Raw genomic sequence first — 57,671 nt, 5'->3', positions numbered from 1 at the left:
GACCGCCCGGCCTGCCATTGCTGCCCCGCCGGTCCCGCCGGCTGTTCGGGCGGGTGACGCGCGTGGTCGCCGCGTCGGCGATCCTGACATTGGCCGCCAACAATCTCGTGGTGCCGCCCGTGCAGGCGGCCCCGAAGGTGACGAAGCCCGAGGCGGCGCAGCGTTACAAGGACGTGCCTGGTGGCACGGTGGCGGTGAAGGAGCCGCAGCCGGGGACGGCGTCGGCGGCGGCGCGTCGCGCGTCGGTCGGCTCGGTGCAGTGGCCGGCGGCCGCGACCGCGGAGGTGAACATCGCCGCGGCACGGTCGCAGTTGCGGGCCTCCGGCAGTGCGTCGCCGGCCGAGACCGCGGTGTCGGTGCCGGGTGCGCCGCTGCGGGTGGTGGCCGGTGCGAAGGGGCCTGAGCAGGTCCGGGTGCAGACGCTGTCGCAGGACGAGGTCCACGCTGCGGGTGTGCAGGGTGTGATGTTCCGGGTCGCGCGCACGGACGACGCGGCGACCACGGGTGCGGTGAAGCTGGAGACGAGCTACGGCGCGTTCGAGTCGGCGTTCGGTGCGGACTGGGGGAGCCGGTTGCGGCTGCTCGTCATCCCGGAGTGCCACCAGAGTACGCCGGATGATGCGGCGTGCCGGCCGGTGCCGGTGCAGTCGGACAACAACGTGAAGACCAAGACGGTGACCGGTGAGGTGACGCTGCCGGCGCCGGTGACGACCGCGGCGGCATCGAAGCTGACGTCGGGCAACGTCATGGTCGCGCTCGCCGCCGGCCCGTCCGGTGGTGCCGGCGACTTCGGTGCCACGCCCCTCGCGCCGTCGTCGACGTGGTCGCAGGGCGGCTCGTCCGGTGGGTTCTCCTGGAACTATCCGATGCGTGTCCCGCCCGCGGTCAACGGGCCGGGACCCACGGTGGGTCTGAGCTACTCGTCGCAGTCGGTGGACGGACGGCACGCGGCGTCGAACAACCAGCCGGGCTGGGTCGGTGAGGGCTTCTCCTACGACACGGGGTTCATCGAGCGGCGGTACGTCGGCTGTGCGGATGACAAGGCCGATGACAAGGGCAGCAAGGCGAACAACACCGAGGACACCGGCGACATGTGCTGGGCCACGGACAACGCGACCATGTCGCTCAACGGTGGTGGCGGTGAGCTGCTGAAGGATGCCGCCGGCCTGTGGCACCCGGTCCAGGACGACGGGTCGCGGATCGAGAAGGTGATCGGCGGAGCCAACACCAACGGTGACGACAACGGCGAGTACTGGAAGGTCACCGCGACGGACGGCACGAAGTACTACTTCGGCCGGAACCGGCTGCCGGGCTGGACGACGAACAAGCCGGAGACGAACTCGGTGCAGGCGGTCCCGGTCGCGGGCAACCACGCGACGGAGCCGTGCAAGGCAGCCACGTTCGCCGCGTCGTTCTGCACGCAGGCGTACCGGTGGAACCTCGACTACATCGAGGACATCTACGGCAACACCGCCTCGCTGTGGTACACGCGGGACACGAACTACTACGCGAAGAACAAGCAGGAGAACTCGCCGGTCGTCTACCACCGCGACGCCTACCCGGCCCGCATCGACTACGGCACCGACAACCGCACCCTCGTCAACGGGGTCCGGACCGACTCGGCGTACACGGGCGTCGCGGCACCCGCGCAGGTGCACTTCGGCGTCTCCGACCGGTGTGTGACGGCGAACTGCGGTACCAAGGACAAGACCAACTGGCCGGACACGCCGTGGGACCAGAACTGTGCCTCGACCGGCACCTGCTGGCAGTCGGGGCCGTCGTTCTGGAGCAGCAAGCGGCTCACCAGCGTCACCACGAAGGTGTGGAAGGGGTCCGGCTACCAGGACGTCGACCAGTGGATCCTGCGGCAGTCGTTCCCGGATCCCGGTGACGGCACGAGGGCCGGGCTGTGGCTGGAAGGCATTACCCACAAGGGTTTGAACGGCGCCGCGGTGACGCTGCCCGAGGTGACGTTCGAGGGCATCCAGCTGCCGAATCGGGTGGATGCGGTGTGGTCGGACTTCGCGCCGGCGATGAACTGGTGGCGGATCACGTCGATCCGGACCGAGGCGGGTGCGGAGATCGCTGTTGATTACAGCGACCCCGACTGCGTGAACCCGGGCCGGCTGCCGAACGTGAACGCGTTGGACAGCAACACGTTGCGGTGTTACCCGGTGAAGTGGGTGCCGCAGGGGTACACGCAGCCGCGCACGGACTACTTCCACAAGTACGTCGTCGACTCGGTGCAAGAGATCGACCTCACCGCCGGCGGCAGCGCCACCAAGACGTTCTACGAGTACGAGAACCCCGAGAACCTGGCGCTGTGGCACTGGGACGGCGAGGACGGTCTCGTCCAGGCCAAGTACAAGTCGTGGGGTCAGTGGCGCGGCTACCCGTACGTGAAGACCAAGGTCGGCGAGGGGCCGAAGCAGCAGGTCATGCGGTCGCAGTACTTCCGCGGCATGCACGGCGACAAGACCGCATCCGGCACCCGCACCGTGAACGTCACCGGCCTGGAGGGTGGTCCGTTCCCGGACTACGAGCAGTTCGCCGGGATGGCCCGCGAGCAGGTCGTGTACCTCGACGGCGTGGTCAATGCCGGCACGGTGAAGACGCCGTGGCGTTCGACGACCCCCGCCGCGAGCCGGACGATCAACGGGGTCACGACCGAGTCCCGCTTCGCGGGCAGCGAGAAGACCGCGACCCGGGCGCTGATCAGCGGCGGGCAGTGGCGCCGCTTCGAGACGGTCATCGAGAACGACCAGCAGGGCGTCCCGCTCAAGGTGAAGGACCTCGGCAACCCCGCCGACACCACCGACGACAAGTGCACGGTGCACGAGTACCTGCCGAACACCGACGCGAACGTGTGGCTCCTGCACTCGGCCAAACGCGTGCGCACGTGGGCCGGCGACTGCTCGGCGGCCGGGCCGTCCGCCGCCGACCAGGTGATCTCGGACATGCGGTACACGTACGACAACCTGGCCTACGGCGCGACGCCGACCACGGGCCTGGTCACCAAGGTCGAGCGGATGAACGCGTGGAACGGCGGCAACGTCCAGTTCCAGACGATCGGCACGTACAAGCACGACCCGCACGGCCGCACGACCGAGTCGACCGACATCGCCGGCCGGGTGTCGAAGACCGACTACTCGCCGGCGACGGGCGGACCGCTCGTCGGGATGACGACGAAGAACCCGAGGCTGTGGGAGACCACGGTCGTCATCGACCCCGCCCACGGTGAGGTGCTCAGCGAGTCCGACATCAACAGCCGGATCACCTCGGCGGCGTATGACGGGCTCGGCCGCCGCACGAAGGTCTGGTACGCGGACCGGGCGCAGGCCAGCAACCTGAACACGCCCAGCGTCGAATACCGGTACACCATCAGCAAGACCTCGGTGAACGCCGTCGAGACCCTCACGCAGGACGCGAACGGCAACTACCAGTCGCTGTTCGAGCTGTACGACGGTCTGCTGCGGCCGCGGCAGGTCCAGGGGCGCGCGGTCGGCGGCGGCAGGATCATCGCGGACACGAACTTCTACGACACGGCCGGCCGCGTCTGGAAGACCAACGATGCCTACGACACGACCGGCACGGCCGGGCTCACCCTGCACCAGCCCGCCGACCTCGACGTGCCGACGCAGACCAGGGTCGACTTCGACACCGCCGGCCGGCCGATCGAGACGGCGCTGTACTCGAAGAACGTCTTCAAGTGGAGCACGGTCACCAAGTACTACGGCGACTACACCACGGCCACCCCGCCGCTCGGCGGGACCGCCAGCGCCACGTTCACCGACAGCCACGGGCAGACGACGAAGCTGCGCCTGTACCACGGCGGCACCCCGACCGGCACCTACGACGAGACGACCTACGCGTTCAACAAGACCGGCCAGCTCGAGAACGTCACCGACGCGTCCGGCAACGTGTGGTCCTACGAGTACGACGAGCTCGGCCGCCTGAAGAAGTCCGTCGACCCGGACAAGGGCGCCGCCGAGATGACGTACAACGCCTGGGACCAGGTGGAGACGAGCAAGGACGCCGAGAACCGGATCATGGCGTTCACCTATGACGACCTCGGCCGGCTGGAGACGACCCGCGACGGCAGCATCACCGGGGCGCTGCGGACGAAGACGGTCTACGACCTGCCCGCGAGGGGCCTGACGAAGTCGGTGTCCCGGTTCGTCGGGACCGACGAGTACAAGACTGAGCTGGTCACCGCGGACGCGATGTACCGGCCGACCCAGACCAGGGTGACGCTCCCGGTGACCGAGGGATTCGGCACCTCGTACTCGGTGCGGATGACGTACAAGGCCGACGGCAGCCCGAACACGGTGGTGCTGCCGACCACGGGCAACCTCGCCGGTGAGACGCTCACGTACGAGTACGACAGCGTCGACGCCCTGCCGAAGGCGCTGACCACGAACTACGGCGACGTGACGCACTACGTCACCGACGCCACCTACACGGAGTTCGGTGAGTCGAGCTCGGTGATCCGCTCGACGGCGCTGACGGGTGCGCCGTTCGTGCAGAGCAAGACCGAGTACGACGACGTGACCCACCGGCTGAAGCGGCTCGCGGTGTTGAAGTCGGTCGGGTCGGCGTACGTGGCGGACGCGGAGTACAAGTACGACGACGCCGGCAACCTGATCAAGATCGACGACAACCCGCTCAACGGTCAGCGCGACACGCAGTGCTTCCAGTACGACCACGTGCAGCGGCTCAAGCAGGCATGGACACCGCAGAGCGGCGACTGCTCCACCGCGCCCGCGTCCACGCCGATGGGTGGCCCGGCGCCGTACTGGCAGGAGTGGGACTTCGGTGCCGCGACTGACGCGAAGGGGCGGACCGGTTCCAGGCTGAAGGAGATCGACCACCTCACCCCGACCGGGCTGCAGACCACCGACTACACCTACCCGGCGCAGGGCGTCGCCGGCACGCAGCCGCACCTGTTGAAGGGTTCCACGCTCAAGAACTCCACCGGGCAGGTCCTCAAGACCTCGACGTACGAGTACGACAAGACCGGCAACACCACGTCGCGGCCCGGCCCGAACGGGCAGCAGGACCTGCAGTGGGACGTCGAGGGGCACCTCACCTCGGTGACCGACCCGGCCGGAAGCACGTCGTACGTCTACGACGGCGCCGGCAACCGGCTGCTCGCCAAGGACGGCACCGGCGCGACGCTCTACCTCGGCGGCGGGATGGAGCTCCGGCTCACCGGCGCCTCGCTGTCGGCCACGCGCTTCTACTCGTTCAACGGCGAGGTCGTGGGGCAGCGGACCGCCGGTGGCATCGCCTGGCTCTGCGGTGACCAGCAGGGCACCGGCAACATCGCGATCAGCGCCGACGCCGCGCAGACCGTGACCCGGCGGCGGCAGACACCGTACGGCGAGACCCGTGGCCCGGTGGTGTCGTGGCCGAACAAGAAGGGATACGTCGGCGGCGACGCCGACCCGACCGGCCTCGTGCACCTCGGTGCCCGCGAGTACGACCCGAACATCGGCCGGTTCATCTCCGTCGACCCGCTGGTCGACTTCGGCGACCCGCAGCAGATGCACGGCTACTCGTACTCGAACAACAACCCGATCACGTGGTCCGACCCGACCGGTCTGAAGCCCGGGTTCTTCAAGGGATTCCTGCAGGGTCTGTGGAACAGCGTCAAGTTCTGGGAGATGTTCATCGGCATCTGGAAGATGCTGAAGGACCCGAAGGGCGCGTGGAACGGACTCAAGGGCGAGGCGAAGAAGTGGGAGGAGAAGACCGGCAACTTCGTCATGGGCTGGGCCTGCGCGATCAGCGGCATCTGCGACCAGATCGCCTCGTGCGTCGGCGGTGATGCCACCGCCTACGACTGCGGCGTCACGATCGGCGAGCTCGCCGGCGAGATGCTGATCACCGCGTTGTCCGGCGGCGCGGGGCTGAGCGCCCGCGGCGCCGCCCTCGCCAAGAAGCTCGCCGAGAAGTTCAACGTCAAGATCCCCGGCCTCGACACCACACCGTCACACAACCGCGACGGCAACGGCAACGGGTCGGACGGTGACGGCAACGGCGACGGCAACGGTCACCACGACGGCGACGGCAACGGCTCACCCGACACCAACGACTCCGGCGGACCGGCGGTCGACAAGAACGCCGACAAGCCCAAACAAGAACGAACTGACACCGACGACACGAACGACCCCAAGAACACGAACGACACCTGCGAGCACAGCTTCGACCCCGAGACACCAGTCGTCATGGCCGGCGGATCGGTCAAGGCCATCAAGGACGTCGAGGAAGGCGACGCGGTTGTCAGCACGGACCCCGCGACGGGCGCGACGACCACGCAGGTCGTCACCGACCTGCACCTCAACCTCGACACGGACCTGACCGACCTCACCGTGGCCGACCCGGCCACCGGGGCGATCGACACGCTGCACACGACACAGCACCACCCGTTCTGGGACAAGAGCACAGGCGCGTGGGTGGCGGCCGCCGACCTGGAGGCCGGTCACGAACTGCTCACCTCCGGGGACACGGCCCGCGTGGTCGTCGCGGTGCGCAACTTCGCCGGCGCCAAGCGCATGCGGGACCTCACCGTGGCCAACATCCACACCTACTACGTGGTGGTCGGCCAAGCGCCGGTGCTGGTGCACAACTGCGGCGACATCGATACGGACGACGGCGTCCAAGGGGCCCACCCCAAGGAGCACTTCGACCTGACCGACGACCAACTCAAGGCTCGCTTCAACAACCCGAACTTCCGCGGTAACAGCGCCTCGACCGTCTTCAGCTCGGCGGCCCAGCAGGCGGTGGACTACATCCTGCGCAACGTCGACCTCGAATCGTGGGCCAAACGCACCGCCCCGGGCAACATCCGCGACATCGGGCCGGTCCGGCTCCCCTTCCAGATCGGTCGGGTCGCGCACCGCGACACATCCGGCCGGGGCAACCACACCGTCGGCCCGGCCTATACGCTGACAGTCCGGGTCATGCGGGTCGGGAGGAACTCGGGCCACCCTCGTGGACCGGGCGCTTCATGGGTCGTCTACACGCTCATGGCGAGCTGACGGTATTCGGGCGCGATCCCGCGGCGGTGCTCGGCACCGCCGCGGGATCGCGGAAAGTGGTGAGGTCGTGTCGAACGCGGCTGTGGTGGAGGCGCTGTCCCGGCTGGAGCGGTTGCACCGCCGGCTCGGCGAGTACACCTGCGGGCTGCCGGCGCGGTATCACCTCGGCGACGACGTGGTCTGCCTCCCGCAGATCCGGTTGGAGCCGGCCGAGGGTGCCGTCCGGGTCGTGATGTCGCACCTGTTGCCGTTCGGTGGGGCGGGAGCGTTCCACGAGATCGAGATCGGGGTGCGTCTCACGGTCACCCCGGCGGGTCACGAGGGCGTCCTGTTCGCCGGGATCGCCCTCGACCCGCCGGACGACGCCCTCGCGGGGGGCGGGACCGTGTCGCACGAATGGGCCGCGGCAGGCGCCGATGTCCTCGACACGCTGGAGACCGCCGCGGTCGAGCTCTGCGCCCGCGCCGACCCGTTCGGCTTCCTGGCCGGCCGCGAGTGGAGCGGCGCGTGAACACCTTCGCGGTGCTGACCGAGCTGGCGCACCTGAACCGGCGGGTGCACGACCACGCGCTGCTGCTGATGACCGAGCACACGCTCGCCGGCGACGTCGCCATGACCCCGCGGATCGAGCTGATCCCGGTCGGCGACGGCATCCGGGCGGTCCTGTCGCACCACATCACCTTCGGCGCGGCGCACGAGATCCGGCTCGCGCTCCGCCTCACCGTCACACCGGCCGGCTACGACGGTGACCTGCACGCCGGGATCGTCCTCGACCCGCCGGACGACCGCTTTCCCGGCGCGGGCCGCGTGGCGCGCGACTGGCCCGCCCCGGGCCCGGACGTCGCCGCCGTCCTGACCGCGCTGGAGACCGCGGTGGCGCAGCTGTGCGCCGGCGGCGACCCCTTCGGCTTCCTCGCCGACTACGCACGCGAGGCGGTCATCCCCGGGCTGTTCCCGGAACCGGAGGACTGAACGGGTGCGGGCCGCCACGGCAGGTGCGGCGAGCCGCTACTGCGGCTCGGGTGCCGGGTCCCGGCGCAGCCACCGCTCGTCCAGCGACGCCGGCGGGTCGGGTGCGCCGAGGTCCGCCGGGCGGTACCCGGTCGGGTAGCCCGGGTAGGTGCGGTTGCGGGGTGACGTTCCCAGCTTCGACACCCGCCGGGGCGGCAGGAGCAGCCGCACCGCCGCCGCCCGAGCCCGCAGCGTCGCCCTGGACAGTGCGGTCAGCCAGCGTGGGGCGGGGCGGAAGCCGAACGCGGCGAGCATCGGCGGGTCCAGCATCGCCCGGACCCCCAGGCGGGCCATCGGCCGCAGCGGCGCCGGGAACCAGCTCGCGAACAGCCCGACCGTGTACTGCCCGACCCGGGCGTTGGTGTCGCTGTAGCGGAAGTTGGCCGCCTCGTAGTCGCGCTTGAACGCCCGGAACTCCTCGAAGTCCGATGGGATGTCGCGGATCGCCATGCGCAGCCCGACCTGGCGGTAGAAGTGGAACGCGGCGAGGCGCTCTTGCTCGGTGAGCGGCCGCCAGCCGAAGCGGTCCAGCCAGTCGATCGGGTCGTAGACGAACGTGGACAGCACATACCGCATGTCGTCGTTGTCGATGGCGTACCGGCCGTGGGCGCGGTTGATGACCCGCAGCGCCGCCCTGCCTCGGGGCGAGTCGTAGCCGTGCGCGGCCAGCTCCGCCATGAGCAGCTGGGTGTCGTCGTAGCGGCGCTGCGGCCGGTCCCGGAACTCGCCGGTCGCGTCGAGCAGGGCCGAGATCGACGGTACGCAGTACGTGCGGAACAACGCGAACTCGAGCGCCCTCGTGTGGTCCCAGGGGAACTCGTGCCCGGCGGAGATCCGGTAGATCTCCTCGTGGTCGCGCGCCGGGTCCAGTTGCTCGATCCGTCTGCGCCAGCGCATCCGGTCAGCGACCACGGCACCCACCTCCGCCGTCAGCGTGCCACGGATCCGCGGCTGCCGGAAGCACATGTGGGCCGCATGGCGTGCTGTCGTAGCACCAGCAGACGATCCCGTCGACCGACGCCACGTACTCGCTGCTGGTGCTGGACGTGTTCGGCAACGTCGTGTCCGTGCACATCCCGAAGCAGACGGCGGGGACGTACGCGCTGGTCCCGCACGAGTGGGAGGGGACGCTTCCGGACGGCATCCCGCCGGTGTCGGTGCCGTTCCCGGTCACGATCTGGAACCTGCGCGCCGACAAGTACTCCGCCACCGTACACCCCGGACACCATCGAGCTGATCCCCGGCCAGACGAAGTTCGTCGTCGCGCGGTACACGCCGGACCTGTACACGGCGCCCGACGGCTCGATCACTGTCTATATCGGACGCAACCAGCCCGCGAACGCGCCCGCGGCGAACTGGTTGCCGGTGTCCGACGCCCCGTTCAACATCATGGTGCGGGTGTACGGGCCGGAGGACAACACCGACCCCGACAACAACCCGCCCTACAACCCGCCGCCGATCAACCTGAGCAACTGAGGCGGCCGGGTGTCACCGGCCCGGCGGCGACCGGGCCGGTTTCCGCCTGACCGCGGCTGGAGTCGCTGGGCGGTCAGGCCCACCATGCGGCGGTGCCGACAACGGCCGCCGCGGGGCTGGTCCCGGCGAGCGTCTCGATGGCCCCGGCGAGGCCGGTGATGGCGGCGAGGCCGATGCGCCGGTCCTGGGCGTCGAGGCCGGTCCGCAGGACGAGCACGGCGGTCCGGGCGGTCGCGGCACCGGGCTGTGCGTCGAGACACTGGCGGGCCCGGCGGGCGACCGCCAGCATCGCGTGCGCGGCGTGGTCGCTGTATGGGTCGCCGGCGGTGCCGGCCGCCGCGGTGGCGGTCCGGGGCAGCAGCGCCGCCGGCAGGTGCGGGGCGATCTCGGCGACGGCGGTTGCCCGGGCCTCTCCGGGCTGCCCTGCCCGAGCGCGGACGGTGTCCGGTTCGGTGGCGATCGCCTCGGCGGCGTCCAAGGCCTGGGCGCCGGTCTCGACGCGCTGGTGCTCCGGAAGGACGGGCAGCAGCCGGCTGAGGGCACTCACCCGGAGTTTGCGGTCGTCGACCTCGGCCGCGGCCGCGAGAGCGCCGGCGACGGCGGCGTCGCGGGCGGGTGCCGGCAGGTGGGGCGCGAGCCAGGTCAGGGCGAGCGCCCGCGGGTACGCGCCGGACATCCCGGTCGCCGCCCGCAGCACATGGTCGCGGCGGTGCGCGGGCAGGCGCGGTGCGAGGCGGCCGAGCTCTCGGGCCCGGGAGTGCTCGTCGTCGATGAGCAGTGCGCTGTCGACTGCCCGGTCGAGCAGGTCCGCCTGTTCGGTGGGGGTGCCGGCAGCGGCCGCGGGCGGGCCCGGCTGCGAGTCCCGGCCGTGCGGCGCGAGTGCGGCCAGGGCGTCAGCCCGTTGGAAGTGGTTGGCGACCGTGGCGGCGAGCCGCAGCGCCCGGTCTGCCACGTGCGGCGGCAACGTGCCTGCCGTCGTCGCGTGCCCGAGGGCGACGAGGATCCGGGCCCGGTGCTCCGGTTCGGCCTCGGCGTCATCGAGCGTGAGGTCGAGGGCGGCGGCGCGGTCGCCTTCGGGCAGGTACGGAGTGAGGCCCGCCAACGCCTGTCCCCGCGCGCCACGGTCCGCGGCGAGGGCCGCCACGGCGACGGCGTCCCGGCGCTGCTGCGCGGGCAGATGCGGCGCGAGCCCGGCGAGGGCCTCCGCCCGGACCCGCGGGTCGGTGATCGTCGCCGCGATGTCGAGCGTGTCACCGAGCCTGTCGGGCGGCAGGTGTGGCGCGACACCGACGAGCGCCTGTGCCCGCGCCGAGGCCGACACGATGCCGCGCACGGCGTCCAACACCCCATCGGCCGTCACGTCGTCGCGGCCGGGGACGCCGTGTTCCTGGCCGCGGGCGCCGGGGTCTCGGTCTCGGGCGCCGGTTGCCCGGCGGAGAGCGGTCGGGGCGAGTGCGGTCAGGGCGCGGGCCCGCCAGTCGTGGTCGCCGACGGCCGTGGCGGCGGCCACCGCGCGGCGGAGGATCACTGCGCGCAGGCCGGCCGGGAGGCGTGGCGCCAGCGCGGTCCACACCCGGGCGCGCAGCGGCGGGCTGTGCAGGGTCGGCACGGTGGCGACGCCCTGGGCGGCGCGGTCGGCCGGCAGGTGGGCGACCAGGGCCTCCAGCGCGTCGGCGCGGTGCTCCTCGTCGTGGATCGCGGTCGCCGCGGCCAGCGCGGCGTCGACGTGGCGGGCCGGCAGGTGCGGGGCGAGCCCGGCGAGGGCGGCCGCGCGCTCCCGTTCGTCGGCGATGGCCGCGGCGATGTCGAGGGCCCGGTCGGTGAGCCGGTCCGGCAGGTGGGCGGCGAGGCCGGTCAGGGTGCGGGCGCGGTGCCACTCCGGGCCGGCGGCGGCGGCGTCCAGAGCGTGCCGGACGACGGCGGCGCGGACCCTGTCCGGCAGGTGCGGCACGAGCGCGGTCAGGGCCTTGGCGCGCGGCACCGGGTGCGTCGTGGCCTTGGCGGCGGCGAGCGCGTGCGGCAGCAGCCGGTCGGGCAGCCGCGGGGCGAGGGCGGCGAGCAGCGCGCCCCGGGGCATCTCGTTCGGGTGGCCGATGGCGAACGCGAGCACCCCGGCGAGATGCTCGGCGGGCAGGTGCGGCACGAGCGGCGTCAGCGCGTCGGCCTGGGAGAGCCAGTCGAAGTCGGCGGCCGCCTCGACGGCCCGCTGCAGTTGCGCGGCGTCCAGGTGCGGGGCGATGGTCGCGAGGGCCAGGCCGCGATATCCGGCGTTGAAGATCGTGGCGGCCGCCGACAGCGCTCGGGCGATGGCCTCTGCACGCCGGTCGGGCGGCAGTACCGGCACGAGCGAGGACCACGCGAGGACCTCGTGGAGGCCGGGGTTCTCGATGGTGGCGAGGGCGTCCAGCGCGGCCGAGGCCTGGCCCGGATCCAGGTGCGGGGCCAGGTAGTCGATCGCGGTGCTGCGCCAGTGGTTCCCGTCGTCCGCCAGCGGGTCGGGGTCAGGCACGGGGGGCCGGAACGCGAGCGTGTGCTCGAGGGTGTCGGCGATCAGGGCCGGGCGGTCGCCGGGCGGGACGTCCGGCAGTATGTGCGCGACGATCTGCACCTGGTAGAGCTCGCCGTCGGCACGCGCCTGCTTGAGCCAGTAGTCCACCCGGCGGGGTGTCTCGTGGCGCGCCAGCCGGTCGACGGTGCCGATCCCGGCCGCGCGCAGCCGGGCCGCGACCTCCGTGGAGGCGCGGTCGCGGCGGCTGTGGACGCTCGCCGCGACCAGGCCCAGCCACACCTCGTCGACGAGTGACGGTGCCGGGCCGCCGCCGGCGAGGGCGGCGTCGGTCTCCGCGGCGGCGTGCCGGCGGGCGAGGTCGACGTCGGCGAGGAAGCCTTCCACGTGGTCGTGGGCCTCGTGCGCCTCGAACCAGACGTTGCCGAGCGTGCCGGTGAGCAGCAGGCGGCGCAGGTCGCGGTGGCGGCCGGCGGCGGCGAGGCCGGCGGCGAGGGTCCGCAGCGGGGCGAGGTCGTCGACGCCGGCCAGCAGCGGGTCGGCGGCGAGCGCCGGCAGGCCGGCGTCGAGCCCGCCGAACAGCGTCAGGTAGCGGTCAGGGGAGAGGTCTGGGCCCGTCACGCTGATCATGATGGTGTGCCGGGTCGACCCGCACGCTCAAGCCGTGCGGGTCGCCGTGCGCCAGGTCCAGGCGTACCAGACGATGAACGCGGTGCAGCCGATCTCCACGACGCTGTACAGGACGTAGTACGTCGCCGGGGTGCCGACGGTGAGGGAGGCCGCCTGGACGAGGGTCATCACGGTGCCGGCGGCGATGTTGGCCCAGCGGGCGGCCCGTTGCGGCAGTACCCGTGACAGCAGCACCATCCAGATCGGCAGCTGCATGAGGAAGCCGGCGCCGAGGAGGAACCCCGGGCTGATGCGCATGCCGTCGACCTCGCCGTCGAGCAGGTCGGTCAGCACGGCCGAGTCCATGTGGCCGAGGACGTCGCAGTACAGGTAGTTGAGCACCGCGAAGATCCAGAGGGTGGAGAGCAGGACGGCCCGGTCGCGGCGGGTCGTCTGGTCGGGGAGCAGGGTCGTCCCGGTCACGGTGGTGGGCCGCCTTTCCGCGTCAGTGCCGCGCCGGTGCGCGGCGGTTCTGACGGTATGTGCGGCGGGTCGGCGGTCGTACCCTCCGCGGAGGGAACCTGGCTGGTCCTCTGGAGGGAATCACTGCCCGGGGGTGACGAAGCCGGACTCGTAGGCGGCGACGACGGCCTGGGTGCGGTCGCGGACGCCGAGCTTCGCCAGCAGCGTCGCCACGTGCGACTTGACGGTCTGCACGGACAGGAACAGTTCGGTGGCGATCTCGGCGTTGGACAGGCCGCGGGCGAGCAGGCGCAGGACGTCCCGTTCGCGTTCGGACAGCTCGGGCAGGCCCGCGCCGGAGGGGGTGGCGAAGCGTTCGATGATGCCGCGGGTCGAGGCGGGGAACAGCAGCGACTCGCCGGTGCCGACCACCCGCGCCGCCTCGATCAGCCGCGCGGGCGGGGTCCGCTTCAGCACGAACCCGCTGGCGCCGGCGCGGATCGCCCGGTACACGTACTCGTCGACCTCGAACGTCGTCAGCACCAGCACCCGCACCGCCGTGCCGCCGGCGGTGATGCGGCGGGTCGCCTCGATCCCGTCGGTGCCGGGCATCCGCACGTCCATGAGGATCAGGTCGGGCGCGGGGTCGGCGGCGGCGATCGCGACCGCGGTGTCCCCGTCGCCGGCCTCGGCGACGACCTCCCAGCCGGGCTCGGAGGCCAGGATGGCCCGCAGCCCGATCCGGACGAGCGGATCGTCGTCGACGATGGCGATCCTCATCGCCACACCGTACGGTGCAGCGCGCAGCCCAGGCAGTCGCACCCGGCGGTGAGGCGGCAGGCGGCGGCCCCGTCGGGCAGGGCGGCGCCCAGCGGCACGACGGCGCGGACCGCGAACCCGCCGCCGGTGGTGTGTCCGACCGTGGCGTGCCCACCGAGCAGCGCGACCCGGTCACGGATCGACGCCAGGCCGAGCCCCGTGCCGGCGGCCGGCGCCGGTTCCCGGAGCGGGTTGACGACCGACAGGGCCACGATCCGCTCGTCCGCGGCGACGTCGACGTCCACGTCGCCGCCGGGGGCGTGCTTGGCGGCGTTGGTGAGCGCCTCCTGTACGACCCGGTACACGCCCCGGCCGACGACCGGCGGCAGCGGCCCGAGCCGGATCCGGGACCGCACCCGCAGCCCGGCGCCGGCCGCGCCGTCCAGCAGCGCCGTCAGGTCCCCGGCGCCCGGCAGCGGCGTCAGGGCGTCGGGCCCGTGCCCGCGGATGCCGGCGATGATGCGGTCCAGCTCGCCGAGGGCGGCCCGCCCGCGCTCCTCGATCGTGGCGAGCACGGCCCGGGCGAAGGCGGGGTCACGGTCGAACACGTGCGCGCCCGCCCCGGCCTGCACCACGATCATGGACAGGAGATGGCCGATGCTGTCGTGCAGCTCCTGGTCGATGCGCACCTGTTCCTCGGCCCGTACGGCGCGGGCCAGCACGGCGGCCTCGACCTCCTTGCGGCCCGGCCCGAGCGCCCAGACGGCGAGGCGGCGGTGCCATCCCGCGAGGGCCCGCAGCGAGCCGCGCAGCACCGGCACCGCCGCGACGAACGCGACCGGCCCGAGCAGCGACCAGGCCGTCCCGGCAGCCCCGACCTCGATCCGGTCGCTCATCCGGTCGGCCAGCGCGACCAGCGGCCAGAGCACGAGGAGCGGCGAGGCGGCGTACAGCAGCACGACGGCGGCGCCGAGCGGCCCGCTGACGGCACGGACCAGTGTCCATGCCAGCACCCGCCAGCTGTGCGGGTCGCGGACCGCCGCGGCCGTCCACCGCCACGGGTCGACCAGCCGGCGCCACCGCGGGTGGCCGCGGATACACGGCGCGCCGGAACCCGATCGGCGCCGGCGCCGCCACGTCCTGCCCCAGCAGGACCCGGGCCAGGAGCCGCTCGAACCGCCCGATCGGCCGCAGCAACAGGTGCGCGGCGAGCAGCAGCACCACGGTCACCGGCGCGAACCGGGTGACGATGCCCGACAGGTACAGCGAACCGACCAGCGCCGCCCAGAACACCCCGAAGACGGCGCCGAGCAGGAGGTACCCCGCTTCCCGTAGCTCCCGGCCGGTCACGAGCACATCGTGCCAGCCGTGCCGGTGCCGCCGCGCCGGGTGGCCCCGGGTCATCGCCGCCGGTCCCGCCGGGCCCGTGCCTTGCGTGGCCTGCGCATGGCGAGCACCTGGACCAGCGTCCCGATCGCGGTGACCAGTCCGATCACACCGGTGACGAGTTGGGTGAGTTCGAGCAGTACAGGCATCGGACGTCCATTCATCGAGGGCCGGCCACCGTTGCGGTGGCGTGCACCAGAGTCCGGCGAGCGGGCCGCGCCGGAGTGTGCGGTGCTGTCCCGCATGCCGGACCTGCGCCCGGTCGCGGGTCGAGGCGCCGGCTTCGTGCGCGGCTGCAGGACAATGACGGGACGGCGAGAGGACAGCCCCGGCCGGCAGGAGGTCGCATGGGTCGCGGTCACCCGATCGACAGGTCCGCGTGGCCGGTGAGTGGTCCGTTCCGCGCCTGGCTCGAGTTTCTCGACGGCGTACACCGGGCGAACGGTCTTCGCAGCCAGCGGACCATCGCGCGGGACATGGGGCTGGCCGCGCCGACCCGGGCCGGCCAGCTGCTGCGTGGCCTGGCGTGGCCGGCGGACACCGACCAGGCCCGGCGGCTGATCATCGCGCTCGGCGGGTTGGACGGCGAGGTCACCCGCGGCCTGCGGCTGCACCGCGATGCGTGCGGCGCGCGGGAGGCCGAGCTCCGGCCCGATCAGGAGCCGTCCTGGTGGTCCCGCTCCGGCTATGTGGACCAGGTCCGTGACATCGCACCCCGCCGACTGGTCGGGCGGGAGCCGGAGCTGGCCGAGCTGGCGTCCTTCTGCGCCGGTGACGAGGGGTATGGCTGGTGGCAGGCCGAGGCCCGGGCCGGCAAGTCGGCGTTGATGTCGTGGTTCGTGCTGCACCCGCCGGCCGGAGCCTGGGTGGTGTCGTTCTTCGTCACGGCACGGCTGGCCGGGCAGTCCGACAGCGTCGCCTTCACCGATGGCCTGTGCGAACAGCTGGCCGCCATCGTCGGCGAGCGGCTGCCGGAGATCGCGTCGGTGGCCGGACGGGACAGGCTCCGCCGGCAGTTGCTGTCGGCCGCTGCCGCCCGGGCCCGGCGCGCCGGCCAGCGGCTCGTCCTGGTGGTCGACGGACTGGACGAGGACTGCGGGGTCCGGCCGGGTTCGGGCCTGGCGAGCATCGCGTCGCTGCTGCCGAAACGCCCGGACGAGAGCCTGCGGGTGATCGTCGCCGGGCGGCCGGACCCGCCGTTGCCGGGAGACGTCGACGAAGATCATCCGCTGCGGGCGGCTCGGGTGCGGGCCCTCGCCGCGTCGCCGTATGCGCGGCAGGTCGCCGAGCTGGCCCGGCGTGAGCTCGACGACGTCCTGGCGGGCGGGCCGGGCGGATCCGGTGCGCTGGGCCGCGACGTGCTCGGCCTGGTGACGGCGGCCGGTGGCGGACTGACCCGGGACGACCTGGAGACGCTGACCGGGCGCCCCCGGTTCGAGCTGGAGGGCCTGCTGCACGGCGTCGTCGGCCGGACCCTCGCCAACCGGCCCGACCCCGATGCGACCGGGCGGCAGCAGGTCTTCCTGTTCACGCACGAGACGCTGCGGGACGACGCCGCGAGCCGTCTGGGCCCGCAGACACTCGACCGGTTCCGGGACCAGATCCACGCCTGGGCCGACGACTACCGGCGGCGGCGCTGGCCGGCGGCGACACCCGGCTACCTTCTGCGTGCCTATCCCCGGATGCTGCGGGACGCCGGCGACGTCGAACGCCTCGTGCGGCTGGCCGGCGACCCGGTCCGGCACGACCGCATGCTGCAGATGATCGGCGGGGACAGCGGCGCCATGAGCGAGGTGATCGCCGCCCAGGAGCTCCTGGCGGCGCAGGACCGGCCGGACGTCGGCACCGCCCTGCACCTGGCCATGCACCGGTCGGCGCTGCACGAACGCAACGCCAACATCCCGGTCGAGCTGCCCGCCGCGTGGGCCCGTCTCGGCCAGGTGTTCCGGGCGAGCGCACTGGCCTACGGGATCTCCGACCCGGCCCGCCGGGCGGTGGCGCTGGCCCGCCTCGCCGTCGCGGTGGCCGCGACCGGCGACCGGGGGCAGGCGCAGCTGCTGTGCGGTGCGGCGGAGTCGGTGGCCCGGTCGATCGGGCACCAGTGGCAGCAGCTGCGGATACTTCCCGCGCTCGCCGCGGCCACCGCGGCCGCCGAGGGACTTGCGGCGGCGGAGCGCATGGCGCGGGACATCACCGAACGAGCGGCACGGACCCGGATGCTGGCGGCGCTGGTCGAGCCGGCGGCATCGAGCGGCGACCTCGACCGGGCCGAGGCCCTCGCCTGGGAGGTCGTGCTCGAGGTGCCGCGCTCCCGGGCGCTGGCCGCGGTCGCCGAGGCGGCGCTGGCCCGTGGTGATGCGTCCCGGGCCCGGGCCCTCGCCGATGCGTTGGCGCCGCCCGAACTGCGCCTGCGGGTCCTGGCGGGGCTGGCGGGCGTGACCGCAGGGGCGCACGCGGGCGTCTCGGCGGACGAGATCCGATCCGCGGCCGAGCGCACCCTCGATCCGTACCATCGCGCCCGCGTGCTCGCGGTGCTCGGCGAGTCCACCCGGTCGGCGACGGTGCTCCAGGCCGCCATGAGCGCGGCTCGTGACGTGGCCGAGCCGCGCCTGCGGGCCGAGGCCGCGGCGGCCGTCGCGGCGGCGGCGTTCAGGGCGCGTCGGCCGGATCTCGGCGTGGTCGCGGCCGACGTCGCCGAGGACGTCGCATTCCAGATCGCGGACACCTACCGGCAGGCCGAGGCGTTGGTCGTGGTGGCCGGGGCGTCGGCCGGACCCGACCGTGAGGCGCGCGCCGTGCGGCTGCTGGAGGCGGCCGAAGCGGGCGCCCGCCGGGCAGGCGACGGTGCGTGGCGGGCGTCGCTCGGCACGACGGCCGCCCTGCTCGCGCCGGGCGGCGGCGCTCGGGTCCTGGCCCTGACGGATGCGATGGAGTCGCCGGCCGCTCGGGCGTCCGTGCTGGTCCAGATCGTGGTGGCGGCGTCCGGACGCGGCGACAGCGCCTGCTTCGAGACGTTCGCCGCGGCCGCTGACGAGGCCGTGGCGCTCGCCCCGGGCAACGGCCGGCTCGGCAGGGACCTCGCGGTCGCCGGCACCCGGATGGGACGGCGCCATCACGCGGAGGCGCTGCTCGACACCTCCCACGATCAGCCGCAGGACCGGCTCGGGCTCCTGACCGACCTCAGCCGGGCCGCGAAGGACGGCGGGGACCGCGAACTGGCGAAGACCCTGGCGCGTGCGGCCGCTGACGAGGCACGCCGCCAGGGTGCGGAGCCGGACGGGGCGGTGCTGCGCCAGGTGGTGCTGGCCCTGGCCCAGGCGGCCGAGTACGACGATGCCCTCACGCTGGCCGGCGCTCTCGTGGAGCCGAGCGACCGCGCCGAGGTGCTCGGCGAGGCGCTGAAGCACGCCGATCCGGCCGGCTGCCTGCTCCTCGCCCCCGCCGCCTTCGCCGTGACTGAGCAGCTGCGCGGCTACTACAACTACCTGAAGCACGGCACCGTACGATCGGCGGTCGATGCGCTGGTCCGGACCGGGAGCATCGGCGAGGCGCGGCGACTCGTGGCGGGTCTGACGGATCGCGAGGTGCGGGCCGGGGCCCGGATCGATCTTGCCGAGCACGCGGTGAACCTGGGTCTGATGGACGAGGCTGCGACGGCGGTCGCCGCCGCAGTGCTCGACGTGGACGGCGCCCCGGTCCCCGTGATCAGCCCGCCGCACGTCGAACTGGCCGTGGTGATGGCCACGATCGGCGGCACCAGGTCTGCCGAGGGCATCATCGACCGCATCCCTGGACCGGATGATCGGGTGCGGGCCTGGTCCGGCATCGCGCGGACGCGGGCCGGGGCGAACGGACAGGCCGACGCTCGAGCGGCCGTCCGCCGGGCGCTCACGATCGCCCGCGGGGTCGAGCGGCCGTGGCAACGCGACCGGCTGCTCGCCGACCTTGTCGCGGTGATGGCGGACTGCGTGGACGTCGGTCAGGCCGACGCCCTGGCCCGGACGATCGAGGACCAGGAGCAGCGTGGCAGGGCGTTCGTCGCGCTGGCCGAACGCGCGGCCGCGGCCCGGCCCGCCGCCGATGACGGATCCCGCCATGCCAGCCGCGCGCTCGCCGAAGCTCTGCTGATCGGGCGTTGGGCGTCGCTGCTGGAGACGACAGCCCGGGTCGACCCCGCTGCGCTGGCCGTCGCCGGGGACAATCTCACCGAATGGGCAAGGGTGCGGCCGCCGGCGGCCGCCGATCACACCGGCAGCCGGGTGTTCGTGGTGGAGCCGGAGCCGCTGATCTGCCTGGACTTCCGGGAGATTCTCGCCGAAACCGGGTTCGAGGCGACCGGTTTCGAGGACCGTCGAGCGGCGCTCGACGCCGCGGCCGGCGAGCGACCGGACCTCGTGGTGCTGGACATCAGTCTGTTCGCACGGGACGGCTGGTACACGCTGCACCGGTTGCGGTGTATGACCGACGCGCCCATCCTGCTCACGAGCACCCAATCACAGCTGGAGTACGTGGTCCGCGCGCTGCGGCTCGGAGCCGACGACTATCTGGTGAAACCGATCGACGCAGCCGTGCTCCGCTCCGCGGTCGAACGGCTGCTGCACGCGCGCGACACCCCGCCGATCTGGGCTCCCCGGGCGGCGTGAGCGCCGCCCGCGGGCCTGCGCCGCCCGGATTGTGCCGAAGGGCCTCCCAGATAGTTGCACAGCGTTACTGTGCGATTACCTGAAGTGTCTGGAGCGGTGCATGAAATTCGTCCGACAGGCCGCGGCTGTCCTGGCTGCCGCGCTCGGAACGGGCGGTCTCGTTGCCGTCTCGGCGACGCCGGCCTACGCCGCCACCACGACGTTCACCTACACCGGTGCGGTTCAGACGTACACCGTCCCGGCCGGCACCACGAAGCTGCAGGTCGTGGTCAAGGGCTCCCAGGGTGGCGGCGGCGTGGGTGGTGGCGGCGGCACCGTCACCGCCGTCATCACGACCCCCGCCGGGCTCGGCAACAAGATCCAGGTCATGGTCGGCGGCACCGCCGGCTTCAACGGCGGCGGCCTGTCCGCGCCGGGCGGCGGCGACGGCGGCGACGCCTCCGACATCCGCCAGGGCGCCTGCGCCGCCACGGACTCCTGCGGGCTGAGCGACCGCACCGTGATCGCCGGCGGTGGCGGCGGCGGGACGGTCTATCCCGGTGGTGGCGGCGGCAAGCCCCCGTCGCCGGCCTACGCGTCGAACACCGCGGGCAGCGGCTTCGCCTTCCCGGGCGGCGGCGGCACGCAGAGCGCCGGTGGCGCGGGCGGCGCGGCGTTCGGCGCCGCGTCCCCGGGCGGCTCTGGATCCCTCGGCTACGGCGGCAACGGCGGCCCGAGCGGCTCGAAGAGCGGCAGCGGCGGTGGCGGCGGCTACTACGGCGGCGGGGGAGGCGGCGCCACCGCCAACCCGTCGGCCGAGGGCGGCCCGGGCGGCGGCGGGAGCAGCTACGTCGACCCCGCCCGGGAGGACTCGCCGTCCACCTTCGCCAGCGACGACAACTACGGTGCGGGCTCGATCTCCTTCACCACCCTCGGCCCGCCCGAGCCGGACAACGTGAGCGCCGAGGTCGCCGCGGGAACCGGCAACGTCGCGCTCGACTGGGACGCGCCCAGCGGCGGCGCCGACTCCTACGTCGTCTACCAGAGCCTCAGCAGCGGCGGGTCGTACGCCGCCGTGACCTCCGGCAGCTGCTCCGGCGTCACCGGCACCTCCTGCACGGTCGGCGGCCTCACCCCGGGCACGGTCTACTACTTCACCGTCGCCAGCGTGCTGAGCGGCGCCGAAGGATCACCGTCGAGCCCGGTCAGCGTCACCGCCATCGGCCCGCCGGCCGCCCCCACCGGCGCCGCGGCCTCCGTGACCGGCGACGGCACCCTCACCGTCACCTGGACCGACCCGGCCACCGCCGGCGGACCCACGACCAACTTCCAGGTGCTGGTGTCGCTCGGCGGCGGCACGTTCACCGCGGCCACCGCCGGCACCTGCACGGCCGGCACCGTCACCAGCGGCTGCACCGTCACCGGCCTCACCGGCGGCGGCAGTTACCAGTTCAAGATCGTGGCGGTCAACGCCGCCGGCAGCGGGGCCGCGTCGGACCCGTCGACCGCCGTCACCGCCGTGGCCGCACCGTCGGCGCCGACGCCGGGCGCTGTCACGGTCACCGGGTCGGGCACCGTCACCGTGGCCTGGACCGGCCCGTCCGGCAGCGTCAGCGGGTTCAAGGTGTACGTGTCCAGCGGCGGTCCGTACACGGCGGCCGGCTCGGGCACGTGCGCCGGCACGCCGGTGAGCAGCCCGTGCACCGTCACCGGGCTGACCCCCGGCCAGGCGTACCGGTTCAAGATCTCCGCCGTGGCGTCGGCGATGGAAGGCAGTCAGTCCGTTCCATCGGCCGAGATCACCGCCATCACCACCCCGCTGGCGCCCGCCCTGCCGGTGCTTGCCCTCGCCGGCAACCGCAAGCTGCGTATCGCGTGGACCTTCCCGACCAGCGGCGCCGCACCCGCGACGCGCTTCACCGTCGAGCTCTCGAAGGACGGCGGCTCCTACACCGCCGTCACCAGCGGCGACTGCGCCAGCCCCGCCGCGAGCCCGTGCGACGTCAGCGGTCTGGACGTCGGCGCCGCCTACCGGGCCCGGGTGACCGCCGTGAACGCCGCCGGCACGGGCAGCCCGTCCGACGGGTCGGCCCCGGTCACCGTGGTCGCCGCACCGGGCATCCCCACCATCACGACCGCGGAGGCGGGCGACGGGCAGGTCACCGTCACCTGGACCGCCGGCACGCCCGCGAACGCGACCACCTATCACGCGGCCGCGTACCCGGCCGGCTCCGGCACTCCGGCGTCGGACTGCCAGGCCACCGCGCCGGCCCTCACCTGCGTCATCCACGACCTGACCAACGCCACCGCCTACACGATCAAGGTGTACGCGTCGGGAGCCGTGGACTCGGACCCGAGCCAGCCGGTCACCGCGACGCCGAGCGCCGCACCGGAGGCTCCGACGGCGACCGCGACCGGCGGCGTCGCCTCGATCACCGTGCAGTGGACCCCGCCCGCGGCCGGCTCCGGCATCGGCGGCTACCTGCTGACCGCGGACCCGGGACCCGCCACGTGCCACGCCGAGGCCACCGACACCAGCTGTGTGCTGGGCGCGGTCGCGGGCACCTCGTACACCGTGAAGATCGTCGCGGAGGGCACCTTCGGCCGCGACTCGGCGCCGGCGGTCACCAACGCGGTCACCGCGACGTCGCCACCCGTGCCGGCCACCACCCCGGCCCCCGACGCGACCCTCACCACCGACCAGGGCGACATCACCACCGCCACCCCGGGCCAGCAGGTCACCGTCGTCGGTCACGGCTTCGCCCCGCACTCGACGGTCACCATCGCGATCTATTCGGCGCCGGCGCTGCTGGCCACCGCGGTGGCCGACGCGCAAGGCGACGTGCACCAGCCGGTGACGGTGCCGGCGAGCCTGGCGAGCGGCGAGCACACGGTGGTGGCGCTGGGCGTGGACCGGTCGGGCGTGACACACACGCTGGCGTTCACGGTGACGGTCCAGGCGGCGGGCGCCGGCCTTCCGGTGACCGGCCTCGCTCTGACCTGGATGCTGCTGCTCGGCGTCGCCTCGGTCCTGACCGGGGCCACGCTGACGGCCGTCGGCCGCCCGCGGACGTGAACCCGGCCGGACCACGGGGCCCGGCCGGGCCGGGTCGGGAGCCGGGTCCTCAGCCGGGCGGCACCGCCACCGGAAGCCGGGTCCAGTGCAGCCCGTCCGGCGACGTGTACAGCGCCGTCAGGTCGTTGGTCAGGTAGCGGCCCGGGGCCGCGGTCAGGACCGGCCAGAACCCGTCGTGTTCGGCGAGGCCGGTCACCGGCGCGGGCGCCCGGTAGGTGCCGTCCTTGCCGGCATACCACTCGGCGAGCTTCTCGTGGACCGTGCGGATCACGTGGGTGCCGTCGGCGGCGAGGTAGGTGTCCTGGCCGTGGTCCTTGTACGGCACCGTGTGCTCCGGATCGGCGGTCGTCCAGGTCTGGCCGCCGTCGGTGGTGCGGTACATCAGCACCCGGCGTGGCTGGCCGGTCGTGACGACGGCGTAGGCGCTGGTGCCGTCGACGGTGGCGACGGAGACGATGCCCGGGTCGGCCGGGTCGGTCTCGGCGAACAGGCGCGTGCGCCAGGTCTGGCCGCCGTCGTGGCTGACCGCGAGGCCGAGGTGGCCGTCCGGGGCCGTCCCGCCGACCCACAGCCCGGCGCCGACCGGCGTGGACAGCACCGTGTCCGGCCGCACGCCGGGCTGGTTCGCCAGCATCCGGGCCTCGCCGGTCCGCGGGTCGACGCCCCGCAGGCCGCACCGGTACGGGCCGGTGTAGTCCTGCTCCCTGCGCTCGTCCGTGCAGATCGCCCAGCCGCCGGCCGGCACCGTGCCCACCGCGCCTCCCACCGGCCGCACCAGCTTCCACGTCCGCCCCCCGTCGGTGCTGACGTGCTTGACGTCGATGGACTCGCCGTCGAAGTGGGCCAGGACCACGCCGGGCGCGGGCGCGGTGATGTCGTCGACGATGCCGCTGTACCGCGCGGTCCAGGTGGCGCCGTTGTCGTCGGAGCCGAGCAGCCGGCCGGGGCAGCCGTACTTCGACATGTTCTCGCACTGGAACGGCGCCCACTGCACGTACAGATGCTTGCCCTCGCCCGCCATCGGCCCTTGTATGCCCACGGCGGGGACGGCCGTGGTGCCGGTCGTGGTGGGTGCCGGCGGCGGCGGGCTGTCCGTGCCGGCCGGACCGGACTGCGGCGCCCGGTTGCCGGCCACGGCCACCACCGCCGCCACGACGAGCGCGGTGAGACCACCGGCGGCCGCGGCCGCCCACCGCTGCCGGGCGCGCCGGCGCCGCCACGCGGCGGCGTACACCGCCCGGCTCGACAGCCGGCTCGGCGGTGCCGTGGTGGCCGCGTCGTCGAAGCGTTCACGCAGAGATGTCATGGCGCACCCCTTCGTCGTCGCCGAGGAGCTCCTTGAGCCGGGCGAGCGCCCGCGCCGCGTGGCTCTTCACGGTCCCCTCGGAGCACCGCATCGCCTCGGCCGTCGCGGCCACCGACAGGTCCTGGTAGTAGCGGCACACCAGCACGGCCCGCTGCCGCGGCGGCAGCTGCCCCAGCGCGGCCGTGAACGCCGCCCGCGCCGCGGACCGCTCGGCGTCGTCGGGTCCGGCCGGCTGGTCGGGGACCTCGGCGTGCGTCAGCTCGCGGCGCCGCCAGGCACGGCGGGTCTCGGACAGGTACGCCCGCAGCAGGCATGTGCGGACGAACGCGTCCAATGCACCGTGGTCCTGGACGCGGCCCCAGCTCACCGCCAGGCGCATGAACGCGGCCTGGGTCAGATCGTCGGCCCAGTGCCAGTCGCCGCACAGCAGGAACGCGGTCCGGCGCACGGCATCACGGCGCGCGGCGAAGTAGTCGTCGAACCCTGGCGGTGGCACAGGTTCTCTCGGCATGGACACCTCCCTACCAGTTAGGTCAACGGCGGGCGGGCATCCGGTTTACCGGGCCTCCAGGAATTCCGGTCAGAAGCCCAGAACCTGCCTGGCTTCGGCCATGACCTGTGCGGACGCGACGTGGGCCCACGAGGTGAACAGCGAGCGGAAGTCGGCGCCGTACTGCTCCGCCACTGCCGGGTCCTGCTCGACGACGTCCAGCTCGTTGACGATGCTCAGGTCGGCGAAAGGTCGCAGCAGGACGGGGTCCAGGGACTCGGCCTCGTTCGTGAAGCGGTTCCAGACCTTGCCGGTGTCGGGTAGTTGCCGCCAGGTTCGGCCGCGATCGCACGCGCCGTACAGGTAGACCAGCCGCTCCGCCGCCTCGCCGATGAGATAGCGCAGCGTGGCGCGGTCGGCTGGGTCGAGCAGCCTGAGATCGAAGCCGTCCGTGCCGTACACCGCGTGCGCCAGGCCGGCCAGCCGCACTTCGGCGCCCGAACCCAGCCTGCCGAGGCGGTCATGAACCCGCGACAGGTGGGCGTAGAGGGTGCCGCCCGGATGATCGATCGCCTCGGCCCCACGTTGCCGCAGCCACGCCCGCATGTCCTGCTCGGCACTCATGCCACGACCCTAGAATCATTCGGCTGCGTCGATAGGCCGTCAGGCTGGCTGGTTCGTCACATCCGAGCAGGCGCTGTAAGGAACGCTGTCGGCGGGTCATCGTGTCCTGTTGCGGACCGTGGTGGCGCAGCCGGTCGCGACCGGCGCCCATTCGGTGCCGAGCACCTTCGGTGCGGCCGTCTCCGGGTCCGACCACTCGCGGACGACCGCGGCGAAGAAGTCGATCGTCCGGTCCTCGCCGAACCGCTGCACCAGGCACGTGACCGCGAGCAGGGCGATGCCGTAGCGGGCCAGCTGGTCGTCGTCGGACGTGCGGGCCGGCATGCCACCCAGCGTGATCGAGCCGTTCCAACGACCGGCCCGCACGTACCGGCGCACCGACGGCAGCCGGTCCCGGGTCATGCTGCCGTCGCCGTCCGAGGCGTACTCGGCGAGCCCTTCCTCCAGCCACCAGTACCTGCCGCCGCCGAACTCGTCGCCGATGCTCACCACATGCGTGAACTCGTGGATCAGCAGCTGCGGCAGGCCGTCCGGGTCGCCGCCGGCGCGGATCGCCACCCCGTAGGAGCCGTGGGCGGAGCCGTCATAGTCCGGGTCCTCACCGTTCCACCAGGCGCGCCACTCCTGCGGGCCGGCGAGGTAGACGACATGGCGTTTCGGCGCCGGACCCCACCGGGCGAAACGGTCGGCAACCGCCGCTGCCTTCTCGGCGGCGGCGAGGGTACGGTGGAGCTCCCCGACGGCCGTGCCGACGGGTGCGGCCACGATCGCCCGGCTCCCGGCGACGGCGTGCAGCGGCGTCAGGTCCCACGGCAGCACCGTCCGCTGGAACGAGGTCGCGACCGCCCGCCCGTCACGGACCGTCCACGTGCTCGGCAGGACCAGCTCGACCGGCACGCAGTCGGCGGCGCCGAGACAGTAGCCGACCGTGACGGTGACGGGCCATCGGTCATCGGGGTCCCAGCGGCATCTTCGACACCTTCGCCGTCCACGCCGCGATCCCGAGCGCCCGCAACGAACGGAACCGCTGGGTGAACTCACCGTGCAGCGGCGGGTCGGCCGCGGTGAGGTAGGCGTCGAGGTCGCCGGCCAGCAGCGCCCGGCCCTGCGCGGCGAGCGCCTCGTTGATGAGGTCCGCCTTCACCTGTGCCGAGCTCTTCGGCGACGGGAGGCTCGCGGCGGCGCTCGCCACGGCCGCGGGCTTCGGCGCCGCCGTGCCGGTGGTGACGTACAGCGCCGCGACCAGCCCCGCCACCAGGAACCCGGCCAGCACGAACCACGGCCACGACCGGCGCCGCTCGACAGGCTCCGGCGGCCGGGCGAGCGTCGTGAACGGCATCGGCACGCCGGGCCGGCCCGCACCGACGAACTCGACCGGCCGCGGTTCGCCGTCTCTTTCAAGGTCCACGCGCGCAAGGTACCGGCACCGCGGTGCATTTCATCCACCGGCCGCGCAGCGAGCGTGCCCCTGGGCGCTGCCCGGGCGGACAGGAGGTCAGGAGATGCGGGCGCCGGTGTGGATGGCTACCGCGTCGTGGGCGGCGACGTCCGTGCGGAACCAGCCGGTCGCGTCGACGGTGATGACCGGGCCGGTGCAGGTGGTGCCGGTCTTCTCGCCGTGGATGACGTCGCAGTAGCGGCCGGCGGGCATGTTCGTGCGGTACGAGCGGCCGGTGACCGCGAAGTCCTCGTCGTTGATGGTGATGTAGCCGGCGCTGCCGCGGCCGAACGCGATGTGCTGGAAGCCGTTGTCGTACCAGTTGACGACGGCGGCGCCGGCGACCGCGTTGCGGAAGGCGACCATGTTGGCGATGACCTGCCAGCGGTGCTCGCAGCGCCAGCCGCCGGTGAAGCAGGTGCTGTTGTTGGTGCGCCCGGACGCGTCCGACGGCGGGCCCTGGTTGCGGTCGGTGAACTCGTAGCTGGACATCACCGTGGGGGAGCCGTACGGCCACGCCAGCATGAACGCGTTGGCCAGGGCGTAGATGCCGTTGTCGCGGTAGGTCAGGGTGCCGGGGACGTCCCGCTGGGTGTCGTGGTTGTCGACGAACACGTTGGCGACGTTGCCCGGGATGTACCCCCAGCCCTCGCCGAAGTTGGTCAGGTACGCGAGCCGCTCGCTGCGGAACACCCGGGCGAGGTCCTTGCCGTACCGGAACTCGTGCACGTCGCCGTTGCCGGTGTACTCCTGCGGGGTGATCGGCTCGCCCGCGCCGTAGATGACCTCCTGCACCATGTACACGGACCGGGACAGCCTGGCCTTCAGCGCGGCGATGTCGGCGGCGGGCATGTGCTTGCTGGCGTCCATCCGGAAGCCGTCGACGCCCAGCGACAGCAGGTCGTTGAGGTAGCCGGCGAGCCGGTCGCGCACGTAGGTGGCGCCGGTGTCGAGGTCGGCCAGGTTCGCCAGCTCGCAGTTTTGCACCTCGTAGCGGTCGTTGTAGTTGACGATGTCGTCGTTGCCGTTACGGCCGCAGTGATGGAAGTCCTGCGTCTGGTACGTGCCGGGGTAGTCGTAGTGCGTCCAGGCGGAACCGGCCCAGCCCGGGCCGCTCTTGTCGGTGTTGGCCATGTGGTTCACGACCGCGTCGACGATCACCTTGACCCCGGCCGCGTGGCAGGTGCTGACCATCGACTGGAACTGCGCCCGGGTGCCCTTGCGCGACTCGATGCGGTAGCTGACCGGCTGGTACGCGACCCACCACTCCTGGCCCCGCACGTGCTCCTGCGGTGGGGAGACCTGGACGTAGCCGTAGCCGCGCGGCCCGAGGAACGACGTGCACTCGGACGCGACCGAGGTCCAGTTCCACTCGAACAGGTTGGCGATGACGGTCTTCGGCCCGGCGGTGGCGGCCTGGGACGGTGTCGCGACGGTCGCCACGGTGGTGGTCAGCGTCGCGAGCGCAACGGCGGACAGGACGGCAGCCAGGGGCCGGCAGCTCGGCATGGGGTGCTCCAATGACAAGGCGGCGGAACCCTAAGTATCGATGACCGTGGCTACCGTCGGCAACCTCGACGCGGGAGAGGTCATAGGCGATGCCTATGACCGTGGTTCCAGGTCGGCCGCTACCGGGGCGTTCCGCCGGGGCGGAGCCTGAGTTGGTGATCGTTCTTGCTGAGGCTCGTGGGCGTCACCTGCCGGTCCATGCCGCCGGGCTCGGTGCGGCCGTCGTGCTCGGCTCGGCCGCGGCTGCGCTCGGCACGTGGGTCCCCGTGCTGGGCGCTCCGGTCTTCGCCGTCGTTGCCGGGGTGCTGCTGAGTCCGTTGGTCCGGCGTCGGTACGACCTGCTGCGGCCGGGGCTGGACCTGGCCAGGGGACCGGTCCTGCAACTGTCCGTCGTGTTGCTGGGTGCTCAGCTGTCCCTCGGCGAGGTGCTGCACGTCGGCGCGGGGTCGCTGCCGGTCATGCTCGGCACCCTGGCGGTGTGCCTGCTGCTGGCCTGGCTGGCCGGCCGGCGGCTCGGGGTGTCCGGCGACCTGCGCACGCTGATCGGTGTCGGCACGGGCATCTGCGGCGCCTCCGCCATCGCGGCCACCACCCCCGCGCTGCGGGCGAAGGGCGGCGACGTGGCGTACGCCATCTCGACGATCTTCGTGTTCAACGTCGCCGCCGTGCTGGTCTTCCCGCCGCTCGGCCACGCGCTCGGCCTGAGCCCGCACGCGTTCGGGCTGTTCGCGGGCACGGCGGTCAACGACACCAGCTCGGTGGTGGCCGCCGCGGGCGCCTTCGGAGGTGACGCCGACCGGTACGCGGTCGTCGTCAAGCTGGCCCGGACGCTGATGATCATTCCGGTGGTGCTCGCCGTGACCGCCTGGACCCGCCGCCGTGAGGAGCCAGTTCGGACGTCGAAGGCGCGTCTGGCGGCCTCCCTCGTTCCGTGGTTCCTGATCGCGTTTCTCGGCGTGGCCGCGCTGAACACCGGCGGCCTGGTCCCGGCCGGGGGGCAGGAGGCGCTGCACCGGCTGGCGCTGCTGTGCATCGCGATCGCCCTCGCCGGGGTGGGCCTGTCCGCCGACGTGGCGGCCATGCGCCGGGCCGGCGTCCGGCCGCTGCTGCTCGGCCTCATCCTCTGGGTCGCGGTCAGCGCGACCAGCCTCGGGCTGCAGCACCTGCTCGCCGGATGACGGACCGGCCTCACCGGATGACGGACCGGGCTCACCGGATGACGGGCCGGCCTCACCGGATGAGGGACCGGCCGGAGGGCGGCTGTGACAGACTGCGCACGATGCCACTGCCGCCCTGGATGAACGACCTGCCGGCGCTCGACCTCCTGATCTCCGTCGCCGAGACCGGCAGTGTCGGGCGCGCGGCGCAGGCGCACGGGATCACCCAGCCCAGCGCGAGCGCGCGGCTGGCGAAGCTGGAACGCCGCCTCGGCGTGTCCCTGCTGGTGCGCTCCCGCCGGGGTAGCCTGCTCACCCCCGCCGGTGAGGCGGTCGTCGCCTGGTCGCACGGCGTCATCGACGCCGCGCACGCCCTCGCCGACGGCGTGCTGACTCTGCGCGCCGACCGGCAGGCCCGGCTGCGCCTGTCGGCGAGCCTCACCGTGGCCGAGCACCTGCTGCCGGGCTGGCTGTTGAGCCTGCGCCGCACCCACCCCGGCCTCGACATCGCCGCCGGCGTGGCGAACAGCCAGGGCGTCGTCGAGGCCGTCCGCCGCGGCGTGGCCGACCTCGGCTTCGTCGAGTCGCCCGACATCCCCGCGGACCTCGGCTCCCGCGCCGTCGGTGAGGACCGGCTCGCCCTGGTCGTCGCCGCCAGCTATCCGCTCGCCGCGCACGCCTGGCGCGAGCTGCGGCCCAGCGACCTCGCCGACCAGCCGCTCCTGCTGCGGGAACCGGGCTCCGGCACCCGCGACACCTTCCTGAACGCGCTCGAACATGCGCTCGGTTTCCCGCCGGTACTGCCGCACGCCATCAGCCTCGGCTCGACCACGACGATCCTCGCCACGGTCCGCGCGGGCGGCGGCATCGGCGTGATCAGCGCCCGTGCCGCCGCGGCTGCCGTCGCCGCCGGCGACCTGGTCGAGCTCCGGGTGGCGGGCCTGCACCTGTCGCGTCCGCTGCACGCCTTGTGGCTCGGCCGCACCCCGACCGCCGTGGCGGCGGAACTGCTCGACATCGCGGCGCGGTGAACGCCGCGACGAGCACCCAAATTCGCGCGCCGGAAGTACGCCCGGCCGTGACGTGCACTGACTGAAAACGATGGGTCGTTCGGCCGACGAAACCGTCCGGACGTCGTGATCTTCCGTCCCGAAATCGTCGTAGGGCTCCCTTAAGCTCTGCCCCGTGGCGTACCCGCAAGCACAGTCATGGCTGGCCATCGACTACGGCACCTCCAACACCGTGGCCATGTTGTCCTGGCCGGACGGCCGGGTGCGGCCGCTGCTGTTCGACAGCTCCCCGCTGCTGCCCTCCGCCGTCTGCGTCGACGACGACGGCCGGCTGCTGACGGGCCGGGCGGCGCAGCGCAAGGCGCGGCTGGTCCCGCAGGCCTATGAGCCGAACCCGAAGCGCCGCGTCGACGACCTGGAGCTGCTGCTCGGCGAGCAGTCGGTGCCGATCGTGACGCTCGTCGGCGCGACCCTCGGCCGGGTCTGGCAGGAGGCCGTGCGGGCCCTGTCGGAGCCGCCGGCGAAGGTCGTCATCACGTGCCCGGTCGAGTGGGGCCCCGCCCGCCAGTCCGTGCTGCTCGACGCCGCCCGGCACGCCGGCCTGCCCGAGGTGACGCTGCTGCCGGAGCCGACGGCCGCGGCGACGTATTTCGCGACCGTGCTCGGCCGTGAGCTGCCCCAGGGTGGCTGCCTGGTGGTCTACGACCTGGGCGCGGGCACGTTCGACGTGTCGGTGGTGCGGCGCGGCCCGGAGACGTTCGAGCCGCTGTCGTTCCGCGGCCTCGACGACTTCGGCGGCCTGGACCTGGACGAGATCGTGCTGTCGATCGTCGGGGACATCGCCGGCCGCACCGCCCCGGACGAGTGGCAGCGGCTGCGCAACCCGAGCACGACCGCGGAGAGCCGGGCGTTCCGGACGCTGTGGCAGGACGCGTCGGAGGTCAAGGAGGCGCTGTCCGCCCAGTCCTCGGCGGCGCTGCTCGTGCCGCTGGTCGACCAGGACGTCCTCGTCACCCGCGAGCAGTTCGAGGAGCTGGCCAGGCCGCGGCTCGCCGACACGATCCGGATCACCACGCAGTGCATGCGGGAGGCGCGGGTCGCGCCGGAGCAGGTCGGCGCGGTGTTCCTGGTCGGCGGTGGCACTCGGATGCCGTTGATCGCCACCATGCTGCATCAGGCGACGGGGATCGCACCGACGGTGCTCGACCAGCCGGAGCTGGTCGTGGCCGAGGGGGCGCTGCGGTCGGTGGCGCACCTGCCGGCACCGGCGTTCGCCACGGCCGCCGGACCGGTGTCGCCGCCGTTCACCCAGCCCGCCGCACCCGTCACCCCGGCCGAGACGCCGGCGGCGCCCGCCTCGCCCGCTGCCGCACCGGCCCCGCAGGGGTTCCCGCACGGAGCGCCGGCCGCGCCTGCTTCACCGGCCGCCGGCCCGGTGTCGCCCGCGGTCTCGGTGCCGGTCAGCGGGCCGTTCGCCGCGCCGGTCAGCGGGTCGTTCAGCGCGCCGTTCACGTCGCCCGGGTCGCCGGCGGTAGCGCCGGTCAGCGGGCCGAACGCGCCGGTGTCGGCGCCCGTCGGGATGGACTCGCCGGTGAGCGGGGCGCTTCAGACATCGGCGGAGTGGCCGGCCGGCCCGTACCCGCCGCAGCCGGGACTCGGCACGGGCTACCCAGGTGTGCCGTCGGTGCCGCAGCAGGGCGGCAGCCGCCCGACCGAGTTCATCACGATGCCGGCCGGGACCGCGGTGCAGGCCGTGGTGCTGACCGTGATCGGTATCGCCGCCTACCTCCTGGGCATCACGCTCGCCGCCGACGAGGCGAACACCTACTACAGCTCGTACTCCTACACGACCTCGTTCTACGGTGAGGCAGAGGCGGCCAGCGCACTGATCTTCCTGTGCCTGCCCGGCTGCCTGATGCTCATGGCGGCGGCATCGGCGGTGGGCGGGCTGCTGCGGCGCAGCCAGCTGCACGTCGACGGCACCGGCCTGCGGCTGCTCGAGCGCGACCCCGGCCCCGACCTGCGGCTCAAGGCGTTCGGCTGGATCGTGCCGTCGCTCGCGCTGGCCATCGGGTCCGTCTGCTTCGTCGAGTACTGGTTCGAGGACGGCGACGAGGGCTGGCTGCTCATCCTGCCGTTCCTGGCCGGACTCGCCGGCCTGGCCCACGGCCTGCTCAAGCTCCGCCGGATCGCCGGAATCCGCCACCGCTGGCTCGCCCAGCTCCGGCAGGCGCCGCCGTCGGCCGCCGGTGCGGGGGTGGCGATCGAGACGGACGCGTACCGCTGGTCGGACGTGCACTCCGTCACCGTGCAGCGGGTCGGGGCCAACCGGCACCGTTCGGTCGTGATCGTGCCGGCCGACCGCAGCGAGCTGCACAGCCCGGCGTCCGCGCACCGCCGGATCCTGTTCAGCGGGACCGCGTTCGTGTTCGCGGACCTCGACGCCGCCGGGATGCCGGCGCGCCGCGTGACCGCCGCGATCGAACAGGTCAGCGGCGGCAAACTGGGCGGCGCCGTCGGTCGCTGAGCGAACGCCGACCGCCGCCGGGCCCGGGGGCGCCCGGTCGCCGCCGGGTGCGGGGCGCCGCCGTCGGACGCGGGGCGCCCGGTCGCCGCTGGGCAGGCCGGTGAAGTGCGGCCACGTGGCCTGATGTCGCTCGGCGCGCGAGATGACGTTGGGTTCCATGGTGAGGCGGACGGGAAAGTTGCCGTCGGCAAGCGGGTAGCGGCCGCCACCCGTGCCGGGGTTCTTCGGTGCCGCGGCCGCCGCCGTGGTCTGCGTGCCTTGGGGGTGCCCCGCCGTTCACCACCTTGCCTGCGGGAGTCGTCTGCTGGCCGGGCTTGTCCGAGGCCGGCGGATCTTCCGGACGTTTGGTGCTGCCCGCGGTGGCTTCGGGGCCGACGGTGAGCTTCGGCGCCTCGGCCTTCTCAGTGGAGTTTGTCGGTGGCGCCGCCGGGCGCGTCCGCCGCGAGGCAGGTGACCACGCCGCCGGCGATGAGCAGGGCGCAGAAGATGCCGCGTCGACGGACATCGCGCCGGACTCGATCAGTACCAGGCGAGGGATTAGGTGTCGCCGTCGGTCAAGGCTGCCGTTGAGCTCGGGGCGCCGCCGCCGTCAAGGGCGCCGTCGCCCCCTGGGTGCCGTCGCCGGTCTTGGCTGCCGCTGGGTCCGGGGCGCCGTCGCCGGTCTTGAGCGGCGCAGGGTGTGGGGCGTCGCCGGTCTCGGTTGCCGTGCGTAGCAGCGCTGCGAACAGTGCCAGGCTCGCCAGGACGTAGACGTTGCCGACGATCGCGGCCACGATTGGCCGGTCGCCCTCGGTGGTCCAGATGAGCCGGCTGGACAGGACCGCCCACGCCCCGCCCGCGACGGCGACCGCACCCGTGTCGGCCAGCACCACGAGCGCGGGGATGAGCCACACCAGGTGATGGCTCCAGCTGATCGGGCTGCACAGGCAGCCGAGCGCACCGGTGAGCGCGAGCCCGAGCCGCACGTCGCCGGTGCGGCGCACCGCCCACCACCAGGCGGCGGCGAGCATTGCCGACAGGGCCGCCCACGCCGGCACGGCCGACGCGTCCGGCAGCAGCCGCACCAGGGCGCCGTACAGCGACTGGTTGAGCACGAACCCGGGTTCGCCGACCCGGCCGAGCTCGAAGAGGGCGCCGAGCCAGTAGCGCCGGGAGGCGTCCGGCGCGGCGGCGGCGGTCAGGGCGCCGGTCGCACCGAACGTGGCCGCGGCCGTGGCGGCCGCCCGGTATCGCCGGGTTGCCAGCAGGTACAGCACGAACACCAGCGGGACGAGTTTGACCGCGGCCGCCAGCCCGATGCCGATCCCGGCGAGGCGGTGCCGCCGCGCGACGAGCAGCCCGAGGTCGGCGGCGACGAGCCCGAGCAGCACCAGGTTCACCTGGCCGAACGAGAACACCGCGCGGACGGGGTCGAGCATGGCGGCGCCGGCGGTCGCGCAGAGCAGCACCGCGCCGGGCGGCCAGCCGGTGCGGGCGGTGAGGGGGCCGACCAGCCAGGACAGCACCCCGGTCAGCGCGGCGGCGCTCACCACGAAGCTCGCGGCGACGGCGACCGGCCAGGGCGCGACGGCGAGCGGCGCCATGAGGATCGCGGCGGCCGGCGGGTAGGTGAACCCGTACGGGCTGCCGGGCAGCAGGTACGCGTACAGATCCCCGCCGGCCAGCCAGAAGCTGACGGCGCCGCGGTACACCCGCAGGTCGAACAGGTCGTTCCAGCCGGTCAGCGTGGCGCTGACGAGCACGGCGGCGAGGAGGGTGGCGCCGGCAACGACGTACGCCACCCGCTGCCGCATGCGGTCACGGTAGCCGCCGGTGCTTCTGGCCGGCCTCAGCCGTTCGACTGGGAGCCGTTCGATCAGGCGAGGGCGGCCGGGGCCAGCGCGGCGTCGTCCGGGGCGCCGTAGATCGCCTTGTAGGCGAGGTAGGCGGTCAGTCCTTCCGGGCCGAGCTCGCGGCCCATGCCGCTGGCCTTCACCCCGCCGAACGGGGCGGCGTGCGAGGTGCCGTACATGTTGACGCCGATGGAACCGGTCTCGATCTTCCGGGCGACCTGCAGGGCGTGCTCGACGTCCTGGCTGAAGACGCAGCCGGCGAGGCCGTAGTCGGAGTCGTTGGCGATGGCGATCGCCTCGGCCTCGCTGCCGTAGGGGATGACCGCGACGACCGGGCCGAAGATCTCGTCCCGGGCGATCCGCATGTTGTTGTCGACCTGGTCGAAGACGGTCGGCTCGAGGTAGTAGCCGCGGTCCAGGCCGGTGGGCCGCCCGCCGCCGAGCACGACCCGGCCGCCCTGTTCCCGGCCGAGCGCGATGTACTGCTCGACGCGTTCGCGCTGGGCCTGTGAGATGAGCGGGCCCATGGTCGTGTCCTCCTTGCGCGGGTCGCCGGTGACGGTGGCGGCCAGCGCGGCGGTGACGGCCTGGACCGTCTCGTCGTACCGCGCGCGGGGCGCCAGCACGCGGGTGTGGGAGAAGCAGACCTGGCCGGTCTCCGGCGCGCACAGCCGTGCGGCCTTGGCCGCGAAGAGCTCCATGTCGGCGTCCTCGAGCAGGATGGCGGCCGACTTGCCGCCGAGCTCGAGGGTGACCGGCTTGAAGTCCGCGGCGCAGGCCTGGGCGATCGCGCGGCCGGCCGCCGTGGAGCCGGTGAAGGCGACCTTGCGGACGCCGGGGTGGGCGACGAGCGCGGCGCCCGTGGCCGCGCCGCCGGTGATGACGTTGAAGACGCCGGGCGGGAAGCCGGCCTCGGCGACAGCGTCGGCGAGCAGGAACGCGTCGAGGCTGGTCTGCGGTGCGGGCTTGAGCACCACGGTGCAGCCGGCAGCCAGCGCCGGCGCGATCTTGAACGCGGCCAGGGGCTGGGGGCCGTTCCAGGGCGCGATCAGGCCGGCGACCCCGACCGGTTCCTTCCGCACGATGGTGTTCGAGCCGCGGTAGGTGCGCAGTTCCTCGAACTCGTAGGTGCGGACGACGTCGGCGTAGTAGCGGTAGAGGTTGGCGGCGCCCATGACGTGCAGGCGCTGCATGGTGACGGGGAACCCGTTCTGCGGCAGGAGCGCCTCGACGAACTCGTCCGCGCGCCGGTCCAGCACCGTGGCCAGGTTGTGGAGCAGGTCGGCACGGGCCGCGGCGGTCAGGCTGCGCCAGGCGTCGGAGGTCAGGGCGGTGCGGGCGGCGCGCACCGCGACGTCGACGTCGGTGTCGTCGGCGTCGGCGATTGATCCGAATTCTTCCTCGGTGGCCGGGTTGGTGATGCCCAGCCGTGCACCGCTGTGGGCGCTTTCGCGGCGACCTGTGACGTAGAGGTGATTCACGTAGGTTTCCACACACAACTCCTGGTGTCTTCCGCCGCTTCGGAAAAGGTCCTGACCGGCTCTTATTACGAGTCAGTTAACTCTGATAGTGTACTCCGGTACATGAGCGTAGTGTCTGTACTCAGCTTCCGCAGCGACGCCACGGGTGGGATCGGTCGCGTGCGCGAGGAGGCACTGCTCCGCGTCATAGCCCGGTCGCGACCATCTCTCGCTAACGTGAAGGAGACCCGGTGACCCGTTTGAGGACGGCTCTGACCTGCTCGATTCTGGCCCTGACCACCACCCTGGCCGCCTGCGGCGGAACCTCTTCCAGCTCCGACCCCTCGGCCGCCTCCTCCGGCAAGCCCGACGAGGCCAAGAACGCCGCGGCCACGCTGCGCGTCGTCGTGCCCTCGATCTCGCAGTTCCTCGGACAGCCGTTCCAGGCGGCGTCGCCCCCACGGGCCGAGTCCACCTCGGCGATCTTCGACGCGCTCACCCGGGTCGACAACACGGGCACGCCCGTGCCGTGGCTCGCCAAGTCCTGGAACCGCGTCAACGACACCACCTGGCAGTTCTCGTTACGCACCGACGTGAAGTTCTCCAACGGTGAGCCGGTCGACGCCGACGCGGTCGTGGCGACCGTGACCACCCTGCTCGGCGCCGCCGGCACCGGCAGCGTCGCCAAGCTGTACAACCCGACGGTGTCCGGGGCGACCAAGGTCGACGCCGCCACCGTCAACATCACCACCGCCAAGCCCGACGGGGTGCTGCCGCAGGAGATCGCGGCGCTGTACATCGTGCCGCCGAAGTACCTCGCCGAGGTCGGGATGGACGGCTTCGCGAAGGCCCCGATCGGTACCGGTCCCTACACGGTCACGTCGATCAGCACCACCGAGATCGCGATGAAGGCCAACCCGACGTCGTGGCGGAAGCCGATCATCGGCAACCTGCAGATCAAGCAGGTCGCGGACCAGACGGCGCGGACCAACGCGATCCTGTCCAACGCGGCCGACATCAACACCCTGCTGGACCTCGACCAGATCGACAACGTCAAGGCCAAGAACTTCACGGTCTTCCCGCTGAAGAACCAGGCCGTCTTCCTGCTGCAGTTCATCGCGTCCACGGGCGGCTCGAAGCCGCTGGACAACCCGCTGGTCCGCCAGGCGATCAACTACGCCGTCGACAAGGACGCGGTCATCAAGTCGGTGTTCCAGGGCCTGACCACCGTGGCCAGCCAGGGCACCGCCCCGGGCACCACCGGTCACGACGACGGCCTGCAGCCGTACCCGTACGACCAGGCCAAGGCGAAGGACCTGCTCACCCAGGCCGGATACCCGAACGGCTTCGAGCTCACCGGCGTCTACTCCCTCGGCGCCTTCGCCGGCGACAAGGACTTCCTGGCCCAGGCGCAGAGCGACCTCGCCAAGGTCGGGATCAAGCTGACCATGAAGCAGGAGACCACCGCGAACATGACCAGCTACCTGCTCAAGGGGCAGTGGCCGGCCGACATGTTCACCACGGCCTACCTCACGGCGCCGACCCAGGACGCGACGAAGGCCTACTCCTTCAACAGCTGCCTGCGCAAGCCCGGCTCGTGGTGCGACCAGACCCAGGCGGACCTGATCAGCAAGGCCCTGACTCAGACCGTGGGCACCCCGGAGCGGGCGGAAACGCTCAAGGCACTCGCCAAGGCGATCCACGACAACCCGCCGGCATTGTTCTTCAACAACGGCCTCAAAGTCATCGCCTACAGCAGCGGTGTGGCCGGTTACACAATCGACAGCTCGACGAACACTTCCTGGGAGACAGTGTATTTCAAGTAGCTGATCTTCCCGACTCGTTCCATGGTGCCGGCACCAGGCAAGACGGTGCCGGCACCTGATCAGAAGGACGAAACGAATGGCCGATACCGGAATCAGTACGGGACAATCAGCCGCCGCCGTGCGGGCACTGAGTGTGACCTATCGTCGCGGCGCCCGGCTGGTGCACGCCGCCCGCGACGTCAGCATCGACATCCCGCGGGGCCGCATCGTCGGGCTCATCGGCGAGTCGGGCGCAGGCAAGTCGACGGTGTTGCGGGCCCTCCTGGGCCTGACCAAGCCGACCAGCGGCGTCGTCGAGATCGCCGGCACCGACCTGTCGACCGTGTCGGCGAAGACGGCCCTCGCGCTGCGCAACCGCATCCAGGTCGTCATGCAGAACCCCTACGCCAGCCTCGACCCGCGCTGGTCGGTGGCGGACTCGATCGCCGAGCCGCTGCGGGCCCGGTCCCGGCAGCGCGGCAGCGAGCCGATGAGCAAGGACGACATCGCCCGCCGCGTCGGCGAGATGCTCGACCGGGTGCGGCTGCCCACCAGCAAGCTGCACTCGTTGCCCCGTGAGCTGTCCGGCGGCGAGCGCCAGCGCGTCGCCATCGCCCGGGCGCTGTCGGTGCGCCCGGCCATCCTCGTCGCCGACGAGCCGGTCACCGCCCTGGACAACGTGACCACCGCGGAGATCCTCGGCCTCCTCGAGGAGCTGCACGCAGAGGTCGGGCTGGCCATCCTGATCGTCTCGCACAGCATGTCGGTCATCGCCCAGCTCGCCGACGACGTCCACGTGATGCAGGACGGCCGGGTCGTCGAGTCCGGCTCGGCCGAGTCGGTCCTGGACGACCCGCAGCACCCGCACACCGCCATGCTCATCGCCGCGAGCCGGTACCTCGACGAGTGGGACGGCTCGGGCCCCGAACTCACCACGGCGGCGGCCCGATGACCCAGCAGCTCTCCACGCGGCCCGCGGCCGCCCCGCCGCAGGACCCCAAGGACCCCGTGGCCCGCCGCATCGCGCTGCGGCTCGGGGTGCGGGTGATCGAGCTGGTCGGGTTCCTGGTCCTGCTCGTCACCGTGCTGTTCTTCCTGGCCCGGGTCCAGGGCGACCCGGCCGTCATCCTGGCCGGACCCGAGGCGACCCCCGAGGACGTCGCCCAGATCCGCGTGATCTACGGGCTCGACAGCCCGCTGATCGTCCAGTACCTCAACTTCCTGCGGCAGTTCCTGCTGTTCGACTTCGGCAACTCGATCACCGAGCGGGTCCCCGCGCTGGACCTCGCCGCCGGCCGGCTCGGCACGACGCTCCTGCTGTGCGTGATCGCGACGGTCATCAACGTCGTGGTCGCCACGCCGATCGGCATCTACATCGGTGGCGGCACCGGATCCGCCGCCGGTCGCCGCCGCCCGCTGCGCAAGGTCGTCAGCGGTATCGTGCTGGCCACCCAGGGCATCCAGTACTACATCATCGCGCTGCTGCTGATCACCGTGTTCGCCATCAAGCTGCAGGTGCTCCCGGCGATCGGGTTCGACCGGGCCGACTCGTGGATCCTGCCGAGCATCAGCCTCGCCTGGCTGGCGGCGCCGCGCCTGGCCCGGGTCGTGCAGAGCGCCGCGCGGCAGGTCTGGTCCTCGGAGCTGGTGCACACCGCGACCGCGTACGGGTTGTCGCCCGCGACGATCCGCACCAAGTACGTGCTGCCCAACGTGCTGGTGCCGCTGATCGCGACCGCGGGCACGCAGTTCACGCTGCTGCTGTCCGGCGCGGTGATCGTCGAGCAGCTCTTCGGCATCAACGGCCTCGGTCAGCTGCTGGTCGTCAGCGTGCAGAACGCGGACTTCCCGTCGCTGGCCGCCGGTGTCACCCTCATCGGCCTGGTCGTCTTCGCCGTCACCGCGGTGTCGGACGTGCTGTACCGGATCGCCGATCCCCGGCTGAGGAGGAACGGCTGATGGCCACCGCAGGCACCCGGACCTGGCGGCTGCTGCCGCGCGGCGTGAAGAGCTCGCTGTACTGGCTGATCAGCCTGCTCATCCTCGGTCTCACCGTGTGGAAGCACGGGGCCGGGCACGCCGAGCAGGACATCCGCAGCCGGCTGCAGGGTCCGAGCGCGCAGCACTGGCTGGGCACCGACGGCGCCGGCCGGGACAACCTCCAGGAGCTGCTGCACGGGCTGCCCTGGTCGGTCGAGGTCGCGCTGCTCGCCACGCTGATCGCCGCGGTCGTCGGCACGCTCGTCGGGGTCACGTCCGGCTGGTACGGGCGCTGGTGGGCGCGGGCGATCCTCCGGCTGGTCGACTTCGAGGTGGCGTTCCCGTTCGTCGTGATGGCGGTCGTCCTGATCGGCGTGCTGGGCCGGGGCACCCTGCAGATCGCGCTGGTGCTCGGCATCGCGCTGTGGCCGCTGGTCGCCCGGGTCGTGCACGGCGAGACGCTGCAGCTGCGCGAGCAGGAGTACGTCGTCTACAGCAACCTCGTGTGGGGCAACGGGCTGCGGGTCATCCGGGAGCACCTGGTCCCGGCGCTGCTCATCCGGGTCGCGGTCGTCAGCGCGTTCGTGTTCGGCGACGTGCTCGGCGCGGCCGCGGCGCTGTCCCTGCTCGGCATCGGGCCGTCGCTGGAGACCTCGTCCTGGGGCAACATGCTGGCCGACGGGCAGCAGTACCTCAACCGCGACCCGTGGATCGCGCTGAGCTCGGCGCTGGCGCTGGTTGTGCTCCTGGTCTTCGTGAACATGCTGGCCGACCGGCTGGCCGCGGCGGCGTCCCGGTCGGGCACGGCGGCCAATATGACGGAGCTGCTCGCACCGGCCGAGGCCGCAGAACTGGACGCGACCGGACCGGCAGATCGGGGAACGCGATGACCGAGACGACCAACACGACCAAGACCGCCGGGACGACCGGTACGGCCGGGGCGACGCAGCTGGTGGTCGACGTGTCGCAGCTGACCGTCGAGCTCGGCGACCCGGACCGCGGGCACGGGGTGCGGATCGGGCCGGTCGACCTGCAGATCGGGCGCGGCGAGTGCGTGTGCGTCGTGGGCACCTCGGGCGCCGGCAAGAGCACCATCGGCCAGGCGCTGCTCGGCATGCTCGGCCCCGGCGGCCGGGTCACCGGCGGTTCGGTGCGTGTCGCCGGTACGTCGCTGTTCGAGGCCGACGACAAGACGCTGCGTTCGCTGCGCGGCTCCACCGTGACGATGATCTTCCAGGACCCGACCTCCGCGCTGAACCCGGTGCGTCGCCTGGACAAGATCTTCGCCGACGTCCTCAAGGCCCACGGCACCACCGGCAAGGACGAGATCGTGGCGCGGACCCGGGAGGCCCTGACCGCGGCCGAGCTCGACCCGGACGCGGCGATGCGGCGCTACGCCCACGAGCTGTCCGGCGGTATGCGCCAGCGCGTGATGGTGGCCCTCGCACTGGTCAACCGGCCCGCCGTGATCGTCGCCGACGAGCCGACGACCGCGCTGGACCCGACCACGCAGAAGGAGGTCATCGAGCTGTTCGGCGTCCTGAAGCGGACGAACACCCTCGTGGTGATCACCCACGACCTGCGCGTCGCGCGCCGGCTGGCCGACCGGATCGTCGTGATGAGCCTGGGCCGGATCGTGGAGACCGGCACCGTCGAGGAGATCATGACCGCGCCGCGGCATCCGGTGACGCAGGGGCTCGTCGCCAACCAGAAGCTCACCAAGGTCGTGAAACGAAGGGACCGGTCCTGAGCCCCATGCCGGAAGCCACGCCGGAAGACCTGTCCGACCTGACGTTCGACACCATCGTCGCCGGCGGCGGCACCGCCGGCTGCGTGCTGGCCAACCGGCTGTCGGCCACCGGCGAGCGGGTCGCGCTCGTCGAGGCCGGCCCGGACTTCGGCCACAGCCGCGGCGGCGACTGGCCGCCGGTGCTCAACGCCGCGAGCTACGTGCCGACCCCGTACGACTGGGGGTACCACGTCGCCCCGTACGGCTACGACATCCCCTTCATCCGCGGCCGGGTCCTCGGCGGCTCCTCGGTCATCAACGCGGCCGGCATCAACTGGGGCCTGCGCGAGGACTACGCGCGGTGGGTGGAGCTGGGCGCCGAGGGCTGGGGGTTCGAGGACCTCCGGCCGTTCCTGCTGAAGGTCGAGCGGCTCCGCGGCGACGACGCGCCGGGTCGCGGCCGGGACGGCGCGCTGCTCGTCTCCCGCGACCGGGCGACGTCGCCGCTGCTGGACGACCTGCGCCGGGCCTACGCCGCGGCCGGCCTCCCCGGCCCGATCGACGCCTCCGGCCCCGACGCCGCCGAGGGCTGGGGGGACGGCACCCGCAACGCCGACGGCGACGAGCGGTACCACGCCGCCCGGGCCTACCTGGACGACGTGCGCGACCGGCCGAACCTCACGATCATCGGTGACACGCTCATCGACCGGGTGCTGTGGGACGGCGACACGGTTACCGGCGTGGCCGTCGTCCGCGACGGCCGACGGTCGCAGCTGCGTGCCCGCCGGGTCGTGCTGGCTGCCGGCGCGATCGGCACGCCCACGGTCCTGCAGCGCTCCGGCATCGGCGACGCGGCCGCCCTCGCGCCGATCCTCGGCGACGGGGTGCCGCTGCACCACCTGCCCGGCGTCGGCCGGAACCTGCACGACCACTACGGCAGCCGGCTGTTCATGCGCACGGCGTCCGGCTTCGCCGAGCGGCTGGCGGCGCGCGGGCACGTCCCGGGCACGCGCCAGTCCCTGTTCGCCCGGGTGAAGAGCGACCCGGCGCTGCCCGCGTACGACCTGAGCATCGGCGTCAACCACGGCGACACCGCACCGCCGGACGGCCTGCTGCCGATCACGGTGTTCCTCGTCCACCTGGCCGCCGAGGGCTCGGTGACGATCGCGGACGCGGACCCGCACTCGCATCCGGTCATCGACCTCGACATCGGCCGGGACGAGGACCTCGACGCGATCGCCCGCGGACTGCGGTGGCTGCGCAGGCGGCTGGCCGACCCGGCGGTGCGCGACTGGTTCGCCCCTGAAGCCCCTGAGTCCGCCGCAGGGGACGCGGACCTGCGCGAGCACATCCGGCGCAACATCTTCCTGTTCCACCACGCCACCGGCACCGGCCGGCTCGGCCCGGCCGGCGACCCGCTGGCGGTGGCCGGGCTCGACGGGCGCGTCCGCGGCTTCACCAACCTGTACATCGGCGACGCCAGCCTCATGCCGAGCATCCCGCGGGGCATGATGATCCTGACGGTGTACGCGATGGCGGAGAAGATCGCCGCCGGTCTGGTGGCGACGTCACCGGTGCCGCGATGACGCCACCCGGACAGACCGTGGTCGGCGCCGGCGTGCGCCTGGACCCGGTTCCGGCGGTCGGCGAGCACACCGAACGGATCCTGGCCGTCCTCGGCCGCACCGCCGAGCAGATCGCCGCCCTGCGCGATGCCGGCGTCATCTGAACCAGCAAAAGGAGGTGGCGACGTGACGGACCTGAACGCTGAGGAACGCGCCGTGGTCGACCTGGTCCGCGACTTCGTCGACCGGGACGTGCGCCCGGTCGCCCGCGACCTGGAGCACGCGAACGAGTACCCGGAGCGGCTCATCGACACGATGAAGGAGCTCGGCGTCTTCGGGCTGGCGATCCCCGAGCAGTACGGCGGGGCGCGCGTGTCCATGTCCTGCTACGTGCAGGTCACCGAGGAGCTCGCCCGGGGCTGGATGAGCCTGGCCGGCGCGATGGGCGGGCACACGGTGGTGGCGAAGCTGCTGCTCGCGTTCGGCACCGAGGAGCAGCGGCAGCGGTACCTGCCGGGGATGGCGACCGGCGCGATCCGGGCCACGATGGCGCTCACCGAGCCGGGTGGCGGCTCCGACCTGCAGGCCATGACGACGACGGCCCGCCGCGACGGCGACGGGTACGTGATCAGCGGCGCCAAGACGTGGATCACCAACGCGCGGCGCTCGCAGCTCATCGCGCTGCTGTGCAAGACCGACCCCGACGCTGTGCCGAAGCACAAGGGCGTGAGCATCGTGCTGGTCGAGCACGGGCCGGGCCTGACGGTCTCGCGGGACCTGCCCAAGCTCGGCTACAAGGGCGTGGAGAGCTGCGAGCTGTCGTTCGACGGCTACCGGGCGCCGGCCGGGGCGCTGCTCGGCGGGGTCGAGGGGCGTGGGTTCGCCCAGATGATGACCGGGCTGGAGACGGGGCGGCTGCAGGTGGCGGCCCGGGCGCTCGGCGTGGGGCGGGCCGCGTTCGAGGACGCGCTGCGCTACGCGCAGGAGCGGCACTCGTTCGGCCGGCCGATCTGGCAGCACCAGTCGGTCGGCAACTACCTCGCCGACATGGCGACGAGGCTGACCGCCGCCCGGCAGCTGGTGCTGTACGCGGCGGAGCGCACCGAGGCCGGTCGGCGGTGCGACCTGGAGGCGGGCATGGCGAAGCTGTTCGCGTCCGAGACGGCCATGCAGATCGCGCTCGATGCGATGCGGGTGCACGGCGGCTACGGCTACTCCACGGAGTTCGACATCGAGCGGTACTTCCGCGACGCCCCGCTGATGATCGTGGGTGAGGGCACCAACGAGATCCAGCGCAACGTCATCGCCCGCCAGCTCGTGGAGCGCGGCGGGATCGACGCCTGACCGGCGGGGCAGGCCCCGGGCGCAGGGGTCTCGGCAATATGTTTATCTCTAGTATAGAACTTGAGTACATGATACCGTGCAAGCATTGCGGTACCCCAGTGCAGCGGAGGACGCATGAGCGGGTGGGACAGGTTTCTGACCGAGCACGACCGGGAGATCGCCGCGCAGGCCGGCTACGGCGCCAGGATGGGGCTCGGCGGCAACGTCGCCGTCCTGCTCATCGACGCCACCTACCTGTTCTGCGGTGACCCCGGGCTCAGCGAGGCCGAGTCGCTGGCGCTGTACCGCAACTCCTGCGGCCCGGCGGCATGGCGGGCCGTCGCGGCCATGGCCGGTCTCGCCGCCGCCGCCCGCGAGCGCGGCCTGCCGGTCGTCTACACCCGGCCGGTGCGCCCCCGCCCCGACGGGCTCAACCGCGGCCGCTGGCTGGACAAGAACCGCCGAGGCCGCGAGGACATGAAGCCGGCGCCGCGCGCCTTCGACATCGTCGACCCGATCACGCCGAACCCCACCGACGTGGTGCTGGACAAGGAGAAGCCCAGCGCGTTCTTCGGCACCCCGCTGGCCGCGTACCTCACCGACTGGGGCGTCGACTCGCTGCTCGTCGGCGGCGGCGTCACCAGCGGCTGCATCCGCTCCACGGTCCTGGACGCGTTCTCGCTCAACTACCGCGTCGGCGTCGTGCAGGAGCTGACGTTCGACCGGATCGAGGCGTCGCACTGGATCAACCTGTTCGACCTGGACCAGAAGTACGCCGACGTGATCGGCCTGGCCGAGGCCCACGACTACGTCGCGCGGGCCGAGAAGGGACCGTTCCATGCGGCTGCCTGACTCCGGGCGGTACGCCTACCGTCCCATCACCGACCGGCCCGCGTTCGCCTGGCCGCACGGCGGCGGCCTGGCCGCCTACGTCGCCGTCAACGTCGAGTGCTTCGCCTTCGGCGGCGGCGGGGCGACGCTGACGCCCGGCATGGACCCGCCGAACAGCGAGCACCGCCGGTACGGCTGGCGCGACTACGGCATCCGGGTCGGCCTGTGGCGCATCCTCGACGAGCTCGCCGCCCGCGACCTGCCGGCCGCGTTCCTGCTCAACGCGTGGGTCCCCGAGCTGTACCCGCCGGTCGCCGAGGTGCTGCGCGCGTCCGGCGGCGAGATCGTCGGGCACGGCCGCACCAACTCCGAGCTGCAGGGCGGGATGGCCGAGGACGAGGAGCGGACCCTGATCGAGGAGTCCACGACGCTGCTCACCGCCGCGTTCGGGACCCGCCCGGCCGGCTGGATGTCCCCGGGCGCCACGCAGAGCGCCAACACCCCGGACCTGCTGGCCGAGGCCGGCTACACCTACACCCTCGACTGGCCGATCGACGACCAGCCGGTGTGGCTGTCGACCCGCGGCGGGCCGCTGCTCAACGTGCCGTACCCGCTGGAGACCAACGACTACCCGCAGGTGCTGTCCCGCGGGCACACCGGCCGCGAGTTCGCCGACATCGCCCACGACCACCTCACCGAGATGCTGACCCAGGTGGGCCCGGCGCGGACGCCGCTGGTGTACGCGCTGAGCCTGCACCCGTTCACCGCCGGCCAGCCGCACCGGCTGCACGCCCTGCGCCGGGTCCTGGACCTGCTCGCCGAGCGCCGCGACGACATCTGGCTCACCACCCCCGGCGCCATCGCCGAGCAGTACGCGGCGCAGGTGACGGCATGAGCGGGCCGGAGCGCAGCGGAGGGCTGCGAATCGGGATTACAGGTTGGAGCTCAGGCCGGCGCCGGAGCGCAGCGGAGGTGACGGCATGAGCGGCCCGGAGCGCAGCGGAGGGGACGACATGAGTGCAGACGGCGCGGTGCGGTACGGCAGCGACGTCATGGTCGACGTGCTGGCCCGCCTCGGCATCGAACACCTCGCCATCAACCCCGGCGCGACCCTGCGCGGCCTGCACGAGTCGCTGGTCCGCGCGGGCAAGCCCGAGCTGCTGCTGACCCTGCACGAGAACGTCGCCGTCGGCATGGCCCACGGCTACGCCAAGGCGACCGGCCGGCCGATGGGCGTCGCGCTGCACAACCTCGTCGGGCTGCAGACCGGCTCCATGGCGCTGTTCAACGCGTTCCTGGACCTGGTGCCGATGCTCGTCGTCGGCGGCAGCGGCCCGGCCGACGCCGCCCGCCGCCGGCCGTGGATCGACTGGATCCACGCCGCCCGCGACCAGGCCGCGCAGGTCCGCGCCTACACCAAGTGGGACGACCAGCCGGCCAGCCTCGACGCCGCCGTGCACAGCCTCGCCCGCGCCCACAGCATCACCACCGCCTACCCGCAGGCGCCCGTCTACGTCGCCCTCGACGCCGGGCTGCAGGAGGACCAGGTCGCCGGTGAGCCGCGCAACGCGCTGTGGTCGCCCGCGACCGCGCTGGCCCGGCAGAGCACGCCGACGGTCGCCGACGCCGACCTGCTCCCGGTCGCCGAGGCCCTCGCCGCCGCCGAGCGGCCGCTGCTGCTGGCCGACACCGCCGGGCGCAGCGAGGCCGCCTACCGGGCCCTCGTCGCGCTCGCCGAACGGCTCGGCGCGGGCGTCGTGGACCTCGGCGCCCGGCACAACTTCCCCAACACGCACTGGGCCGACCGCACCCAGCACCACCACGCCGACGTCGCCGACGCCGACGTGATCCTGGCCGTCGACGTGCGCGACCCGTACTTCGCCCTCGGCCGCACCGACGTCGCCAACCGCGACTTCGCCTGGCTGCCCCGCCCCGGCGCGCGGGTCTTCGTGCTGTCCGGCGCGGCGCTCATCGAGCGGGCCCCGCTGGACCGGGCCGCCGCGGCCTGGGACCGGGTCGAGGCGGTGCTGACCGGCGACGCCGCCGTGGCCCTGCCGCGCCTCGCCGAGATCGTCGCCGAGCTGCCGGTGCCGGGTGCCGCCGCGCGCACCGCGGCCCTGCGCGCCACGGCGAGCGGCCCGGCGGTGTTCCGCGAGCGGCTGTCCCGCGCGCCCGGCACGTTCGGCCCGGCCCGGCTGGCCGTCGAGACGTTCGAGGCGGTCCGCGGCGGCGCGTGGCAGCTCGCGTTCGGCGCGCTGTACGGCAACTCGCGCCGCGCGTTCGACATGGACGAGTTCAACTGCTACCTCGGCATCTCCGGCGGCGGCGGGCTCGGCTACGGGGTCCCCGCGGCCCTGGGCGCCGCGCTCGCGCACCGCCACGACGACACCCTCGTCGTGGACATCCAGCCGGACGGCGACTTCCTCTACACCGCCCAGGCGCTGTGGACCGCCGCCCACGAGCGGCTGCCGCTGCTCGTGGTGATGGCCAACAACCGCACCTACAACCAGGACCGGATGCACCAGACCGAGATCGGCCACCAGCGCGGCCGCGACACCGACGTGGCCGCCGGCATCGACATCACCGGCCCCGACGTCGACTTCGCCACCCTGGCCCGCAGCCAGGGGGTGGAGGGCATCGGCCCGGTCACCGACGCGGCCGAGCTGCCCGCGACGCTCGCCCGCGCGGCGCGCATCGTGCGCGAGGAGCGCCGTCCGGTGCTGGTGGACGCCGTCATGAACCGCGATCGGAGCTGAACACCACATGACCGCACAGAGCACGCCCCGGCCGGGCGTCGCGCTCGTCGGGGCCCGCGACGGAAGCCTCTGGACCTACCTGCTGTTCCACAACCTGCGCACCTTCGGCGATGCCGAGATCTGGCCGGTGAGCCGCACCCGCCCCGAGGTGCGTGGCGTGCCGACCGTCGCCGACCTCGGCCTCGTGCCGCGCACCCCCGACGTCGCCGTGCTCATCGTCAACTCCGCCGCCGCGAACTCGGTCGTGGCCAAGGCGGTCGAGATGAAGGTCCCGCACATCGTGCTCATCTCCGACGGGTACGCCGAGCGCGGCACCGAGGAGGGCATCCGGCTGCAGCGGGAGCTGGTCGGCATCGTCGAGGGCACCGGCAGCCGGCTCTACGGGCCCAACGGCGTCGGGTTCGCCGACTTCCGCGCCGGCATCGCCCCGCTCGGCGCGCCCATCCCGCCGGACCTGCGGGTCGGCGGCGTGTCCGTGGTGTCCCAGAGCGGCTCCCTGACCACCACTATCATGGGCGGCCTGGCCGAGGACGGCGCCGGCGTCGACCTGTGCGTGTCGATCGGCAACGGCGCCGCGTTCGACGCCATCGACGCGATGGAGACGATGCTCGACCGGCCGACCACCACCGTCATCGCCGCCTACCTCGAGTCGTTCGGCGGCAACCGGGCCCGCCTGGAGCGGACCCTGTCCCGCGCCCGCGAGCAGGGCGTCACGATCGTGCTGGCGAAGTCCGGCGGCTCGGAGATCGGCGCGGCCATCGCCCGCTCGCACACCGCCGCCCTGGCCGGCCCCGACCGGCTCGTCGACGAGGTGCTCACCGCGCACGGCGTGATCCGGGTGCGCAGCATGGAGCAGCTGACCCGGGCCGCCGCGATCGCCGACTACCTCAGCCGGCACGGCGCCGGTGGCACCGGCGGCGGCGTCGCGGTCATCGAGACGTCCGGCGGCGCCGCCGCCCTCACCGCCGACCTGCTCAGCCACGAGGGCGTCGGGCTGGCCACGTTCGGCGACGCGGCCACCTCGGCGCTGCGGGCGGTCGCGCCCGACGGGGCGTACGTGAGCAACCCGATCGATCTGACCGCCTCGCCGAAACCGTACGAGGAGGTGACCGCCGCGTTCCACGCCGTCTACACCGACGCGGCCGTGCGTGCCGTCGTCATCCCGTACGCGCTGACCTTCCCGGCCGCCGACGACGAGCGCGACGTGCACCGCCGCTCGCTGGACCGCTACGCCGACCTGGGCGCCGCCACCGGCTGCCCCACCATCGTGTCGACGCTCAGCGACTTCGCGTGGACCGACTGGGCCGTCGCGTTCCGGGAGCGGCACCCGGAGACGCTGCTGGTGCGGGGGATCGCCACCACCGCCCGGATGCTGGCGCGGCTCTACCCGCGCACCCAGCCGGAGGCGCCGCAGGCGACGGGGCCGGCCGACGTGATCGGCGACGCGCCCGACGGCCGCACCGCCCGGGACCTGCTCGACGCGCTCGACGTGCCGATGCCGAAGGCGGTGTTCGTGGCGGCCGAGGACGTCGACGGCGTCGCCGGAGCCGTGGCCGGCGTCGCGCATCCGCACGTCGTGAAGATCGTCGCCGACGGGCTGCTGCACAAGGTGAAGGTCGGCGGCGTCGTGCTCGGCTGCGCCACGGCGGAGCAGACCGAGGCGGCCGCCCGGCGGGTCCTCGCCTCCGCCGCCGCGGCCGGGCTGCCCGGCGTGCGCGGCGTGCTCGTCGAGGAGACCGGCACCGGCGTCGAGCTGTTCGTGTCGCTCAACCGCGACCCCTGGTACGGGCCGTACCTCATCGTCGGATCCGGCGGCGGCGACGTCGAGGCCAAGACCGACTCGTCGCTGATCGCGCTGCCCGCCACGGACGGTGCCGTCGAGCGGGCCCTGGACCGCCTGCCGGTGCCGGACGGGCAGCGCGCCGCCACCGCCGCGCTCATCGCCCGTCTCGCCACCGAGTTCGTCGGCGGCCGGCTCGCCGAGTGGTCGATGCTGGAGCTGAACCCGGTCATGGTCGACGCCGCCGCCGGGCCGCAGATCCTCGACATCGTGCTGCTGCCCAAGAGCGAGCAGGCATGACCGGCCCGGAGCGCAGCGGAGGGCTGGGCATCATGGGCGCAGTCTTGAGGTCAGGCCGACGCCGGAGCGCAGCGGAGGTGGCGGCATGACCGGCCCGGAGCGCAGCGGAGGGCTGGGCATCATGGGCGCAGTCTTGAGGTCAGGCCGACGCCGGAGCGCAGCGGAGGTGGCGGTATGACCGTGCGCATCTCGATGGCGCTGGCCACCAGCCACCTCGGTCCGCTGCTGGACATCACCCGGGCCGCCGAGGAGGCCGGCCTCGACCGGGTGTGGACCACCGAGGGCTTCGGCGGCGACGGGATCGTCCGCGCCGGCCACCTGGTGGCGCACACCAGCCGCATCGGCATCGGTACCGGTATCGCCTACTCGTTCACCCGGGCACCCCTCGCGGTGGCGATGGCCGCCGCGGACCTCGCCGAGCTCAGCGGCGGCCGGTTCGCCCTCGGGCTGGGCGCCGGCACCCGCGGCGTGCGGACCAGACGCTTCGACGCGGCCGGCTACGACCACCCGGCGCCGCGCACCGCCGAATACGCCGAGCTGGTCCGCGCCGCGCTGCGGTCCGAGGGCGGGCTGCGCTTCGAGGGCCGGTTCTACCAGTGCGACTTCCCGCAGCTGGACATGCCGCAGGACGCCGAGCTGCGCGCCGGGGTGCCGCTGTACGCCGCCGCGCTCAACCCGGCGATGCTGCGTGCCGCCGCCCGCTCCTGCGACGGGATCGCCCTGCACAGCCTCGCCACCGCGCCGGCCTACCTGCGTGACGTCGTCGCCCCCGCCGTCGCCGGTCCGGACCGGCCGAAGCTCGCGGCGTGGAAGATCTGCGTCGTCGACGACGACCCGGCGGCCGCCGCCGACGCGGTGCGCCGGCAGCTGGCGTTCTACTTCTCCACCCCCAGCTACCACCCGGTCCTGGCCGGCACGCCATGGACCGAGGTGGCCGAGCGCATCCGCGACCTCGCCACCGAGCTGCGGTTCCGCGACTGGGCGCCGGTGGCGGCGCTCGTGCCCGACGACATGGTGGCGGCCTACTCCGTCGCCGGCGACCGGGACTCGTGCGCCGAGCAGATCGCCGCCACCGCCGGGCGGTTCGCCGCCGTCGGCGTCGACGAACTGGTCCTGCAGCTCACCTCCGGCGGTACACCCCAGCAGACCCGGGCCAACGGCCTCGCGCTCGTCGCCGCCGTCCAGCACGCCCGATCGGAAAGGACGGCCGATGCTCACCTGTGACAGCCAGATCCACCTCTTCCCCGAAGGCCACGAGGAGCGGGCCGCGAAGTTCGGGCAGCGGGTCATCCCCCTGGCCACGATCCTCGCCGACATGGACGCCGCCGGCATCGACCGGGCCGTGCTCGTCCCGCCGTTCCCGGCCGCGATGCAGATCAGCCTCGACGCGGTTGCGGCCCACCCCGACCGCTTCCGCACCACCGCCCACCTCGCCCTCGACAAGCCGGAGGCGCGCGAGCAGGTCAAGGCGTGGCCGGACGACGCGGTCGTGGCCGTGCGGGTCGCGTTCCCGCCGTGGCACAAGGTCTCCTGGCTCGACGACGGCACCGCCGACTGGTTCTGGCCGGTCGCCGCCGCGCAGGGCCTGCCGGTCATGGTGTGGGCGCCGGGGCAGCTGGCCAAGCTCGGCCCGGTCGCCGCCGCCAACCCCGGCCTGAACCTCATCGTCGATCACCTCGGGCTGTTCGTCGACGACAAGGACGACGCCCTCGACCCGATCCTCGACCGGCTCGTCGCGCTCGCCGCGCACGACAACGTGTCGGTGAAGGCGTCGGCGCTGCCGTGCGCGACCGACGAGCCCTACCCCTACCGCGGTCTCGCGCCGCGCATCGAGCGGGTCGTCGACGCCTTCGGTGCCGGGCGCGTGTTCTGGGGTACTGATGCGACCCGCCTGCCGTGCACCTACGCGCAGGCGGTCGCGATGTTCACCGAGGAGCTGCCGTTCCTCAAGGACGACGACCTCGACCTGGTCATGGGCGGTGCGCTGCTTCGCCGCCTGGGCTGGGACCGCTGAATCAGGAGGCTGCACGAGTGCCGGCAACATCATTCGCCGACCCCGCGGTGGACGAGTTCCGCCGCGAGGTGACAGCGTGGCTCACCACCGCCATCCCCGCCGAATGGCGGGAGCGCCGCAACGACCTCACGATGGACGAGGAGATCGAGATCCGCCGGGTCTGGGACCGGCAGCTCTTCGACGCCGGCTACGCCGGGCTGTCGTGGCCCGAGCAGTTCGGCGGCCGCGGCCTCGGCGTCATCGAGGACTTCACGTTCAACGACATCGCCGCCCGCATGGACGCCCCCGAGGGCCTCGGTCGGGTCGGGCGCCTCCTCGCCGGGCCGGCCATCATGCACCACGGCACGCCCGAGATGCAGGCCCGGTTCCTGCCGGCGATCCTCAAGGGCGAGGAGCTGTGGTGCCAGGGCTTCTCCGAGCCCGGCGCCGGCTCCGACCTCGCCTCGCTGGGCACCCGCGCGGTGCGCGACGGCGACGTGTACCGCATCCAGGGCCAGAAGGTGTGGACGACGTACGCGCAGTTCTCCGACTGGTGCCTGTTGCTGGCCCGCACCGGCGCGGCCGGCTCCCGCAGCCGCGGGCTGTCGCTGATGCTCGTGCCGATGCGCCAGCCCGGCGTCGAGGTCCGGCCGCTGATCAACATCACCGGCACGCACGAGTTCAACGAGGTGTTCTTCGACGGCGCCGAGACGAGCACCGACCTGCTCGTCGGCGCCGAGGACGAGGGCTGGCTGGTGTCGGGCACGATCCTGACCCACGAGCGCGGCGTCGGCTTCGGCGCGATCGCCCTCAACCAGCTGCACGGCTACCTGCGGCTGTTCACCGACCACTGCGCCGCGCACGCCCCCGCGATCGCGGCCCGGCTGCCCGAGTTCGTCACCCGGGTCGAGCTGCTGCGCTGGCAGATGATGCGTTCGCTGGAGAAGATGGCCGGCGGCGACGCCTCGCCGCGCTCCAGCGCGGTGCTGAAGGTGACCTGGAGCGAGCTGGTGCAGGAGATCGTGCACCTGGCGGCGTTCGGCGGCTGCCCCGAGCACACCGACCTGTACCGCACCCGGCTGCTGTTCCACCGCGCCTCGACGATCGTGTCGGGCACGTCGGAGATCCAGCGCAACATCATCGGCGAGCGGGTCCTGGGCCTGCCCCGCGAAGGGAGCGCGAAGGCGTGAGCACGCGATACCTGCCCAGCCCGCTGGGCCTGGAGGTCACCGACGCGGTGCACCAGATGGCGGTCGAGGGCACGACCGGCGAGGACCGCTGGTCGCCGGTGAAGCTGTGGGGTGAGCTCGCCGCCGGCGGCTGGACCGAGCTCGCCGACGGCGACACCCCGGGCACCGACGCCGACGTGACGCTGCTGGACCTGTGCGTGATGGCCGAGGCGTGGGGCCGGGCCCTGGTCGGCCTGCCGCTGCTGAGTACCCTGGCCGCGCGCCGCTGGCTGGCCGAGCGGCCGCCCGCCGGCACGCCGGTCACCCTCGTGGTGCCCGAGTGGAACCGGTTCCTGCTGCCGTACCCGATGCAGGCGGCGCTGGTGCTGTCCGGCGACGGCACCGCGCCCGTCACGGGGGAGTTCACCGTCGACGACCACGCGCCGTCGCTGCCGCTGGGCCGCGCGGACACCGCGCCAGGACCGCTCGCCCCGGCCGGTGCGCTGCGCGACTATGCGTTGCTTGCCACGGCGGAGGCCGTCGGGGCCACCGACCGGGCGCTGCAGGACACCGTGGAGTACGCCAAGACCCGGGTCCAGTTCGGCCGGCCGATCGGCTCGTTCCAGGCGGTCAAGCACACCCTCGCCGACATGCACCGCGACGTGGAGCTGGCCCGAAGCGGCGTCACCTGGTTCAGCAACGACCCAGCGGCGATGACCGGCGGCGCGCCGTACGTGCTGCAGCTGTGCGCCTCCGTCGTCGAGCGGGCGATCCAGGTGTACGGCGGGATCGGCTACACCTGGGAGTGCGACCTGCACTGGTCGCTGCGCCACGTCACCCAGGCGCACCGGCTCGTCGTGGCCGCGCTGACGGCGAGCGCGGCATGACCGGCCCGCAGCGGAGCGAGGAGCCGGTCATCATGGGCGCAGTTTCAAGGTCAGGGCGGCGCCGGAGCGCAGCGGAGGTGACGTCATGACCGAACTACTGGAGGTCTTCACTCGGGACCGGGTCGGGTACCTGCGGTTCAACCGGCCAGACAAGCTCAACGCGCTCGCCCCGGAGATGCTCGAGGGGTTCACCGCCGGGCTCACCGCGCACGAGGCGGACCCGGACGTTCGGGTCGTCGTGGTCTGCTCGACCGGCCGCGCGTTCAGCACCGGCGGCGACATGTCCGGCCCGGGCCGGGCCGCGTCGGCGGGGCACCGTTCCTCGTACACCGACTGGCAGCGGCAGCGCGCGAGCCTGGAGCGCTGGCTGCGGATCTGGGACTCGCCGAAGCCGGTCGTCGCCGCCGTGCAGGGTTACTGCCTCGGCACCGCGACGGTCATGGCGGTGATGTGCGACCTGACCGTCGTCGCCGACGACGCCGTCATCGGCTGGCCGCAGCTGCCGGTCGGCGGCGGACTGCTGTCGCCGGTGGCGAGCTGGTTCGTCGGGCCGAAGAAGGCCCGCGAGCTGGCGTACATCGCCGGCAGCCGGTTCAGCGCACAGGAGGCCGTCGAGCTCGGCTGGGCCAACCACGTGTATCCGGCCGGCGAGCTGCACGAGCGGGCGCACGAGCTGGCGACGCGGATCGCGAACACGCCCAGCGACGTGCTGGCGGTCAAGAAGTACGCCCTGAACCGCACCATGAACCTGCAGGGCTTCCGCGACGCCGTGCTGTCCGGTGCGGAGTTCTCCGCGGTGAGCCACCAGGCGCCGGGCGCGGAGTTCATCGCGGCCCGCCGCGCGGAGCTGGGCATGAAGGAGACGATCGCGGCGGTCCAGCAGGGCCTGCTGGCCGGCGACTACCCGCCGGCGGAGTGAGAAGCGGCATGAGCGGAGTAGGTATGAGCCTGGTGGACAAGGTCGTCGCGATCACGGGTGCGGGGCACGGCATCGGCCGCCGCGAGGCCCTCGAAGTAGCGGCGCTCGGCGGCAGCGTGGTGGTCGCGGAGTTCGACGCCGACGCCGGCGCCGGGGCCGTGAAGGAGATCGAGGCCGGCGGCGGGCGGGCCGTGCTGGTCGCCGGCGACGTGGCCGACACCGCCGTCGCCGACGCGATCGTGGCCGCCGCCGTCGACACGTTCGGCCGGCTCGACGCGGTGGTGAACAACGCGGGGTTCCTGCGCGACCGCACGTTCGTGAAGATGACGGCGGACGAGTGGGACGACGTGATCCGGGTGCACCTGCGCGGGCACTACGCGGTCGCGCACGCCGCGTGCGTGCACTGGCGCGACGCCGGCACCGGCGGCCGGCTCGTCGGCACGTCGTCGACGGCCGGGCTGCTGGGCAACTTCGGCCAGGCCAACTACGGCGCGGCGAAGGCCGGCATCGTGGCGATGTCGTCGATCGTCGCCCAGGAGATGGCCCGCTACGGTGTGGTCAGCAACGTCGTGTGCCCGGCCGCGCGGACCCGGATGACGTCCGGCGCCTACGGCGAGATCGGCGGCGGCGAGGGCTGGGACTTCTGGTCGCCGGACAACGTGGCGCCGATGGTGGCGTTCCTGTGCAGCGACGCGGCCGGGACGATCTCCGGCAAGGTGTTCGGGGTGCAGGGTGACGTCGTGGAGCTGTACGAGCCGTTCACCAGCGTCGCGTTCATCCGCAACGGTGAGCGCCGCTGGACCCAGGAGGAGCTGGCCGCCGGGGTGCCGGGCCTGTTCGCGCAGGCCGGGCAGGATCCCGAGGTGGAGAACATGATGGCCCGGCTGCGGTTCTCGATGACCGACCGCGGCAAGCGGGCGGCCGGCCCCGCGGCGCGGGGCTGAGCCCACTACCGACCGTGGAAGACGGGCGGCCGCCTGGCGAGGAACGCCGCGGCCGCCTCCGCGGCGTCGGCGGATCGGGCGGTGGCGACCTGGCGGCGGGCCTCCGCGGCGAGGTGCTCGCCGAGCGGCACGCCGGCGGCGCCGGCGAGGTTCTCCTTGATGGCCGCGACGGCGAGCGGTGCCCGGGCAGCGCACCGTTCGGCGAACGCGTCGACGGTGCCGTTGAACGCCGGGCCGGACACGACGCGGTGCAGCAGTCCGTACCGCAGCGCCGCCTGCGCGTCGAGCTTCTCCGACAGCAGCAGCAGCTCCCTCGCCCGCGCCTCGCCCAGCAGGGCCGGCAGCAGCCAGGTGATGCCGTAGTCGCCGCTGACCCCGGCGTCGAGGTAGGCGGTGCGCAGCACGGCGCGCTCGGCGGCGATCCTCAGGTCGCATGCGAGGGCCAGCGCGAGCCCGGCGCCGGCGCAGCCGCCGTTGACGGCGGCGATGGTGATCTGCGGCAGCGCGCGGATCGCCTCGGTGAGCCGCCCGCGCTCGATCTGCGCCCGCACGTCGTCGTCCACCGGCACGTCCTGGCGCGCGGCGGCGAACGCGTCGCCGGCCAGATCGCCGCCGACGCAGAACTGCCGGCCGGCGCCGGTGAGCACGACGACCCGCACGTCCCGGCGTGAGGCGACCTCGGCGACGACGTCGTGCAGCCGCGCGGCGAGGGCGTAGGTGACGCCGTTGCCGCGCTCCGGCCGGTTGAGCGTGATCCGGGCGACGCCGTCCTTGACGTCGAGCAGCACGTCGCTCATGCCGCCGCCTCCGCTGCGCTCCGGCGTCGGCCTGAGCCAACCTGCAATGCTGGTTCGCGGCCCGAGCCGCTCCGCTGGTCGCTCATGTCGTCCCTTCCGTCGTGCTGGGGCGCGTTCACCTGAAGGTTTCCGAGAAGCCCTCGGCTTCAGCTGTGGGGAGGTTAGGGAGTGCTCTAGGTGTTGCACTGGTTCTTGGGGCGCCGCACGACGTGGGAGTGGCATTGGTGGGCGACGTTGGTGTTCTGCCTGACCTCGTCCGTCCTGGCGCTGTACGACTTGTCGCCATATGCTGTCTTGCGTGGAGGAGGTGGTGCGGTACAACTACCGTCTGCGCCCGGGCGCGACGGCGGTTGCCGCACTGGTGGCTGAGTGGGGCCGCTGTCGCTGGTTGTGGAACGAAGCCGTTCACCAGCAACGCAGCGGCCGTAAGCCCACCTTCGCGAAACTGTGCAGACTCCTCACCGAGGCTCGGGCCAGGAACGCGTGGCTTCGTGACGGGTCGCAGGTCGTGCAGCAGCAGGTGTTGCGAACCTATGGCCTCGCCCTGACGCATTCGTTCACGATCAAGGGCAGGGGCCGGCCCCGCCCGA

Annotated in this window: 43 protein-coding genes and 1 pseudogene (1 of these 44 running past the window's edge); 29 read left to right on the top strand and 15 right to left on the bottom strand. The window is 73.1% G+C overall.

The genetic code is table 11. The features are described from left to right. From AB0J72_RS25135 to AB0J72_RS25125, 3 genes are all read left to right on the top strand, one after another. Positions 1 to 7,043, top strand: the 3' portion of a protein-coding gene (locus AB0J72_RS25135) for an RHS repeat-associated core domain-containing protein (RefSeq protein WP_363402589.1). It extends 22 nt beyond the left edge of the window; 7,043 of the gene's 7,065 nt are visible here — the last part of the coding sequence; the start codon falls outside the window, past its left edge; it ends in the stop codon at positions 7,041 to 7,043. Positions 7,044 to 7,110: 67 nt separating this feature from the next. Next, a complete protein-coding gene (locus AB0J72_RS25130) occupies positions 7,111 to 7,554 on the top strand; it encodes a hypothetical protein (RefSeq protein ID WP_363402587.1) in 444 nt (147 codons plus the stop codon). Continuing rightward, positions 7,551 to 8,015: a hypothetical protein gene (locus AB0J72_RS25125; RefSeq protein WP_363402585.1), complete on the top strand. Its 465-nt coding sequence runs from the start codon at positions 7,551 to 7,553 to the stop codon at positions 8,013 to 8,015. The genes AB0J72_RS25130 and AB0J72_RS25125 overlap by 4 nt, the downstream gene beginning before the upstream one ends. A 36-nt stretch (positions 8,016 to 8,051) precedes the next feature. On the opposite strand, the gene AB0J72_RS25120 is transcribed toward AB0J72_RS25125, so the two are convergent. Then, entirely contained in the window at positions 8,052 to 8,966 is a 915-nt protein-coding gene (locus AB0J72_RS25120) for an oxygenase MpaB family protein (protein WP_363402583.1), read from the bottom strand. 92 nt (positions 8,967 to 9,058) lie between these two features. Between AB0J72_RS25120 and AB0J72_RS25115 the strand changes: the two are divergent. Continuing rightward, positions 9,059 to 9,232, top strand: a pseudogene (locus tag AB0J72_RS25115) (DUF1254 domain-containing protein); the annotation flags it as partial. Between the two features lie 49 nt (positions 9,233 to 9,281). Then, entirely contained in the window at positions 9,282 to 9,530 is a 249-nt protein-coding gene (locus AB0J72_RS25110) for a DUF1214 domain-containing protein (protein ID WP_363402751.1), read from the top strand. Between the two features lie 73 nt (positions 9,531 to 9,603). Here AB0J72_RS25110 and AB0J72_RS25105 read toward each other — a convergent pair whose 3' ends face one another. The 5 genes from AB0J72_RS25105 to AB0J72_RS25085 all read right to left on the bottom strand — a co-directional run bounded on the left by AB0J72_RS25105 (position 9,604) and on the right by AB0J72_RS25085 (position 15,401). After that, positions 9,604 to 12,657: a hypothetical protein gene (locus tag AB0J72_RS25105; RefSeq protein ID WP_363402580.1), complete on the bottom strand. Its 3,054-nt coding sequence runs from the start codon at positions 12,655 to 12,657 to the stop codon at positions 9,604 to 9,606. Between the two features lie 36 nt (positions 12,658 to 12,693). After that, a complete protein-coding gene (locus tag AB0J72_RS25100; RefSeq protein WP_363402578.1) occupies positions 12,694 to 13,128 on the bottom strand; it encodes a DUF6326 family protein in 435 nt (144 codons plus the stop codon). 120 nt (positions 13,129 to 13,248) lie between these two features. Continuing rightward, positions 13,249 to 13,887, bottom strand: coding sequence for a response regulator transcription factor (locus tag AB0J72_RS25095; protein ID WP_363402576.1), 639 nt, complete (start codon positions 13,885 to 13,887; stop codon positions 13,249 to 13,251). Beyond that, a complete protein-coding gene (locus AB0J72_RS25090) occupies positions 13,884 to 14,879 on the bottom strand; it encodes a histidine kinase (protein WP_363402574.1) in 996 nt (331 codons plus the stop codon). The genes AB0J72_RS25095 and AB0J72_RS25090 overlap by 4 nt, the downstream gene beginning before the upstream one ends. Positions 14,880 to 15,266: 387 nt before the next feature. After that, positions 15,267 to 15,401, bottom strand: a complete 135-nt coding sequence (locus tag AB0J72_RS25085; protein WP_363402572.1) for a hypothetical protein — start codon at positions 15,399 to 15,401, stop codon at positions 15,267 to 15,269. Between the two features lie 198 nt (positions 15,402 to 15,599). Here AB0J72_RS25085 and AB0J72_RS25080 point away from each other — a divergent pair, with 198 nt between their 5' ends. Both AB0J72_RS25080 and AB0J72_RS25075 read left to right on the top strand, forming a co-directional pair. Beyond that, a complete protein-coding gene (locus tag AB0J72_RS25080; protein ID WP_363402570.1) occupies positions 15,600 to 19,895 on the top strand; it encodes a response regulator in 4,296 nt (1,431 codons plus the stop codon). A gap of 100 nt (positions 19,896 to 19,995) precedes the next feature. Beyond that, positions 19,996 to 22,950, top strand: a complete 2,955-nt coding sequence (locus AB0J72_RS25075; RefSeq protein ID WP_363402568.1) for a fibronectin type III domain-containing protein — start codon at positions 19,996 to 19,998, stop codon at positions 22,948 to 22,950. Positions 22,951 to 22,999: 49 nt separating this feature from the next. On the opposite strand, the gene AB0J72_RS25070 is transcribed toward AB0J72_RS25075, so the two are convergent. The 6 genes from AB0J72_RS25070 to AB0J72_RS25045 form a co-directional block, all read right to left on the bottom strand. Then, entirely contained in the window at positions 23,000 to 24,256 is a 1,257-nt protein-coding gene (locus AB0J72_RS25070) for a hypothetical protein (protein WP_363402566.1), read from the bottom strand. After that, positions 24,240 to 24,767 (bottom strand): SigE family RNA polymerase sigma factor, encoded by a 528-nt coding sequence (locus tag AB0J72_RS25065; protein WP_363402564.1) that lies wholly within the window; start codon positions 24,765 to 24,767, stop codon positions 24,240 to 24,242. The genes AB0J72_RS25070 and AB0J72_RS25065 overlap by 17 nt, the downstream gene beginning before the upstream one ends. Positions 24,768 to 24,836: 69 nt before the next feature. Beyond that, positions 24,837 to 25,352 (bottom strand): DUF6817 domain-containing protein, encoded by a 516-nt coding sequence (locus tag AB0J72_RS25060; RefSeq protein WP_363402562.1) that lies wholly within the window; start codon positions 25,350 to 25,352, stop codon positions 24,837 to 24,839. Between the two features lie 114 nt (positions 25,353 to 25,466). Then, complete coding sequence (locus AB0J72_RS25055; RefSeq protein WP_363402560.1) at positions 25,467 to 26,267, bottom strand: hypothetical protein; 801 nt, start codon at positions 26,265 to 26,267, stop codon at positions 25,467 to 25,469. A 52-nt stretch (positions 26,268 to 26,319) separates the two neighbouring features. Continuing rightward, complete coding sequence (locus tag AB0J72_RS25050) at positions 26,320 to 26,778, bottom strand: hypothetical protein (RefSeq protein ID WP_363402558.1); 459 nt, start codon at positions 26,776 to 26,778, stop codon at positions 26,320 to 26,322. 87 nt (positions 26,779 to 26,865) lie between these two features. Further along, complete coding sequence (locus tag AB0J72_RS25045) at positions 26,866 to 28,317, bottom strand: alpha-amylase family protein (protein WP_363402556.1); 1,452 nt, start codon at positions 28,315 to 28,317, stop codon at positions 26,866 to 26,868. 155 nt (positions 28,318 to 28,472) lie between these two features. On the opposite strand from AB0J72_RS25045, the gene AB0J72_RS25040 reads away from it, so the two are divergent. The 3 genes from AB0J72_RS25040 to AB0J72_RS25030 all read left to right on the top strand — a co-directional run bounded on the left by AB0J72_RS25040 (position 28,473) and on the right by AB0J72_RS25030 (position 33,011). Further along, positions 28,473 to 29,495, top strand: coding sequence for a putative sulfate exporter family transporter (locus AB0J72_RS25040; RefSeq protein ID WP_363402554.1), 1,023 nt, complete (start codon positions 28,473 to 28,475; stop codon positions 29,493 to 29,495). 101 nt (positions 29,496 to 29,596) lie between these two features. Continuing rightward, a complete protein-coding gene (locus AB0J72_RS25035; protein WP_363402552.1) occupies positions 29,597 to 30,505 on the top strand; it encodes a LysR family transcriptional regulator in 909 nt (302 codons plus the stop codon). Between the two features lie 154 nt (positions 30,506 to 30,659). Further along, positions 30,660 to 33,011: an Hsp70 family protein gene (locus AB0J72_RS25030; protein WP_363402550.1), complete on the top strand. Its 2,352-nt coding sequence runs from the start codon at positions 30,660 to 30,662 to the stop codon at positions 33,009 to 33,011. 554 nt (positions 33,012 to 33,565) lie between these two features. Here the strand turns inward: AB0J72_RS25030 and AB0J72_RS25025 are convergent. Beyond that, positions 33,566 to 34,804: a glycosyltransferase 87 family protein gene (locus AB0J72_RS25025; RefSeq protein WP_363402548.1), complete on the bottom strand. Its 1,239-nt coding sequence runs from the start codon at positions 34,802 to 34,804 to the stop codon at positions 33,566 to 33,568. 62 nt (positions 34,805 to 34,866) lie between these two features. Further along, positions 34,867 to 36,336, bottom strand: a complete 1,470-nt coding sequence (locus AB0J72_RS25020; RefSeq protein WP_363402546.1) for an aldehyde dehydrogenase family protein — start codon at positions 36,334 to 36,336, stop codon at positions 34,867 to 34,869. Between the two features lie 218 nt (positions 36,337 to 36,554). Here AB0J72_RS25020 and AB0J72_RS25015 point away from each other — a divergent pair, with 218 nt between their 5' ends. The 18 genes from AB0J72_RS25015 to AB0J72_RS24930 all read left to right on the top strand — a co-directional run bounded on the left by AB0J72_RS25015 (position 36,555) and on the right by AB0J72_RS24930 (position 56,284). Next, a complete protein-coding gene (locus AB0J72_RS25015) occupies positions 36,555 to 38,129 on the top strand; it encodes an ABC transporter substrate-binding protein (RefSeq protein WP_363402544.1) in 1,575 nt (524 codons plus the stop codon). A gap of 133 nt (positions 38,130 to 38,262) precedes the next feature. Continuing rightward, the gene (locus AB0J72_RS25010) at positions 38,263 to 39,060 is read left to right on the top strand and encodes an ABC transporter ATP-binding protein (RefSeq protein WP_363402542.1); all 798 of its coding nucleotides are present in this window, start codon (positions 38,263 to 38,265) and stop codon (positions 39,058 to 39,060) included. After that, entirely contained in the window at positions 39,057 to 40,067 is a 1,011-nt protein-coding gene (locus AB0J72_RS25005) for an ABC transporter permease (RefSeq protein ID WP_363402540.1), read from the top strand. Before AB0J72_RS25010 ends, AB0J72_RS25005 begins: the two co-directional genes overlap by 4 nt. Continuing rightward, on the top strand, positions 40,067 to 40,978 hold the full coding sequence (locus tag AB0J72_RS25000) for an ABC transporter permease (protein ID WP_363402538.1): 912 nt from the start codon (positions 40,067 to 40,069) through the stop codon (positions 40,976 to 40,978). Before AB0J72_RS25005 ends, AB0J72_RS25000 begins: the two co-directional genes overlap by 1 nt. Continuing rightward, positions 40,975 to 41,838, top strand: a complete 864-nt coding sequence (locus AB0J72_RS24995; protein ID WP_363402536.1) for an ABC transporter ATP-binding protein — start codon at positions 40,975 to 40,977, stop codon at positions 41,836 to 41,838. The genes AB0J72_RS25000 and AB0J72_RS24995 overlap by 4 nt, the downstream gene beginning before the upstream one ends. Before the next feature lie 5 nt (positions 41,839 to 41,843). After that, positions 41,844 to 43,403 carry a GMC family oxidoreductase N-terminal domain-containing protein gene (locus tag AB0J72_RS24990; RefSeq protein ID WP_363402534.1) on the top strand — a complete coding sequence of 520 codons (1,560 nt, stop codon included), beginning with the start codon at positions 41,844 to 41,846 and terminating at the stop codon, positions 43,401 to 43,403. Then, entirely contained in the window at positions 43,400 to 43,546 is a 147-nt protein-coding gene (locus tag AB0J72_RS24985) for a hypothetical protein (RefSeq protein ID WP_363402532.1), read from the top strand. Before AB0J72_RS24990 ends, AB0J72_RS24985 begins: the two co-directional genes overlap by 4 nt. Positions 43,547 to 43,568: 22 nt before the next feature. Then, on the top strand, positions 43,569 to 44,726 hold the full coding sequence (locus tag AB0J72_RS24980; RefSeq protein ID WP_363402530.1) for an acyl-CoA dehydrogenase family protein: 1,158 nt from the start codon (positions 43,569 to 43,571) through the stop codon (positions 44,724 to 44,726). Between the two features lie 114 nt (positions 44,727 to 44,840). Continuing rightward, on the top strand, positions 44,841 to 45,557 hold the full coding sequence (locus tag AB0J72_RS24975) for an isochorismatase family protein (RefSeq protein ID WP_363402528.1): 717 nt from the start codon (positions 44,841 to 44,843) through the stop codon (positions 45,555 to 45,557). Further along, positions 45,544 to 46,431 carry a polysaccharide deacetylase family protein gene (locus AB0J72_RS24970; protein ID WP_363402526.1) on the top strand — a complete coding sequence of 296 codons (888 nt, stop codon included), beginning with the start codon at positions 45,544 to 45,546 and terminating at the stop codon, positions 46,429 to 46,431. The genes AB0J72_RS24975 and AB0J72_RS24970 overlap by 14 nt, the downstream gene beginning before the upstream one ends. Before the next feature lie 85 nt (positions 46,432 to 46,516). Then, positions 46,517 to 48,292: a thiamine pyrophosphate-dependent enzyme gene (locus AB0J72_RS24965; RefSeq protein WP_363402524.1), complete on the top strand. Its 1,776-nt coding sequence runs from the start codon at positions 46,517 to 46,519 to the stop codon at positions 48,290 to 48,292. 7 nt (positions 48,293 to 48,299) lie between these two features. Beyond that, complete coding sequence (locus AB0J72_RS24960) at positions 48,300 to 50,372, top strand: acetate--CoA ligase family protein (protein WP_363402522.1); 2,073 nt, start codon at positions 48,300 to 48,302, stop codon at positions 50,370 to 50,372. A gap of 174 nt (positions 50,373 to 50,546) precedes the next feature. After that, on the top strand, positions 50,547 to 51,596 hold the full coding sequence (locus AB0J72_RS24955; RefSeq protein WP_363402520.1) for an LLM class flavin-dependent oxidoreductase: 1,050 nt from the start codon (positions 50,547 to 50,549) through the stop codon (positions 51,594 to 51,596). Then, positions 51,583 to 52,386, top strand: a complete 804-nt coding sequence (locus AB0J72_RS24950; RefSeq protein WP_363402518.1) for an amidohydrolase family protein — start codon at positions 51,583 to 51,585, stop codon at positions 52,384 to 52,386. Before AB0J72_RS24955 ends, AB0J72_RS24950 begins: the two co-directional genes overlap by 14 nt. Before the next feature lie 17 nt (positions 52,387 to 52,403). Beyond that, positions 52,404 to 53,555, top strand: coding sequence for an acyl-CoA dehydrogenase family protein (locus AB0J72_RS24945; RefSeq protein ID WP_363402516.1), 1,152 nt, complete (start codon positions 52,404 to 52,406; stop codon positions 53,553 to 53,555). Then, entirely contained in the window at positions 53,552 to 54,421 is an 870-nt protein-coding gene (locus AB0J72_RS24940) for an acyl-CoA dehydrogenase family protein (RefSeq protein ID WP_363402514.1), read from the top strand. Before AB0J72_RS24945 ends, AB0J72_RS24940 begins: the two co-directional genes overlap by 4 nt. Before the next feature lie 85 nt (positions 54,422 to 54,506). After that, entirely contained in the window at positions 54,507 to 55,340 is an 834-nt protein-coding gene (locus AB0J72_RS24935; protein WP_363402512.1) for an enoyl-CoA hydratase/isomerase family protein, read from the top strand. A gap of 23 nt (positions 55,341 to 55,363) precedes the next feature. Next, positions 55,364 to 56,284: an SDR family NAD(P)-dependent oxidoreductase gene (locus AB0J72_RS24930; protein ID WP_363402510.1), complete on the top strand. Its 921-nt coding sequence runs from the start codon at positions 55,364 to 55,366 to the stop codon at positions 56,282 to 56,284. A gap of 5 nt (positions 56,285 to 56,289) precedes the next feature. On the opposite strand, the gene AB0J72_RS24925 is transcribed toward AB0J72_RS24930, so the two are convergent. After that, entirely contained in the window at positions 56,290 to 57,081 is a 792-nt protein-coding gene (locus AB0J72_RS24925; protein ID WP_363402508.1) for an enoyl-CoA hydratase-related protein, read from the bottom strand. Positions 57,082 to 57,379: 298 nt separating this feature from the next. On the opposite strand from AB0J72_RS24925, the gene AB0J72_RS24920 reads away from it, so the two are divergent. Continuing rightward, positions 57,380 to 57,671 (top strand): hypothetical protein (locus AB0J72_RS24920; RefSeq protein ID WP_363402506.1); only part of this gene is annotated, 292 nt, incomplete at its 3' end.

The sequence above is a fragment of the Dactylosporangium sp. NPDC049742 genome (genome assembly GCF_040674675.1).
GTDB classification, from domain to species: domain Bacteria; phylum Actinomycetota; class Actinomycetes; order Mycobacteriales; family Micromonosporaceae; genus Dactylosporangium; species Dactylosporangium maewongense.
This window is presented reverse-complemented; position numbering and strand designations above follow the sequence as displayed.

What these genes read in the sequence shown, in the direction of transcription:
- AB0J72_RS24985 (WP_363402532.1), top strand. Translation starts at nt 43,400, where the DNA reads ATGACGCCACCCGGACAGACCGTGGTCGGCGCCGGCGTGCGCCTGGAC.
- AB0J72_RS24990 (WP_363402534.1), top strand. Translation starts at nt 41,844, where the DNA reads ATGCCGGAAGCCACGCCGGAAGACCTGTCCGACCTGACGTTCGACACC.
- AB0J72_RS25085 (WP_363402572.1), bottom strand. Translation starts at nt 15,401, where the DNA reads ATGCCTGTACTGCTCGAACTCACCCAACTCGTCACCGGTGTGATCGGA.
- AB0J72_RS24950 (WP_363402518.1), top strand. Translation starts at nt 51,583, where the DNA reads ATGCTCACCTGTGACAGCCAGATCCACCTCTTCCCCGAAGGCCACGAG.
- AB0J72_RS25060 (WP_363402562.1), bottom strand. Translation starts at nt 25,352, where the DNA reads ATGCGGGCGTGGCTGCGGCAACGTGGGGCCGAGGCGATCGATCATCCG.
- AB0J72_RS25070 (WP_363402566.1), bottom strand. Translation starts at nt 24,256, where the DNA reads ATGACATCTCTGCGTGAACGCTTCGACGACGCGGCCACCACGGCACCG.
- AB0J72_RS25095 (WP_363402576.1), bottom strand. Translation starts at nt 13,887, where the DNA reads ATGAGGATCGCCATCGTCGACGACGATCCGCTCGTCCGGATCGGGCTG.
- AB0J72_RS24925 (WP_363402508.1), bottom strand. Translation starts at nt 57,081, where the DNA reads ATGAGCGACGTGCTGCTCGACGTCAAGGACGGCGTCGCCCGGATCACG.
- AB0J72_RS24955 (WP_363402520.1), top strand. Translation starts at nt 50,547, where the DNA reads ATGACCGTGCGCATCTCGATGGCGCTGGCCACCAGCCACCTCGGTCCG.
- AB0J72_RS25065 (WP_363402564.1), bottom strand. Translation starts at nt 24,767, where the DNA reads ATGCCGAGAGAACCTGTGCCACCGCCAGGGTTCGACGACTACTTCGCC.
- AB0J72_RS24930 (WP_363402510.1), top strand. Translation starts at nt 55,364, where the DNA reads ATGAGCCTGGTGGACAAGGTCGTCGCGATCACGGGTGCGGGGCACGGC.
- AB0J72_RS24965 (WP_363402524.1), top strand. Translation starts at nt 46,517, where the DNA reads ATGAGCGGCCCGGAGCGCAGCGGAGGGGACGACATGAGTGCAGACGGC.
- AB0J72_RS24960 (WP_363402522.1), top strand. Translation starts at nt 48,300, where the DNA reads ATGACCGCACAGAGCACGCCCCGGCCGGGCGTCGCGCTCGTCGGGGCC.
- AB0J72_RS25000 (WP_363402538.1), top strand. Translation starts at nt 40,067, where the DNA reads ATGGCCACCGCAGGCACCCGGACCTGGCGGCTGCTGCCGCGCGGCGTG.
- AB0J72_RS25035 (WP_363402552.1), top strand. Translation starts at nt 29,597, where the DNA reads ATGCCACTGCCGCCCTGGATGAACGACCTGCCGGCGCTCGACCTCCTG.
- AB0J72_RS24975 (WP_363402528.1), top strand. Translation starts at nt 44,841, where the DNA reads ATGAGCGGGTGGGACAGGTTTCTGACCGAGCACGACCGGGAGATCGCC.
- AB0J72_RS24935 (WP_363402512.1), top strand. Translation starts at nt 54,507, where the DNA reads ATGACCGAACTACTGGAGGTCTTCACTCGGGACCGGGTCGGGTACCTG.
- AB0J72_RS24995 (WP_363402536.1), top strand. Translation starts at nt 40,975, where the DNA reads ATGACCGAGACGACCAACACGACCAAGACCGCCGGGACGACCGGTACG.
- AB0J72_RS24970 (WP_363402526.1), top strand. Translation starts at nt 45,544, where the DNA reads ATGCGGCTGCCTGACTCCGGGCGGTACGCCTACCGTCCCATCACCGAC.
- AB0J72_RS25045 (WP_363402556.1), bottom strand. Translation starts at nt 28,317, where the DNA reads ATGCCGAGCTGCCGGCCCCTGGCTGCCGTCCTGTCCGCCGTTGCGCTC.
- AB0J72_RS25005 (WP_363402540.1), top strand. Translation starts at nt 39,057, where the DNA reads ATGACCCAGCAGCTCTCCACGCGGCCCGCGGCCGCCCCGCCGCAGGAC.
- AB0J72_RS25075 (WP_363402568.1), top strand. Translation starts at nt 19,996, where the DNA reads ATGAAATTCGTCCGACAGGCCGCGGCTGTCCTGGCTGCCGCGCTCGGA.
- AB0J72_RS25080 (WP_363402570.1), top strand. Translation starts at nt 15,600, where the DNA reads ATGGGTCGCGGTCACCCGATCGACAGGTCCGCGTGGCCGGTGAGTGGT.
- AB0J72_RS25025 (WP_363402548.1), bottom strand. Translation starts at nt 34,804, where the DNA reads ATGCGGCAGCGGGTGGCGTACGTCGTTGCCGGCGCCACCCTCCTCGCC.